At 32.9% G+C, this 57,671-nt stretch carries 50 protein-coding genes, 4 tRNA genes and 1 other RNA gene (1 of these 55 running past the window's edge); 36 read left to right on the top strand and 19 right to left on the bottom strand.

Annotated features, from left to right (window positions below):
- From cfbD to Q4Q16_RS01135, 9 genes are all read left to right on the top strand, one after another.
- Positions 1 to 835: the 3' portion of a Ni-sirohydrochlorin a,c-diamide reductive cyclase catalytic subunit gene (cfbD, locus tag Q4Q16_RS01175; RefSeq protein WP_303345582.1), read on the top strand. The gene continues 236 nt to the left of window position 1, outside the view; only the last 835 of its 1,071 coding nucleotides appear in the window; the start codon falls outside the window, past its left edge; its stop codon occupies positions 833 to 835.
- Positions 832 to 1,428, top strand: a complete 597-nt coding sequence (gene hisH / locus Q4Q16_RS01170) for an imidazole glycerol phosphate synthase subunit HisH (protein ID WP_303345580.1) — start codon at positions 832 to 834, stop codon at positions 1,426 to 1,428. Before cfbD ends, hisH begins: the two co-directional genes overlap by 4 nt.
- Before the next feature lie 2 nt (positions 1,429 to 1,430).
- Positions 1,431 to 2,795, top strand: coding sequence for an AIR synthase-related protein (locus Q4Q16_RS01165; protein WP_303345579.1), 1,365 nt, complete (start codon positions 1,431 to 1,433; stop codon positions 2,793 to 2,795).
- Between the two features lie 51 nt (positions 2,796 to 2,846).
- Positions 2,847 to 3,284: a hypothetical protein gene (locus tag Q4Q16_RS01160; protein WP_303345577.1), complete on the top strand. Its 438-nt coding sequence runs from the start codon at positions 2,847 to 2,849 to the stop codon at positions 3,282 to 3,284.
- A 51-nt stretch (positions 3,285 to 3,335) separates the two neighbouring features.
- Positions 3,336 to 3,409: transfer RNA gene (locus tag Q4Q16_RS01155), tRNA-Arg, on the top strand.
- Between the two features lie 21 nt (positions 3,410 to 3,430).
- Positions 3,431 to 4,687: a tRNA pseudouridine(13) synthase TruD gene (gene truD / locus Q4Q16_RS01150; RefSeq protein ID WP_303345575.1), complete on the top strand. Its 1,257-nt coding sequence runs from the start codon at positions 3,431 to 3,433 to the stop codon at positions 4,685 to 4,687.
- Positions 4,688 to 4,695: 8 nt separating this feature from the next.
- Complete coding sequence (locus Q4Q16_RS01145) at positions 4,696 to 5,085, top strand: DUF126 domain-containing protein (protein WP_303345574.1); 390 nt, start codon at positions 4,696 to 4,698, stop codon at positions 5,083 to 5,085.
- A gap of 8 nt (positions 5,086 to 5,093) precedes the next feature.
- A complete protein-coding gene (locus Q4Q16_RS01140) occupies positions 5,094 to 6,305 on the top strand; it encodes an amidohydrolase family protein (protein WP_303345572.1) in 1,212 nt (403 codons plus the stop codon).
- 19 nt (positions 6,306 to 6,324) lie between these two features.
- Complete coding sequence (locus Q4Q16_RS01135; protein WP_303345571.1) at positions 6,325 to 8,817, top strand: copper-translocating P-type ATPase; 2,493 nt, start codon at positions 6,325 to 6,327, stop codon at positions 8,815 to 8,817.
- A 23-nt stretch (positions 8,818 to 8,840) separates the two neighbouring features.
- Here the strand turns inward: Q4Q16_RS01135 and purB are convergent, their stop codons facing one another.
- Positions 8,841 to 10,190 carry an adenylosuccinate lyase gene (purB, locus tag Q4Q16_RS01130; RefSeq protein WP_303345570.1) on the bottom strand — a complete coding sequence of 450 codons (1,350 nt, stop codon included), beginning with the start codon at positions 10,188 to 10,190 and terminating at the stop codon, positions 8,841 to 8,843.
- A 142-nt stretch (positions 10,191 to 10,332) separates the two neighbouring features.
- Here purB and Q4Q16_RS01125 point away from each other — a divergent pair, with 142 nt between their 5' ends.
- The 12 genes from Q4Q16_RS01125 to Q4Q16_RS01070 all read left to right on the top strand — a co-directional run bounded on the left by Q4Q16_RS01125 (position 10,333) and on the right by Q4Q16_RS01070 (position 18,443).
- Positions 10,333 to 10,536, top strand: a complete 204-nt coding sequence (locus Q4Q16_RS01125; RefSeq protein WP_303345568.1) for a helix-turn-helix transcriptional regulator — start codon at positions 10,333 to 10,335, stop codon at positions 10,534 to 10,536.
- Positions 10,537 to 10,603: 67 nt separating this feature from the next.
- Positions 10,604 to 11,389 (top strand): lysostaphin resistance A-like protein, encoded by a 786-nt coding sequence (locus Q4Q16_RS09265; RefSeq protein WP_368660202.1) that lies wholly within the window; start codon positions 10,604 to 10,606, stop codon positions 11,387 to 11,389.
- Positions 11,390 to 11,412: 23 nt separating this feature from the next.
- Entirely contained in the window at positions 11,413 to 11,814 is a 402-nt protein-coding gene (locus tag Q4Q16_RS01115) for a hypothetical protein (protein ID WP_303345565.1), read from the top strand.
- Between the two features lie 107 nt (positions 11,815 to 11,921).
- Positions 11,922 to 12,911, top strand: coding sequence for an anthranilate phosphoribosyltransferase (gene trpD, locus Q4Q16_RS01110; protein WP_303345563.1), 990 nt, complete (start codon positions 11,922 to 11,924; stop codon positions 12,909 to 12,911).
- 145 nt (positions 12,912 to 13,056) lie between these two features.
- Complete coding sequence (gene pcn, locus Q4Q16_RS01105; RefSeq protein ID WP_303345561.1) at positions 13,057 to 13,791, top strand: proliferating cell nuclear antigen (pcna); 735 nt, start codon at positions 13,057 to 13,059, stop codon at positions 13,789 to 13,791.
- Positions 13,792 to 13,849: 58 nt separating this feature from the next.
- Complete coding sequence (locus Q4Q16_RS01100) at positions 13,850 to 14,689, top strand: hypothetical protein (RefSeq protein ID WP_303345559.1); 840 nt, start codon at positions 13,850 to 13,852, stop codon at positions 14,687 to 14,689.
- 215 nt (positions 14,690 to 14,904) lie between these two features.
- The gene (locus Q4Q16_RS01095) at positions 14,905 to 15,183 is read left to right on the top strand and encodes a 50S ribosomal protein L44e (RefSeq protein WP_303345557.1); all 279 of its coding nucleotides are present in this window, start codon (positions 14,905 to 14,907) and stop codon (positions 15,181 to 15,183) included.
- Between the two features lie 9 nt (positions 15,184 to 15,192).
- Positions 15,193 to 15,372, top strand: a complete 180-nt coding sequence (locus Q4Q16_RS01090; RefSeq protein ID WP_303345555.1) for a 30S ribosomal protein S27e — start codon at positions 15,193 to 15,195, stop codon at positions 15,370 to 15,372.
- Between the two features lie 61 nt (positions 15,373 to 15,433).
- Positions 15,434 to 16,231 (top strand): translation initiation factor IF-2 subunit alpha, encoded by a 798-nt coding sequence (locus Q4Q16_RS01085; protein ID WP_303345554.1) that lies wholly within the window; start codon positions 15,434 to 15,436, stop codon positions 16,229 to 16,231.
- A 6-nt stretch (positions 16,232 to 16,237) separates the two neighbouring features.
- A complete protein-coding gene (locus Q4Q16_RS01080; protein ID WP_303345552.1) occupies positions 16,238 to 16,396 on the top strand; it encodes an RNA-protein complex protein Nop10 in 159 nt (52 codons plus the stop codon).
- Between the two features lie 13 nt (positions 16,397 to 16,409).
- Entirely contained in the window at positions 16,410 to 17,180 is a 771-nt protein-coding gene (locus Q4Q16_RS01075; protein WP_303345551.1) for a proteasome assembly chaperone family protein, read from the top strand.
- Positions 17,181 to 17,258: 78 nt separating this feature from the next.
- The gene (locus Q4Q16_RS01070) at positions 17,259 to 18,443 is read left to right on the top strand and encodes a TIGR00375 family protein (RefSeq protein WP_303345549.1); all 1,185 of its coding nucleotides are present in this window, start codon (positions 17,259 to 17,261) and stop codon (positions 18,441 to 18,443) included.
- 5 nt (positions 18,444 to 18,448) lie between these two features.
- Here Q4Q16_RS01070 and Q4Q16_RS01065 read toward each other — a convergent pair.
- The 3 genes from Q4Q16_RS01065 to Q4Q16_RS01055 all read right to left on the bottom strand — a co-directional run bounded on the left by Q4Q16_RS01065 (position 18,449) and on the right by Q4Q16_RS01055 (position 19,357).
- A tRNA-Arg gene (locus tag Q4Q16_RS01065) sits at positions 18,449 to 18,522 on the bottom strand.
- Between the two features lie 52 nt (positions 18,523 to 18,574).
- A tRNA-Arg gene (locus Q4Q16_RS01060) sits at positions 18,575 to 18,648 on the bottom strand.
- Between the two features lie 193 nt (positions 18,649 to 18,841).
- Positions 18,842 to 19,357, bottom strand: coding sequence for an endoglucanase (locus Q4Q16_RS01055; protein WP_303345548.1), 516 nt, complete (start codon positions 19,355 to 19,357; stop codon positions 18,842 to 18,844).
- Positions 19,358 to 19,520: 163 nt separating this feature from the next.
- On the opposite strand from Q4Q16_RS01055, the gene frhA reads away from it, so the two are divergent.
- The 4 genes from frhA to frhB are packed head-to-tail and all read left to right on the top strand — an operon-like array spanning position 19,521 to position 23,017.
- A complete protein-coding gene (frhA, locus tag Q4Q16_RS01050; protein WP_303345546.1) occupies positions 19,521 to 20,735 on the top strand; it encodes a coenzyme F420 hydrogenase subunit alpha in 1,215 nt (404 codons plus the stop codon).
- Between the two features lie 16 nt (positions 20,736 to 20,751).
- Positions 20,752 to 21,321, top strand: a complete 570-nt coding sequence (locus Q4Q16_RS01045; RefSeq protein ID WP_303345544.1) for a hydrogenase maturation protease — start codon at positions 20,752 to 20,754, stop codon at positions 21,319 to 21,321.
- Positions 21,321 to 22,154: a coenzyme F420 hydrogenase subunit gamma gene (gene frhG, locus Q4Q16_RS01040; protein WP_303345543.1), complete on the top strand. Its 834-nt coding sequence runs from the start codon at positions 21,321 to 21,323 to the stop codon at positions 22,152 to 22,154. Before Q4Q16_RS01045 ends, frhG begins: the two co-directional genes overlap by 1 nt.
- Before the next feature lie 11 nt (positions 22,155 to 22,165).
- The gene (gene frhB / locus Q4Q16_RS01035) at positions 22,166 to 23,017 is read left to right on the top strand and encodes a coenzyme F420 hydrogenase subunit beta (protein ID WP_303345541.1); all 852 of its coding nucleotides are present in this window, start codon (positions 22,166 to 22,168) and stop codon (positions 23,015 to 23,017) included.
- Positions 23,018 to 23,090: 73 nt separating this feature from the next.
- On the opposite strand, the gene map is transcribed toward frhB, so the two are convergent.
- The gene (map, locus tag Q4Q16_RS01030; protein ID WP_303345540.1) at positions 23,091 to 24,008 is read right to left on the bottom strand and encodes a type II methionyl aminopeptidase; all 918 of its coding nucleotides are present in this window, start codon (positions 24,006 to 24,008) and stop codon (positions 23,091 to 23,093) included.
- A 100-nt stretch (positions 24,009 to 24,108) separates the two neighbouring features.
- On the opposite strand from map, the gene Q4Q16_RS01025 reads away from it, so the two are divergent.
- From Q4Q16_RS01025 to Q4Q16_RS01005, 5 genes are all read left to right on the top strand, one after another.
- Positions 24,109 to 24,519: a hypothetical protein gene (locus Q4Q16_RS01025; RefSeq protein ID WP_303345539.1), complete on the top strand. Its 411-nt coding sequence runs from the start codon at positions 24,109 to 24,111 to the stop codon at positions 24,517 to 24,519.
- Positions 24,520 to 24,527: 8 nt separating this feature from the next.
- Positions 24,528 to 25,049 carry a hypothetical protein gene (locus tag Q4Q16_RS01020; protein WP_303345537.1) on the top strand — a complete coding sequence of 174 codons (522 nt, stop codon included), beginning with the start codon at positions 24,528 to 24,530 and terminating at the stop codon, positions 25,047 to 25,049.
- A gap of 94 nt (positions 25,050 to 25,143) precedes the next feature.
- A tRNA-Met gene (locus Q4Q16_RS01015) sits at positions 25,144 to 25,218 on the top strand.
- Positions 25,219 to 25,244: 26 nt separating this feature from the next.
- Positions 25,245 to 25,523, top strand: an RNA gene (rnpB, locus tag Q4Q16_RS01010) — RNase P RNA component.
- Between the two features lie 91 nt (positions 25,524 to 25,614).
- Positions 25,615 to 25,941 carry a hypothetical protein gene (locus Q4Q16_RS01005; RefSeq protein WP_303345535.1) on the top strand — a complete coding sequence of 109 codons (327 nt, stop codon included), beginning with the start codon at positions 25,615 to 25,617 and terminating at the stop codon, positions 25,939 to 25,941.
- Between the two features lie 15 nt (positions 25,942 to 25,956).
- Here the strand turns inward: Q4Q16_RS01005 and Q4Q16_RS01000 are convergent, their stop codons facing one another.
- Entirely contained in the window at positions 25,957 to 26,802 is an 846-nt protein-coding gene (locus Q4Q16_RS01000; protein ID WP_303345533.1) for a DUF1002 domain-containing protein, read from the bottom strand.
- A 244-nt stretch (positions 26,803 to 27,046) separates the two neighbouring features.
- On the opposite strand from Q4Q16_RS01000, the gene Q4Q16_RS00995 reads away from it, so the two are divergent.
- The 3 genes from Q4Q16_RS00995 to Q4Q16_RS00985 all read left to right on the top strand — a co-directional run bounded on the left by Q4Q16_RS00995 (position 27,047) and on the right by Q4Q16_RS00985 (position 39,740).
- The gene (locus Q4Q16_RS00995; RefSeq protein ID WP_303345532.1) at positions 27,047 to 31,801 is read left to right on the top strand and encodes a cobaltochelatase subunit CobN; all 4,755 of its coding nucleotides are present in this window, start codon (positions 27,047 to 27,049) and stop codon (positions 31,799 to 31,801) included.
- Positions 31,802 to 31,939: 138 nt separating this feature from the next.
- Entirely contained in the window at positions 31,940 to 36,052 is a 4,113-nt protein-coding gene (locus tag Q4Q16_RS00990) for a right-handed parallel beta-helix repeat-containing protein (RefSeq protein WP_303345530.1), read from the top strand.
- A 184-nt stretch (positions 36,053 to 36,236) separates the two neighbouring features.
- Positions 36,237 to 39,740 carry a hypothetical protein gene (locus tag Q4Q16_RS00985; protein WP_303345529.1) on the top strand — a complete coding sequence of 1,168 codons (3,504 nt, stop codon included), beginning with the start codon at positions 36,237 to 36,239 and terminating at the stop codon, positions 39,738 to 39,740.
- A 286-nt stretch (positions 39,741 to 40,026) separates the two neighbouring features.
- Here Q4Q16_RS00985 and Q4Q16_RS00980 read toward each other — a convergent pair whose 3' ends face one another.
- From Q4Q16_RS00980 to Q4Q16_RS00965, 4 genes are all read right to left on the bottom strand, one after another.
- Complete coding sequence (locus Q4Q16_RS00980) at positions 40,027 to 40,251, bottom strand: hypothetical protein (protein ID WP_303345528.1); 225 nt, start codon at positions 40,249 to 40,251, stop codon at positions 40,027 to 40,029.
- A gap of 53 nt (positions 40,252 to 40,304) precedes the next feature.
- Complete coding sequence (dnaJ, locus tag Q4Q16_RS00975) at positions 40,305 to 41,450, bottom strand: molecular chaperone DnaJ (RefSeq protein ID WP_303345527.1); 1,146 nt, start codon at positions 41,448 to 41,450, stop codon at positions 40,305 to 40,307.
- A 122-nt stretch (positions 41,451 to 41,572) separates the two neighbouring features.
- Entirely contained in the window at positions 41,573 to 43,447 is a 1,875-nt protein-coding gene (gene dnaK, locus Q4Q16_RS00970; RefSeq protein WP_303345526.1) for a molecular chaperone DnaK, read from the bottom strand.
- Between the two features lie 39 nt (positions 43,448 to 43,486).
- The gene (locus Q4Q16_RS00965) at positions 43,487 to 44,038 is read right to left on the bottom strand and encodes a nucleotide exchange factor GrpE (RefSeq protein WP_303345525.1); all 552 of its coding nucleotides are present in this window, start codon (positions 44,036 to 44,038) and stop codon (positions 43,487 to 43,489) included.
- A 247-nt stretch (positions 44,039 to 44,285) separates the two neighbouring features.
- Between Q4Q16_RS00965 and Q4Q16_RS00960 the strand changes: the two genes are divergently transcribed.
- Entirely contained in the window at positions 44,286 to 44,861 is a 576-nt protein-coding gene (locus tag Q4Q16_RS00960; RefSeq protein ID WP_303345524.1) for an ArsR family transcriptional regulator, read from the top strand.
- A 41-nt stretch (positions 44,862 to 44,902) separates the two neighbouring features.
- Here Q4Q16_RS00960 and hypF read toward each other — a convergent pair whose 3' ends face one another.
- Positions 44,903 to 47,143: a carbamoyltransferase HypF gene (gene hypF / locus Q4Q16_RS00955; RefSeq protein ID WP_303345523.1), complete on the bottom strand. Its 2,241-nt coding sequence runs from the start codon at positions 47,141 to 47,143 to the stop codon at positions 44,903 to 44,905.
- 56 nt (positions 47,144 to 47,199) lie between these two features.
- Between hypF and larB the strand changes: the two genes are divergently transcribed.
- Entirely contained in the window at positions 47,200 to 47,961 is a 762-nt protein-coding gene (gene larB, locus Q4Q16_RS00950) for a nickel pincer cofactor biosynthesis protein LarB (RefSeq protein ID WP_303345522.1), read from the top strand.
- Between the two features lie 2 nt (positions 47,962 to 47,963).
- Positions 47,964 to 48,524, top strand: coding sequence for a GNAT family N-acetyltransferase (locus Q4Q16_RS00945; protein WP_303345521.1), 561 nt, complete (start codon positions 47,964 to 47,966; stop codon positions 48,522 to 48,524).
- On the opposite strand, the gene Q4Q16_RS00940 is transcribed toward Q4Q16_RS00945, so the two are convergent.
- From Q4Q16_RS00940 to Q4Q16_RS00905, 8 genes are all read right to left on the bottom strand, one after another.
- Positions 48,513 to 51,050, bottom strand: coding sequence for a CDP-glycerol:glycerophosphate glycerophosphotransferase (locus Q4Q16_RS00940; protein ID WP_303345520.1), 2,538 nt, complete (start codon positions 51,048 to 51,050; stop codon positions 48,513 to 48,515). The genes Q4Q16_RS00945 and Q4Q16_RS00940 overlap by 12 nt on opposite strands.
- An 8-nt stretch (positions 51,051 to 51,058) precedes the next feature.
- A complete protein-coding gene (locus Q4Q16_RS00935; RefSeq protein WP_303345519.1) occupies positions 51,059 to 51,568 on the bottom strand; it encodes a hypothetical protein in 510 nt (169 codons plus the stop codon).
- 14 nt (positions 51,569 to 51,582) lie between these two features.
- Entirely contained in the window at positions 51,583 to 53,019 is a 1,437-nt protein-coding gene (locus Q4Q16_RS00930; RefSeq protein ID WP_303345518.1) for an ATP-binding cassette domain-containing protein, read from the bottom strand.
- A 9-nt stretch (positions 53,020 to 53,028) separates the two neighbouring features.
- Positions 53,029 to 53,796 (bottom strand): ABC transporter permease, encoded by a 768-nt coding sequence (locus Q4Q16_RS00925; RefSeq protein ID WP_303345517.1) that lies wholly within the window; start codon positions 53,794 to 53,796, stop codon positions 53,029 to 53,031.
- Between the two features lie 20 nt (positions 53,797 to 53,816).
- On the bottom strand, positions 53,817 to 54,104 hold the full coding sequence (gene hisE / locus Q4Q16_RS00920) for a phosphoribosyl-ATP diphosphatase (protein ID WP_303345516.1): 288 nt from the start codon (positions 54,102 to 54,104) through the stop codon (positions 53,817 to 53,819).
- On the bottom strand, positions 54,105 to 54,911 hold the full coding sequence (locus Q4Q16_RS00915; protein WP_303345659.1) for a CBS domain-containing protein: 807 nt from the start codon (positions 54,909 to 54,911) through the stop codon (positions 54,105 to 54,107).
- Positions 54,912 to 54,924: 13 nt separating this feature from the next.
- A complete protein-coding gene (gatB, locus tag Q4Q16_RS00910) occupies positions 54,925 to 56,277 on the bottom strand; it encodes an Asp-tRNA(Asn)/Glu-tRNA(Gln) amidotransferase subunit GatB (RefSeq protein WP_303345515.1) in 1,353 nt (450 codons plus the stop codon).
- Positions 56,278 to 56,448: 171 nt separating this feature from the next.
- Entirely contained in the window at positions 56,449 to 57,438 is a 990-nt protein-coding gene (locus Q4Q16_RS00905) for a radical SAM protein (protein ID WP_303345658.1), read from the bottom strand.
- Positions 57,439 to 57,671: the final 233 nt, after the last annotated feature.

Genomic DNA, 57,671 nt, shown 5'->3' with positions numbered 1-57,671 from the left:
AATGGGTGTTGTAGGCACTTGTGCAAGTATGATTATTGGTGAAGATTTAAAAGAAGCTATTTCTAATGCTGATTTGCCATGTACTGTCATACCTGTTGAATCTCACGGAGGATCTGGTGAAGGGGATAATACTGTTGGTGCAATTATGGTTTTAGAATCGGCAGTAGAATGTGGTGTTATCCTACAGGAAGAAGCTGATAGACAAATTAGAATGCTTGAAAAAGCTACTGAAGTTGAAAAAACTCGTGGAATGGCACAAGGGAAATACATTAAACCTGACTTTGGCGACTCCAAAGAAAAAGTTGCTAAAATCGTCGTCGAAGCTATTAGGGATGGTAAAAATGTAGCTTTTGTTCACAACGCCAAAAAAGAAACTTCATTTTTATTTGCAGATATTATCAATTTTGATTATAAAGAAATTGGGGATAATAAACCTATTATTGTTGCAAATCTTGATGAAAATATTGGTCTTGAAAGAATCAGAGGTCATGCAAGAAATATCAAGGAGGCCTTGCCAATGGATATTGATTATATTACTGGCGGGCTTGATGAATATCCGATTACAGGAAATATTGCGGCTGAATACTTAAAAGATAAGGATTTGGATTTGATTGTTGTATTTGGCGTTCCTCATGCATTTCCGATTGAAGAATTTGACACAGAATCCATTGCAATTACTGACGGGCCTCGTTTAGTGGAACCTTTAAAAGAATTGGGATTTACTCATGTTGTTGCAGAACTCGATGCACACTCAAAAACTCTAGGAACTGATGAAATTGTATTTTCTGACTTTGGTGGTATGATTAGATCAACAATTGGATGGTTGGACGAATGATTACGATTATTGATTATAAAAGCGGAAATTTAAAAAGTATTTCAAACGGATTTAAAAAAATTGGCGTTGATTACCAGATTACAGATGATGAGGAGGTCATTTCAGATAGTGACTATCTGGTTTTGCCGGGTGTAGGTGCATTTGGAAGCGCAATGGAAAATTTAAGACCATTTGAAGGTGTAATTCATGAACATGTTGCAGATGACAAACCGTTTTTAGGAATTTGTCTTGGCCAACAAGTTTTAATGAGTTCAAGTGAAGAAGCAATTGGTATTAAAGGACTGGATTTATTTAAAGGTCATGTCAAGTTATTGTCAGGGGATGTTAAGATTCCTCATATGGGCTGGAATAAGTTGAAGGTAGTTAATGATTCTCCAATATTGGAGGGAACCGATGGTGAATTTTTCTATTTTGTACACTCTTATCATGTTGTTCCGGATGATGAAAGCATCATTGCAGGTATTTGTGACTATGGTGGAGACATTGTAGCTAGTTTAAGTCAGAACAACTTGTTTTCAACACAGTTCCACCCAGAAAAAAGTGGAAGTGCTGGTCTTAAAATTTTAAAGAATTTTACTAATTTGGAGATATAACCATGGATATTGAAGGTTTTGTAAGGTCTAGAATTAATGATTATGATTATGATGAGTTAGCGAGTATTTTATCTGTAAGAATTAGGGAATATAAGAAAATTTCTGAAGAAAACTCTGTTGAAATGGCAAAAGCTGTTATTGATGAGGTTTCAACAACTCTTAAATTGCAGGAAAGCAATGATGAATTTTTAAAAGAAATAGCCAATGTTAACAAGGCGGATGTTTTAATGGGTGAAATGGGAGTAGGGTCCCGTGGAGCCGGTGACTTTTTTGTTCACAGAAAAATTGCAGAAATAGTTTCTTCAACCAACACAGCATCACTTGTAAATCCGTCAGAACAGGATGATGGAGGGGTTGTTAAAGCCAAAGCAAACAATGATGAAGTTTATATTACGACAGCTGTTGATGGAATCCATTCACGTTTAAGCGAATATCCATTTTTAGGAGGTTTTCACGTAACAAGAGCAACACTTAGGGATGTTTGTGTTATGGGTGCAGATCCTGTTGCAATTTTAAGTGATGTTCATTTGGCTGATGACGGGGATGTTGCTAAAATATTTGACTTTACAGCAGGTGTTGCGGCAGTATCCGAACTGGTCGATGTTCCTATTGTGGCCGGAAGCACATTGCGTGTCGGCGGTGACATGGTTTTAGGTGATAGATTTGTTTCTGCCGTGGGAAGTGTTGGTGTTTCAAACTATCCTCCAACTGCAAGGAAAGGAGCAACGGAAGGGGACGTTATTCTTTTAACTGAAGGTTCCGGTGGAGGAACTATTACAACAACTGCTCTATACAATGGATTTTTTGATGTTGTATGGGATACTATGAATGTAAACTTTGTTCAGGCATCACATGCTCTATTTGAAGCAGATTTGGTAAAGGATATTCATGCAATGACTGATGTGACAAATGGGGGGCTTAGAGGAGATGCTCATGAAATATCAAATACGACCGGTGTCGGATTGGAGTTTTATGAAAAAGAAATCAGGGACATGGTTGCTCCAAATGTATTAAATATGCTTGAAACTTTAAACATTGATCCTTTAGGTGTTTCAACCGATTCATTAATGTTAATAGCACCTCCGGAAATTATCGGCGATATCAAAAAGGCCGTTTCCAAATATAATGTGGCAATATCTGAAATAGGTGTTGTTAATAATTCTGGCGAACCGATTTTAATTAAAGAAGACTCCAGTGAGGAAAAACTCGTTCCATTATTCAGAGAAGCAGCATATACTAAAATTAAAAAGTTGGTTGGCGAGACAACTCCTGAAGACTTTGAAGAGATGAAAGAAAAAGTTCAAAAGGCTTCTGATGCAGCTATTGCTAAAAAAGAAAAAGTGATTAATCATATTCGTGCAAATTAATATTTGCACTCTTCCCTATTTTTTTAATATTTCAAAATTCTATTTTCATTCATGTTAGATGAAAAAGGATATTTCTACATTATTGATGCTGTTCTTGCCGTAATTCTACTTTTGATTGTATTTTTAATTGTGAATGCGGCCATTTCTATTCCTGGTCCAGATTATTCTTATGATTCACATAACATCAGAAATGCTCAGGATATAATGGAAATTTTAAGTGGGAAAGTGAATTTCACCGACAGGTCATTTCTTGGGTCTATTTCTAAAACCCTGGAAAAAAATAATAATTCAAAAAAATCAATTAAGGAAGTTTCAGGAATTTCCAAAGAAAAATTTAAAAGCTTTGATTTAAATAATTACAGATTTAGTGAGAATAACGTATTAAAAGGTGAAATATTATCTCAATCAGGAGATTACGCTAAGGCAGATAACGTTTCAGTAGCTACAAGAGAATATGGCAAGTATTCATATACCTTATCGGTATGGTAATTATTAAATACTATTAAAAGCAAATAGTTAGATGTTATCTTATTTTATTTAGCCCTGGTGGTGTAGTTTGGATAACACATGGGACTGCGGATCCCATTCCCCGGGTTCAAATCCCGGCCAGGGCATTATTATTTTCCGTGATTAATATGTTGAATGCTAATGCTTATGTTACAGCTCAAAAAGGTATTGGTGGCTCAATTAGAAACCAATATGAAGATTTTTACGTTGAAGAAATTCCTGAAATCGTTCCTGATGGTGAAGGACCTAATGTTTATGTGTGGATTGAAAAGTTAGGAAGAACCACTCTGGATGTTGTTTTAGATATTGCCCGTGATTTGCATATTTCAAGAAAAAGAATGGGCTTTGCAGGAATGAAAGATAAAAAAGCCATTACTCGCCAGTGGATTTGTATTGCAAATATGGATTCCGAGGAGCAATTCCAGCAAGTTGAAAACCTGGATATTTATAAAACTGATTTTTTAAAAGTTGTTCGGGGTCGTAAAAAACTCAGAATGGGTCAGCTTAAAGGGAATAAATTCAAAATTCTTGTTAAGGATTTGGATGACATTGAAAAAAGTGTAGATATTGCAAATGAGGTTTTAAAAGAGCTTCAATCAACCGGGGTTCCTAATTACTTCGGATGGCAAAGATTTGGAAAACCAAGAACAATAACTCATTTAGTTGGGGAGGCCCTTGTTGAAAACAATCTCGAAAAAGCTGTTGGAGTTTATATTGGCAATCCTCAGGGGGATGAATCAGATGAAAACCGGTTGGCAAGACAGGCCTATGATGATGGAAATTATGAAGAATCCCTTAATTTAATGGGTAAAGGAATGCGTTATGAAAAAATGATGCTTAAAGAATTGGTTAGGGAGTCAAAAAGAGGAGAATTAACAGACAAATCTTACATGAATGCATTGCATGCACTTCCAAAACCATTACAAAGAATGTTTGTTCATGCTTATCAATCTTATTTATTCAATGAAGCTGTAAGCAAAAGGGTTGAAATGGGAATCAACAAGTATGTTGAAGGGGATATTGTAATTGACACAGAAGACCATATTGTCCGTGATAAAACTTCTGAAGAATTTCAGGAATTGATAGATAACTTCAAAGCCAGTCCCACTTGTCCATTATACGGTACAAAAGTTCCTTTTGCTGATGGTGATGTTGGCGAGATGGAAAAAGATATTTTAAAAAATTATAATATTACAAAAGAAGACTTTGAAGTTTCAAAAATGCCTCGTTTGGGAAGCCATGGTCTTAGAAGATCCATGAGGTTCCAGGTATGGGATGCATCAGCTATTCCAACTGACGAGGGTGTTTTATGCGAATTTTCAATTGATAAAGGTTCTTATGCTACTGCTGTTTTAAGAGAAATAATGAAAAAAGATGTTATTTAGTGATGTATATGATTGATTGTAGAAGTATTGCAAAAGGAAAAGGAAAAGGGGAATTAATTGTTTCATCAGAACCGATTAGTTTTCTTGGTGGTGTTGATCCTAAAACTGGTGTAATAATTGATCCTACTCATGAATTGAAAGGAGAATGTATTAAAGATAAAGTACTGTTTATACCTGGTGGAAAAGGGTCTACTGTTGGCTCTTATGTTATTTTTCAAATGATGAAGAATAATACTGCTCCAAAAGCCATCATATGTCTTAATGCAGAGCCGATTATTGCAACTGGAGCTATCATGTCTGATATTCCGATGGTTGATTCACCTGCCAGAACTGAAGATTTAACCAATGGAGTTCTTGTTGAAGTTGATGGGAACGTCGGAACAATTGAAATATTGTAAGTGGTAATATGCAAACTCTAATTAAAGATGTAAATATCATCAATCCTGGAGAGGATATTAGAACTCATCAGAATGTTTTAATTGAAAATGGCACAATTAAAGAAATTTCATCAAAGAAAATATCTGCAGGTGATGTTGAAGTTATTGATGGGGAAGATAATTATTTGCTTGCGGGTTTTATTGACTGTCACAGTCACATTTTTGCAAAAGGATTTCACAAAGAAGAAAACATGGTAAATCCTTTAGGAATTCATTTTTTTAACGCTGTTCCTCATTCATTACAGACAATTAATGCTGGTGTTACTACAATTAGAGATTGCGGTTCTGCCGATTTAAGCTTTAAATTAGCTCAGCAGAGAAAGTTATTCATTGCCCCTAAAGTTCATTTGTCAGTTTCTCCTCTTGTAATGACTGGAGGACATTTTGATTTGTTCCTGCCTTCAGGATGGGATATGGAAATAACATATCCCGGATTTCCGAAAGGAAGATGTGATGGTGTTGAAGAAGTTTTAAAAAAGACTCGTGAAATAAAAAGAGCAGGGGCTGATTTTATCAAGGTAATGGCCAGTGGTGGTGTTTTAACAACAAATAACTCGCCTGAATTTTCACAATTTAATAAAAAAGAACTTAAAACTATTGTAAAAGAAGCTAATACAAATAATATGGAAGTTTCAGCACATTGTCATAGTTTAAAAGGTATGAATAATTGTATTGATGCGGGATTTTCATCAATAGAACACGGTACTTTCATTGATAAAAAAACTGCCTGTAAAATGGCTAAAAATAAAGTCAGTCTTGTTCCAACACTTTTGGTTCATCAGTTCCTATATGAAAACGGTTTTCCAAAATGGGACAACTATGCCGGTGAAAAAACAGCTAAATTAAAGGAAATAGTTAAAGTTCACAAAGAAAACATTTCTGTTGCATATCAGGAAGGAGTTAATATCCTAATGGGAACTGACAGCGGAGTTATTCCTCACGGACACAATTTGGAAGAGTTGTCTCTTTTAACTGATATTGGAATGTCAGAATCAGAAGCAATAGCTAGTGGAACTGTTAAAGCAGCTGAATTCTTGGGAAAAAATAATTTGGGCCAAATTAAGGAAAATTATGTTGCCGATTTAATCATTGTTAATTCTAACCCGTTAGATGATGTTTCTATTTTAAGTGATAATAGTAATGTTTTGCGTGTTTTGCAGGATGGTAATGTAGTTAAATAACTTTCGGGTTCGTGATAATATGGCAAGACTGAAAAGCATGGATTTACCAATTGAAGGAATGCATTGTGCTTCTTGTGTGTTAAGTGTAAATAAAACATTAGCCGGAATCGAAGGTGTGGAGGAAGCAGATGCTGATCTGGCATCAAATAAGTTACATATCATTGTAAATCCTAAAAAAATTTCTTATGAAGAAATAGAAAAACTTGTTAAAAACTTAGGTTTTGAACTTCGCTGTGACGAAATGACTTTAAAAATTCAGGGTATGCATTGTGCATCATGCACAATGAATGTTGAAAATTTTTTAATTAGATTAAACGGCATTTTTGATGTTAAAGCTGATTTAATATCTCAAAGTGCTAAAATAAAATATGACTCATCTAAAATAGATATTGCTGAAATTGAAAAAGTAATTAAATCTTTGGGATTTGAACTTTTAGGTATTGAAGGACAAACTGTAATCGATGAAGAGGCTAATTATCAAAAGGATTTAAAGGATAAGCTCATTAGAGTGGTTGTTGGTTTAACATTTTCAGCTATTTTAATGATTTTAATGTTCAGCTCTTGGGATCCTTTAATGGGAATTATTGCCAGTTTTAATGAGTCAAACGGGTTTAATATTTCATCAATGGGATTAATTTCCCTAATTGTGAGTATCGGACCATTTTTATACATTTCCATGCCTATCCTAAAAGCAGGATTTAATGGACTGGTTCATAAAAATCTGAACATGGATGTAATGTATTCTATGGGAATTCTTGTCGCTTATGCTTCAAGTATTTTTGGAACATTTGGAATTGTTCTTAATCACACTTTCATGTTTTATGATTCTGCTGTAATGCTTCCTTCTTTTTTAATGATTGGAAGATATTTGGAAGCAAGGGCTAAAAAAAGAACATCGGATTCAATTCGTGAATTGATTGGTCTTCAGCCAACTGTTGCAACATCAATTGATGTTGATAAAAATGGTGAGATTACATCTCAAAAAGAAGTATCTATTTCAGATATTGTTTTAGATGATTTATTGCTTGTAAAACCCGGTGAAAAGATTCCTGTTGATGGTGATGTTGTTGGTGGAAACTCTTATGTTGATGAATCAATGATTAATGGTGAACCAATTCCCAAAGCTAAAAAAGATGGTGAAGAAGTCTTTGCAGGAACAATCAATCAGGATGGAGTTTTATATATTAAAGCTAAAAAGATTGGAAAAGAAACAGTTTTATCAAATATTATTCGTCTAGTCGAAAAAGCACAATCTTCAAGACCTCCTGTTCAAAAATTCGCAGACACAGTCGTTACATACTTTATTCCGACCATCTTAACAATAGCTGTTGCAGTTTTCCTAATTTGGTATTTCCTGTTAGATGAAACATTACTGTTCTCATTAACATGTTTGATTTCTATTTTGGTAGTGGCATGTCCATGTGCATTAGGTCTTGCAACTCCAACTGCAGTTACTGTAGGTGTTGGAAGAGCTGCAGAATTTGGTATTTTGATTAAAAACGGAGATACTTTAGAAAATGCAGGAAAAATTAATGTGGCTGCATTTGATAAAACCGGAACTATAACTGAAGGAAAACCTGAAATCGATGATGTTATTTCGTATGATAGTTCAAATGAAGATTTAATCAGACTAGCTGCAAGCATTGAGCAAAATTCTACTCATCCAATTGCTAAAGCCATTGTAAACAAGTCCAAAGAGATGAAAATGGAATTGGAACAAACTGCCGATTTTGAAAATATAACTGGAAAGGGCATAAAGGCTAAAATTAATTCTAAAGAAGTTCTTGCAGGTAATCTTTCATTAATGGAGCTTGAAAATGTCGAAGTTCCTTCCAACGTGCTTGACAAGTATTGTGAACTTGAAAAATTATCTAAAACCATTATCTTTTTTGCTGAAGATAAAGTTGTTAAAGGTATTATAAGTCTGTCTGATAAGGTTAAATCAACTTCTAAAAGGACAATTGAAGAATTGCACCATATGGGCATTGAAACATATATGCTAACTGGGGATAACGAAAATACTGCATTAAATGTTGCTGGGGATGTTGGAATTTCTAATGTAAAAGCAAATGTTTTGCCTGAAAACAAATTGGAAATTGTTAGAGAAATTCAGAATAACAATAAAAAAGTTTTATTTGTTGGAGACGGTATTAATGATGCTCCTGCACTTACACAAGCAGATATTGGTGTAGCCATGGGAAACGGCACTGATATTGCTATGGAAAGTGGGGATATTGTTGTTATGGAAGGAGACTTGGAAAATGTTGTTGCTGCTATTCAATTTTCTAAAAAAGTAATGAAGAGAATTAAAGAAAATATTTTTTGGGCATTTGCATACAATTCAATTCTGATTCCAGTTGCAGCAGGCGTTTTATATCCTGCATTTGGAATAACATTCAAACCGGCATTAGCAGGTCTTGCAATGGCATTAAGTTCCGTAACTGTTGTTTCTCTTTCATTATTGCTTAAAAGATATGTTCCGGAAATAAAAAGAAAAAAAGTAATTAATTGATTTCAATCAATTAATTTTAAATTTTAAAACCATTCTTCTGATTTTTCAATTAATTCATCAATAATGGTTGGTATGGATCCAATATATGTGTGAGGGTCCATTATTTTGTCAACATCTTCTTTAGTCAAGTATTTTTTAACTTCTTCGTCTTCTAAAATCAACTCACCAAGTAATAATTTTTCTTTATTGGCTTTAATAGCGTTTTTTCTTACAATTCCGTATGCAGTTTGTTTTCCCATTCCTGCACGGGTAAGTTCGGCCATCAATCTTTCAGCCATAATTAAACCGTTGGTGAAGTTCAAGTTTCTTTCAATATTTTCATCATAGAATACAAGATTGCTCATTAATTTGATTGTTAAATTTAAGATATAATCGGTTAAAATACAGCTTTCCGGAAACATTATTCTCTCACAAGAGGAATTTGTCAAATCTCTTTCATGCCAAAGAGGGTTGTTGTCTAATGCTGCATTTACATAGGATTTGATTATTCTTGCAACACCACAAATTCTCTCAGCAGTAATAGGATTCATTTTGTGAGGCATGGTACTGCTTCCCACTTGTTTTTCAGGATCGAAGTACTCTCCCAATTCCATAATTTCAGTTCTTTGCAAGCTTCTGATTTCTAATGCAATTTTATCTAAAGTACTTGCAATATTGGCCAATACGCTCATGAATTCAACGTGGTTGTCTCTTTGAACAACCTGGTTTGTGATTGTTGCTGCAGGCAAACCCAATATTTCAGCAACGGTCTTGTGGATTTCCCATCCTTGTTCTCCTAATGCAGCTGTAGTACCAACGGCTCCGTCCATCATTCCGATACAAACATTTGTCTCGGCATTTTCTAGTCTGTCGTATTGTCTGTGGAGTTCATCTGCCCATAATCCGAATTTCATTCCGTAGGTTGTTGGAAGTGCGTGCTGTCCGTGTGTACGTCCAATGCAGACTTTCATTTTATTTTCACTAGCTAAATCCAGCATTATTTTTGTCAATCTTTCTAATTTTTCTTTTAATACTGTAATTGAATCTTTAAGTAATAATGAATTTGAACTGTCGACAATATCATTGGATGTTGCTCCAAAGTGCACATATTCTCCGGCACCATTTTCACAAACTTCAGTGATTCCTTTTGATAATGCAGCAATATCGTGATTAGTTTCAGCTTCAATAGCTTTCACTCTTTCCAGCTTAACGTATTTTGTGTTAGCTTTTGCAGAAATTTCATCAGCAACTTCTTGAGGGATTATTCCGAGTTTACCTTCAGCTTGAGCCAATGCAGATTCCACATCCAACATTCTTTGCAATTTGTTTTCTTCTTCCCAAATCTCTTTCATTTCAGGAGTCCCATATCTAAATTCAATAGGGTGTATAGCCATTTTTTATCATCTCACATTAGTTAAGTAACAATATATAATTTTACTTTTAATAGTATTATATTTAAGTATTTTATAAGAAAAATTTATATATGTTCCATATAAAGAAATAAAAAACACTATTAGTATTTTAATAGGTGATTATTTGGATACTAAAATACGGCAGTTGCGCCAGAAAAAAGGCATAACTCAACAACAACTGGCCGATTTGGTTGGTGTAACTCGTCAGACGATAAATGCTTTGGAAAATGCACGATACAATCCATCCTTATTATTAGCATATCATATAACTAAATCATTGGATAAAAAAAGCATTGAAGATGTCTTTATCTTCAATGAGGATGATTAAGTAAATATATGTTCTGTTATTTTTATGTTATAGCCTATTTTATAAAAAATTTTTTTATTTTGATAGCATGTCTTTGTTCAACGATAAACTTAAAGATATTAGTTTAAAAGATTTATTAATTCTTGTTATATTTTTGGCAGTAATTCAAGTTTCTTTTGATTATTTCAGCGTTGCCAGAATAGATGTAATCTGGATTTATATTTTTTTAATTTTATTTTTCATATTTAAGTTGGGTGGAGACTTTAACAGTTTCAAACAGGACTTTTTTAAGGTCTTTACAAAAAATTCATTAAGGGAAATCCTATGGTTTGTAGTTCTGAATGTTTTTATTTCTTATGGGATGCTTTACATATCAAATTTCAGTTTACACGCATTTCCATTTTTAAATCAATTAGTGAATTTACAGTTCTCATCGCTTTATATAAATAACTCTTTATTTATTTTTGGAGGTTTTATAACTACAGTGTTTTTTTCACCAATTTTAGAAGAGTTGATTTTTAGAGGAGTTTTGTTAAATAAGTTAAGTGCATTTACATCTATTTCATTTTCAATAGTAATTTCTTCATTATTATTTGCATTTTTACATAGTTTTGGATCTGTCACATCAGCATTTATTTTTGCAATTTGTATGGCGATTTTATACTTAAAAACGGGCAATATACTTGTCCCGATTTTTGCACACTTTTTAAATAATTTGATAGCTGAATGCATTGTTATTTTGGATATTAACAACATTCTGTTTACCAACGGCATTGTTATGCTGATAATGTCTCTTCTGGCTGTTCTCTGCTTTATTTTCATTTCAATTTCAATAAAGCATCAATGGGATATTTTAAATAATAATGAAATATAGAATATTTCTAAAGGAGTTTTATTATGGACTTAAGAAAAGTGGGTATTATTTTAATATTTGTCGGAATTTTTATTACTGTTCTTTTTGTAAATAATGATAAGATTTTTGTTCCTGCGCTAACTGTAACTGTTTTGGGATTTTTTGTAACTGTTGTAGGTTTTGTTATTGAAGTTAGAAAACAAAAAGTTAAAAATGATAAATTGGATAAGGATATCAGTTTGGTTCTCCAGCCGTTAATTACAAAATATTCAAATTTAAATCAGCAGTACAGCCGTGAATTTGAAGGGGAAGAATATGATAAAAAAAGGTTTCAGTTAAATAGGGATTTGGAAAAAGAAATCGCTGAAAAATTACCTTATTTGGAAAACAGGGAAATTAAAAAAATCGTAATTCAGTTTAGTCAACAACAAGACAAAATGAATTAATTTTTTTTAAACCGAAACAAAATGTACATTTTATTACAACAAAGGTTATGATGGTGCATTGTAAAGAATAATATATTGCTCAGGTAATTCTACAAAAAGGAGATATCATGATAAAAGAAGCTATTTTAAAAGTATGTGATCATCAGGATTTAACTTATGATGAAGCATATATGGTTATGGATGAAATCATAAGTGGTGAGGTGAGTGAAACCCAAATCGGAGCTTATTTAACTGCAATGTCTATGAAAAGAGAAACAATAGATGAAATGACTGCTTCTCTTAAAGCTTTGAGGGCTCATTGTGTAAGGTTGCTGGATGATAGGAAAGTTTTAGAAATTGTTAAAGCAGGCAGTGAATCTCTTTTTGATATTTCAACTATTTCATCAATCGTCATATCTGCTGCAGGGGTTCCCGTTGCAAAACATGGCATTCTGGATTCAAACAGCTATGACTCCGGAAATGTTTTAGAGGAATTGGGTGCAAATATTCACATTGAACCTGAAAAATGCTTAAGATGCTTAGATGAAATTGATTTGTGCTTTTTGTTTCCTCAAAACTATCATCTGGCAATGAGATATATTGATAACATTTCTAAAGAACTTCCGATAAAAACAATATTTGACACTCTTGCTCCTTTAACAAATCCCTCCGGAGCCAGAATGTTGATGTTGGGGGTTAGTGAAAAAAACGTTGCCGAACCGATAATAAATGCATTGAAGTATTCGGATGTTGATTCTGCTGTGGCAATTTATGGAATGGATGAGATTTTACTTGATGATGAAACTTTTGTATGCGAACTCAAGGGAGGTAAAACAATAACTTATGAAATTTCGCCAGAATATTTTGGAATGGAATCTGCATCTAGAAAAGACCTTGAAGTTGAAAATCCGCACAAAAATGCTGAAATTGCATTATCAATATTAAATGGTCAAAAAGGACCAAAAAGAAATGCAGTTGTTCTGAATTCTGCAATTGGTTTATATGTTGCAGATAAAGTCGAATCATTAAGGAAAGGTGTTGAACTGGCTGTAGAGCTAATCGATTCGAAAAGAGCATTAAAACAGCTTGAAAAATTCATTGAGTTTACAAACAGCTAATTTATTTTAAAATTAATATGATGATGTCCTTGCCGGTATTTCATAACTGAAGAACATATGTGATTTTAAAAAATATTGTATAAAAAGATAAACTTATTATATATTAAAAACAAATATATGTGTATTATTGATAAGAGGATTATTTATGTTTAAAGCAGAATTAAGTGATTCTAGTATATTAAAAACCAGTTTTGATGCTATTTCTTCAATTGTTGATGAAGTACAAATTCAAACTGATAGTGAAGGTATGAGATTAGATGCCTTAGACCGTAGTCACATAACTTTTGTTCATTTAGAACTTAAATCTAGTTTATTTGATGAATATGTTTGTGATGTTCCTGAAAAGATTAATATCGATACTGATGAATTTATGAAAATTCTTAAAAGAGCCAAATCACAGGACAGGGTACTGCTGTCTGTAGATGAAGGTAATTTCATCATTACTTTTGAAGGTGACGCTACAAGAACTTTTAAAATAAGATTAATTGATATAGAATATGATAATCCAGTTCCACCTCAAATTAATCATCCGACTTCTTTTAAAGTTCGTTTTTCAATCCTAAAAGATTGTATTAATGATATTGATATTTTCTCAGACAAAATTGCTTTGCAAGTTGATGAAGATTACTTTATGGCATCTGCTGATGGCGAATTCGGTGATGCAAGTATCAAATATCTTCATGGCGAAAATATTCAAGAACATGCAAAATCTCTATTCTCATTAGACAAGATTAGAGAAATGCTTAAAGCAGATAAATTTTCAGAGGAAGCTGAAATTAGTTTAGGTACCGATATGCCTTTAAATTTAACTCTTAATATGGTTACTGGTGATGGTAAACTCAGTTTCTTGCTTGCTCCTAGATTGGAAACAGATGATTAATTTCATTTGTCCTATCCTTTTTTTATTTTTAAAAAGACAATTTTAGAGATGGTATTAAGTGGATCAGTTTTATCAGGAATTGCGGAAAATTCAAAAGAAAGAGCGTAATAATGCTATTTTAGCCCGTGTAGATGAGGATTTTTATACCACAATTCATGAGTTTTTAGATGGGCTAAGACAAGAAGCAATTAGGGATCCATTTTCCAATATTCATGGTATGCTTAAAGAAGCTCAGAGGATTGCAACAGAGATTTGCGAGAGGAGAGAACACAAAATCACTGATGCTGCAGTTGTAAACATTCAGAGATCATATCATTTATTTACCGGCAAACCTAAATTTGATTTAATAGACACCACTCCTCTTAATTTAACTCCAGAGGAGGAAAAATTTTATTTTTCATTAATTGATACATTGAAAAATCATAGGGAAGGTATCTCTTTAGAAAAATTATCAGATGATGAAAAAGAGCGTAGTAAAAAGGTTATTAAACCAAAAGAAACTCAGGCCAATACCCTTATTTCAAAACCTGAACAAGAAAAAGGCAGTGGTTTGAACAAAATCAGTAAAGAAAAACCTGTTAAAAAAGAACAGATTAGTGTTGCTGAGCCTAAAGTAACTCCAACTCCAAAACCCGAAGCAAAAAAAGTTCCCAAGAAAAATATCGAAGATAATCCTAATGCTTTTGATGAGCAAGATGAAGTTTATGATTTTGAATCTGCAAAATTGGCTAAAGACACAGAACTTGTTACAATGCTGGTCTTTGATGAAATTAATGCTATTGTTGGTGTTGATGAAAAGATTTACGGTCCTTTTAGACCTCAGGATCTGGTAACCTTGCCTTTGATAAATGCAAAAGTGTTTTTCAAAAATAGAAAGGGTCGCCTAGTTAAAATTTAACTTTTTCCATTACCTTTAAATAACTAAATAAATATACATATTATATGTATCTATTTGTGATAATAAAAAATTATATTTTTATATAATTTGGATTTTTGCTGTGTGTAGACTTGATGCGTTACAGTACAGTTTCAATCTCTACGTTTTTTAATATAAATTAGATTTGGATAAATTCATGGATAGGTTTACAATGATTTATTAATTACGGTGAAATTATGAAAATACCAAAAGAAAAAAGAACATACTGTCCTCACTGTAAAAGACACACTATGCACGAAGTTCACACTTCCAAAAAAAGAAAAGCTAGTGAATTAACCTGGGGACAAAGACAATTTAGACGTGTAACTGCTGGTTATAGAGGTTACCCAAGACCTTTGCCTGCTGGAAACAAACCAGTTAAAAAATTAGATTTAAGACTCAAATGTAAAGAATGTGGAAAATCTCACATTAAACAATCATTCAGAACTGGAAAACCTGAATTTGTAGCTAAATAGGTGATTAACATGGTTAGTAATGGTAGAGGAAACTTTTTAAAAGTTAAATGTTTAGATTGTGATAATGAACAAGTTATATTTGATCGTGCAGCTTCTGATGTAAAATGTATTATTTGTGGCAAAACCCTCGTCAAATCTCGTGGGGCTAAAGCTAAAATCACTGCACATATTGAAAAAGTTTTAAACTAAATTTTTAGTTTTAACTTCTTTTTTACTATTTTTTATACTTTTTAATAATGTTGGTGAGAGTATGGTAAGAAAAAGTCAAGAATGGCCTGATGAAGGAGAACTTATTGTCGGTACTGTTTACAAAGTTCTTAATTATGGGGCTTTTGCTAAATTAGAAGAATATCAGGGCAAGGAAGCTTTTATTCATATCTCTGAAGTATCTTCTGGTTGGGTAAAGAATATTAGAGATCATGTAAGGGAAAATCAAAAGATTGTTTGTCGTGTTCTCAGAGTTAACCCTAAAAAAGGGCATGTGGATGCTTCTTTAAAAAGAATCCGTGAAGACCAAAGAACTAAAAAAATCCAACATTGGAAAATCGAGCAAAAAGCTGAAAAATTCTTAGAATTATCTGCAAAATCATTAGATAAAAGTTTAAATGATGCATATGATGAGGTAGGTTACGAACTTATGGACATCTTTGGTGATGTTTATGGTGCTTTTGAAACCGCTTCTGAAGAAGGTCCAGAACCACTTACTGAAGAAGGAATTCCTCAGGATTGGGCTGATGCTATAACTGAAGTAGCTAAAAGAAATATTACTCCTCCTGAAGTTCACATTAGTGGTTATGTCGACATTGAAACTTTTGTATCAAATGGTGTCGAAATTATCATTGCAGCTCTTAAAGCAGCTGAAGATAATGGTGATGAAGAGGAAGAAATTAAAGTCCAATGTGTTGGTGCTCCTAGATATAGGATTACTGTAAAATCTACTGATTATATATTGGCTGAAAAAGCTCTTAAAGCTGCAGCTGATAGATGTATTGCAGTTGTTGAAGAATCTGGTGGTAACGGTTCTTTCCTAAGAGAGTTAGATAATTAGATTCTTATGAATATGAAAATGAAGAAATGTCCTGAATGCGGAATTTATACTTTAAAGGATTCCTGCCCTAAATGTGGCGGTGGACTTAAAGTAATTTATCCGCCTAAATTTTCTGTTGAAGATAAATATGGGAAATATCGTCGTATATTGAAAAAAAATCAATGAAGGAGAAATATACGTGAATGTTGCTGAAATAAATGTTTTAGAAGAAATCGAACTTGAAAATCCTATTTTCATTGAAGCATTACCTGGTCTTGGACACGTTGGTAAATTAGCTGCTGATCATATGATTGACGAATTAAATGCAACTAAATTTGCTGAAATCTATTCTCCAACTTTTCCGCCTCAAGTTCTTATTCAAGAAGATGGAATAATCGGCAATATGGTCAATGAGCTATATTATTTAAAAGATGTTGGTGAGGATAATTTTGATTTAATTATTCTTGTTGGTAACACTCAGGCTTTGTCTCCAGAAGGACAATACATGATTTGTAATGATATTTTAGAATTTATCAAAGGTTATGGAGTAAATAGAATTTTCACTCTTGGTGGAATGGCTGTTCCTCAGCCTGTTGAAAATCCTAAAATCTTCGGTGCGGCTACTGATGAGGCAAATGTTGAATTATTAAAAGAAGCTGAAATCGAAATCAGGTCTAATGATGGAGGTATTGTTGGTGCTTCTGGCTTATTTTTAGGTTTGGGAGTCCGTCAGGGAATTCAGGGATGTTGCCTTATGGGTGAAACTCCAGGATATTTCATTGATGCAGAGTCTGCCGAAGCTATTTTGAAAAAATTATCATTATTGCTTAACTTTGAGATTAATACTGATAAATTAGACGAAAGAGCTGAAGAAACCAGACAAATGATTGCTAAAGCTCAACAAATGGAACAGGATATGATTGCTAAAGCTAATGCTGGAAATGCTGACGATTTGAGATATATTGGATAAATTTCAATATATTTTACTATTTTTATTTACTTTTTTTAATTGATAATTTAATATAATTTTAATTTCTAACATTTAATCATGTTAGTTAATGCTGATTTTCATGTTCATAGCTGTTTTTCAATGGCATCTTCAAAAGACATGCTGATAAAGAATATGGCTCCCAAATCTAAATTGAAAGGTTTAAATCTTTTAGGAACCGGAGATGCTTTTCATCCAGGCTGGCTGGATATTGTTGAAGAAAGCACTATCTATTCCGGTGATGGAATTTACAGTGCAGAGGGTATGGATTTTGTTTTGACAAGTGAAGTTGAAGGGAAAAACAGAATTCATCATTTAATCATTATTCCAAATATTGATGCTGCCCGTGAGCTATCGCAGAGGCTTCCATCAAAAAATAAGGAAATTGACGGAAGGCCCAAAACAAATTTATCCGGTGCCGAACTTTTAGAGTTGGTTCGTGAATATGACTGTTTGATTGGTCCGGCACATGCCTTTACTCCATGGACTGGAATGTATAAATCATATAACAGTATTTATGATTGTTATGAGAAAAAAGTGGATTTTGTAGAGTTGGGTTTGTCTGCTGATACATTTATGGCCGATAGAATCTCTGAACTTAAAGACTTTTCTTTTCTTTCTAATTCTGATGCCCATTCTCCATGGCCTCATAGACTGGGCAGGGAATTTAATCAAATTAAGCTTAAAGATATTTCATTTTCTTCAATAAAACATGCATTTAAACATAATAAAATTAAAGCAAATTATGGGCTGGTTCCAAACTTGGGAAAGTATCACATGACTGCATGTACTAAATGCTATAAATTGGTTGATCCTTTAATGGCTCATGAAAACAAGATGAAATGTAGTTGCGGAGGAACAATTAAAAAGGGTGTGGATTATCGAATTTCTGAAATTGCCGATTATAATTATCCGAAACACCCGGATTTTAGGGCAGAATACATTCATTTAATGCCATTAGCAGAGATTATTTCCACTATTTATGAAAAGGGAGTTACTACCAAAACCGTTCAGGGCAAATGGCAGGAATTAATAGATGGGTTTGGCAGTGAAATCGATGTTTTAATAAATGCTCCATTAGAAAATATTGAAAAAACAGATTCAAATGTCGCTTCAGCTATTAAATCATTTAGAAATAATGAGATTGACATTATTCCCGGTGGAGGAGGCAGATATGGTCAGATTTCATTTGAAAAGTTAAAAAAAGAAAATAACTCCAATATTGTTACTTTGGATAATTTTTAAAAACACGGACTTGGAGGGATTTGAACCCTCGATCTTAAGATTAGGAGTCTTACGCCCTTCCAGACTAGGCTACAAGCCCAAAAATTCATAAATTAATATTAAACAGTTTTTGAAAAAAGAGAATATGGAAGCGGACCCGCCGGGATTTGAACCCGGGGTCTTCGGATTAGAAGTCCGACGCCCTATCCAGCTAGGCTACGGGCCCTCACACATAACAATTATTACTTTATTTTTTTTATTATATATATTTATCTATTTTTTTAATATCTTCGCCAAAACTCAAAAATTAATTTTTAAAAAAAGCTGATAATACTTTTTTGTCAAAATGAAAATTTGGCATGTGAAGTTTACTTCTGAACAATGCCATAAAAAAATTAAAAAGGATTAATTTTAATCCTTTAACCTCTTCCAGTAGCTCCAGTTTTATCATTTACACTTATGGTATCAACGTTATTGCCTGATTGGTCATAAACTGTGAAATACCAGTATCCATCGGAATATTTTCCATTTCCAACATAACATCCTGCTTCTTGAACAGCATTGCTTGCAATATTTTTAGCTTCTGAATGAGATAAATGTGTTCTACTGCTACCACCACCAGATCCGCTTCCAGACCCGCCGCTTCCAGATCCACCACCTGAGCCACTGCCGGATCCGCTTCCTGAGCCACTTCCAGTTCCGCTTCCTGAACTGGATCCTGCACTAGAACCGCCGGATGTGTCAGCTGATATTGGACTGTTACTATTATTTCCAGGAGTAGTATTTCCTATTCCGTCTCCTACATTACTATCGCTCGGTATGCTTGATAATCCAGAGAAGATTGGATTATCACTATTTGTGATGCCGTAAGCAGCTACTGCTGCTGCAACACATAAAACGATAATAATTGAGATAATTATGTTTGATTTATCCAAGGTTTTTCCTCCTTATAATTAATGAGATTAAAAATAATAATATAATGTTTGGTAAATTATAGAATATATATATTTCTATATTTTTTCTAACTATAATTTTAAATATTTATATGTATATAAATACATTTGTTAGTTTCTAATTTCTATAATTGAGGTGACATATTTGAAAGATAGAGTTGTTATATCTCCTACATCTCGTCAAGAGGGCCATGCCGAATTAGTCATGGAAGTAGATGACAAGGGGATAGTTACAAAAGGTATGTATTTAAGTATAACTCCTGTTAGGGGTTTAGAAAAGATGGTTCTTGACAAAGCTCCTGAATCTGCTCCTGTTTTATGTCAAAGAATTTGTGGTGTTTGTCCGATTCCACACACTTTGGCTTCTGCAGAAGCAATGGACATGGCATTAGGAATCGAAATTCCTAAAACTGCTAAATTGTTAAGAAGAGCTACTTTAGCAGCACATGGTATTAACAGTGCAGCTATTCACCACTTCTTAATCGCACCTGATTTTGTACCTGATAACTTATTCACCACTGCTGTTGACAGTGTAAGTGAAGTAAGAAAAACAGTACAATATGTTGTGGATATGATTGCTGGTGAAGGTATCCACCCATCAGATGTTAGAGTTGGGGGAATGGCTAGAAACATCACTCCTTTCACTAAAGAAAGATTAATTGAAAGAATGACTGCGCTTAGACCAAAACTCGAAGAACACGTTGAATTAATCAAAAACTGTGTTGTAGAAAAAGGTTTACCTGATGATTTAGGTGTAGTTGACAGACCGTTATTGGCAACAGATGCATCTTATGGTGTAAATGAATTTGATATGGATATTTTCTCCGAATGTTTGCCTGAAGCTTGGTATGACGATCCTGAGATTGGTAAAAAAGCTTGTACTACAATTCCATTACTTAATGGTGAGCATGTTGAAACCGGTCCTAGGGCAAGAATGGAAAAATTCGCCGGATTCAAAGGTAAAGGTGTAAACGCACAACACGTAGCTCGTGCTGATGAAATGTTATTAAACTATGATGCATGTATGGAAGCTTTAGATGCAATTGATCCTGCTGCTCCAGCTAATGTAAGTTATGATAAAAGAGGAACTGGTGAACTTGGTTTCGGTGTAATCGAAGGTCCTAGAGGAACAAACGTTCACATGGCTAAAGTCGTTGACGGCAAAACCAAATTCTACTCTGCTATTGTACCAACTACCTGGAACATTCCAACCATGGGTCCTGCAATAGAAGGATTCCATCATGAGTACGGACCACACGTTATCAGAGCATACGACCCTTGTTTATCATGTGCTACTCACGTAATGGTTGTTGATGATGAAGATAAATCCATTCTTAAAAATGAAATGGTGAGAATATAATTGTGGAGGATAAATAATGCCTTATGATTCGGACATAATAGTTATTGGATGCGGAAATATCTTATTTAAGGATGACGGTTTCGGTCCAATTTTAATTAATCTTTTACAGAAATACTTTAATGATAAAAATGATTATTATGATCCGGCAGTTACTTCGTATGTTGAAGAAGAATTTGATGGTGATGTTCTAAACATTATTAAAGGAAAATTTAATGGTTTAACTTTACCGGATGGAGTTCAGTTTATTGATGGGGGAACTGCTGCACCAATGAATTTCTTCCCTTTGTATAATGAATATGACTGGAAAAAATTAATTGTTATTGATGTAGTTGAATCCAATGCTGAACCCGGCACAGTAGGTGTATTTGACCCTAATGCTATGCAGGTGGGCAAATATGATAATCCTCATGGTATGACTGTTGAAGAACCTCTTCAGAAAATCGCTGAAAAATGTGAAGTCGTAATTGTTGGTTGTAAACCCGAATGTATTCCAACACCTGATGTTGAAGTAGGGTTATCTGAATCTGTTGAAAAGGCAATTCCTGAAGCTATTGATATTATTTTAAATGAAATTGGGGTAAAATAATGTTTGATAAATTAAAAAAGGCTTTTGGTGGTTCATCCGAACCTAAAGCTCCAAAAGTAGAGGAAAAAGTTGAAGAAGTTGTTCCTGCACCTGCAGAAGAACCTAAAGCAGCTTCATCAAAACCACGTATTGGTTACATACACTTAAGTGGTTGTACTGGGGATGCAATGTCTTTAACCGAAAATTATGACATCCTATCCACAGTTTTAACAGATATGGTTGACATCGTATACGGACAAACTTTAGTTGATAAATGGATTCACGGAACCTTTGCTGAAGAAATGCCTGAAATGGACTTATGTTTAATTGAAGGATCAGTTTGTTTACAAGATGAACACAGTGTACACGAACTTTTAGAAGCTAGGAAAAAATCCGGTTTAATCGCAGCATTCGGATCTTGTGCGATTACCGGTTGTTTCACCACATACTCTCGCGGTGGACAACAAGCTCAACCTAAACATGAATCTTTCTTACCAATTAATTCATTAGTTAAAGTTGACCTTGCACTTCCAGGTTGTCCTGTAGCTCCTGAAATGATTGCAAAAGCTGTTGTTGCATTATGTGAAGGTGACTTAGACTACTTAAAACCGGCAATGGATTGGGCTGCATGTGATAAAGGATGCGGTTGTGACGTATTAACCAATGTTATTAGACAAGGATTATGTACTGGTTGTGGAACTTGCGCTCTTGCTTGTCCAACTAGAGCAATGGGCTTCGCAGAAGGTAGACCTAGCTGTGATAAAGACAGATGTATCAAATGCGGATCTTGTTACATGATGTGTCCAAGGTCATGGTTACCTGAAGGAAGAATCAAAAAGGAAACAGGACTTTAGGAGGAATGAATATGCCATTAGGTACTTATAAAGAAGCAATCTCAGCTAGATCTACTGAGAAAAAAATTCTAGATGTATCACAAGACGGAGGAATTGTATCTGCATTGCTCTGTTATGCACTTGATGAGGGAATAATCGAAGGTGCAGTTGTAGCTGGAACTCCTGATGATGATTGGAGACCTATTCCTACTGTAGTAACTTCTTCTGATGAAGTAATTGCTGCTGCTGGAACTAAATATTCAATGTCTCCTACTTTATCTGCTTTAAAAGAAGCAACCCGTCAATACGGTCTTGAAAAACTTGGAGTTGTAGCAACACCATGTCAGGTCCAAGGTTTAAGAAAAGCACAAGCTTACCCATTCACTAGATTTGTCGCCGATAAAATTAAATTAATCGTCGGAATCTACTGTATGGAAAACTTCCCTATGGCTTCTCTTGATACCTTTGCTACTGCAAAATTAGGATTTGACAGCTTAACCGATGCTACTAAAATGGACATCGGTAAAGGAAAATTCTGGTTAACCAAAGACGGCGAAGACTCTGGTTTAGCTATTAAAGAAACTCACGGTTACGAACAAGCAGGATGTAACATTTGTAATGACTATGTTGCTGAATGGGCTGATGTATCCACCGGTTCTGTAGGATCTCCAGACGGATGGTCTACTGTTTTAACCAGAACTGACGATGGTAACAACATATTTAAAGCTGCAGTTTCTGCTGGTTTAATTGAAACAAAACCAATCGATGAAGTAAAACCTGGTCTTCCTTTGCTTGAAAAATTAGCTAAAGATAAAAAAGACAAAAACAATGCAGAACGTGAAAGAAGAGCAAAAATGGGAGTTAAAATCCCAGCTATTTATTAAATCTTCTTTCTTTTTTTCTTTTTTTTTTAATTCCGGTTTAGATAAAAAATAGATGGGGAAAATATAACTTCTTCTAAATAGTTGTAACGGTGCAACCTTCTTTTTCTATAATGACTGTATGTTCTTTTTGACTTACAAAACAGCCTTCTTTTTCACGAAGCGGCGCATAAGGATAAATGGCCATTGCTTCTGATAATTGCTTTAAACCAATTCCTCCTTTTCGTTCTCCAAATTCTTCACTAATCCATCTTCCTGAAAAAGGAACGTATTGGTGGTTGTGCTGAATGTATTTTAAAACTTTTTGTGTTGTTTTCATCCTGAATGGTTTGTTCGCCATATATGAAAAAATATAATGCCCTGGAGCATCATTTACAATCCCTTCTCCATTTGTTGCAAATGGTTCGATTGCAATGGCCTGGCCTTCTTCTAAAACATAATTGTCATGATTGTCATAGTTTGGAATTGAAATTCCTGCATGCAGATTATACTGTTCCAGGCTATGGCCTGTCAAATTGAAAATCGGATTTAGATGATACTGTGAAATGGCTTCATGAACTGCAGCTCCTATTTTTGAAACTTCTACTCCTGCTCTGGCTGTGGCAATTGCAGCTTCAAGACCTGCTGCTGATGCATCTTTAATTTCTTCATGGAGATTAATCTCGTCTTGGGTATAATTTTCATCAATGTTTCCGCCAGCGATAATTGTAACTGCTGAATCGGCAATACAGCCATCGACCATTGCACCCAAATCTAATTTCACCATGTCTCCTGCTTTAAATGCAGTCGCATCACCGAGAGGTGATGTATAATGTGCTGCTATTTCATTTATTGATACATTACACGGAAATGCGATTTCAGCGCCATTATTTAATATTTCGCTTTCTACATACTTTACAAGATCAATAACTAAATTTCCATCTTCAATCATCTTTGAAGCTTCTTCACGAATGTTTGAAACAATCTTTCCAGCTTTAATATAAGACTCTATCATGCATTATTCCTTCTTTTGATAATAATTAATTATTTAATAAATAAGATTTATATTATATTTATATTACTTTACTCTATAAATATAAATTGGAGGTTAAAAAATGGATGCTATTACTGCAATTCCAAATCAAATTTTTCTTTTGATTGTTCTGATAATTGTTGCTATTGTGTTGATTATTATTGTTTTCCAATGGAAAAAGGTTGCTGAATCAAAAAATTCAATTTTATTGCTTGAAAAGGAAATTGAACTTAAAAAAATGTCCATGGTAGAAAAAGACATTGAATCTAAAAGATTAATGGACAATCCGATTCCGTTACCTCAGGAGCAACAGGACAGTCTCTCAGCTATTAGAAAATCCACTACTGAAGTAAGGAGTAATGTTGGTTATCTTCACTCAGAAATCAATGAAAGATTGGCCAGACTTGAAGCTGAAACTGAACAGAGAAAATTAGAAAAAATGCTTAAAGAAATTGAAGCAAAAGAGAAAAAACTCAATAAATTAAACAAATAGGTGGTAATATGGATCTTATTGAAGCAGTTGCAATTTTAATTTTAATCGTTGCGATTGTTATTTTAGTTTATTATTATTTATTAAATAGTCCGAAGACTATGGATAAATTGCGAGACATTGTTCCTGAAAGTGCAGATGCGCATATGGATGAGGTTTTAAATAGAAAGTCTTCTGAATATGCAGATTTGTCTAAAGAAGATTCCGATGATAAAGAATCTAAATCAATGGGTAATAGAATCAAAGTTAAATTAAGCGATATTGATGTTTCCAGCCTTAATGCTGATGCATTTTCACATAAACTTGATGCATTTTTAGATGAAAAAAGTGATCAGTTAATTAAGGAATGGTCCTTGGCTACTACAGAAGAATTGGATGCTCTTCAGGATAAATTTGATGAAACTATATCTAATGTTGATGACTTAGAGAAAAGTTTTAATGAATTTAAAAAATCATCTAAAGAATTCCAAAAAGTTACTGAAGAAAGAATGGACAGTTTGGATAAAAGAATTGAATCATTAGAAAATAAATAACTTATTTTCTTTGATTTTCACCTTTTTTCCGAAAACTATATATATTATATTTTCCATAATTTATAGTGTAGGTAACTACTGTTTTTATGTGTATAGCAGGGTGGGGTAGTCTGGTGATCCCGCGGGGCTCATAACCCCGAGATCCCTAGTTCAAATCTAGGCCCTGCTACTATTTATATTAATTATTTTTTCATGGCAAGTTAAAGGCAGCTGCTGGTTAATTAACTAAGGAAACTCCGCCCATCAAACAAGACTATGGCGTTGAAAGACGCATGCTGAGAAGCATGACACTGGAGCAGAAACGATACAGCTTTTAATGGTAGACGATGATATTTAATTGAGGACATTAAAAGAATTGGTGAAACGGCCATTCCATAGGATGCAAGAGCAAAGTTGCCGATAATCTCTTGAGTAGGCAAGGTAGCACGCTTAGATGAATGCTGTTAAACAGAAGGTGGGTTACTCTTAACAGGCCATGAAAATTAATTATTTATATTTAAAAGGACAAATATTCTATTTTCTTAGTTTCTGTAATTTACTTTAGCAATATTTTAAAGGTGATATTGTGGTCGAAAAAATCACATGCAATGATGTTATTGAGTATAACAAGCTATTTTTACTGGCGCCACCTTTTTTGCTTGAAAGAGTAGCTAAAAAGAATTCAAATTTGGTGGCTAAATTCAAATCAACAATTCAATCATATATTGTTAATTTAACCGATGATGAAAAAAACAAGTTGAATGTTGTATTGTCATGTGAGGTTTGTGATTTGCAAGAAATTCTCTATGAAACTTATTTAAAAACAAATATAAAGCAGTATAAGATATTGTCAAATCCCAATCACAGGGAGTTTATTGAGTTAAATCTTGATGAATTAAAAAAATTGATTTAAAAAGAATTAGGACTATTAGTTAAATAGTCCTTCTAAAAATCCTGTATTTAAGTTAGCATTTGTACTGTTTAAAGCATTATTCAGTTCGGTCTGGTAATTTTCGATGTCTTCCTGAGCATTTTGTAGCTGTACAATACTTTCTGCAAGGTTTTCAATGTCACTGTCGGTAATGTTAATATTGTATTTAATTGTGTAGTTGTTGATTATATTAACGATAGTTGGCTGATCGGTAATGTTTTCCTCCTGAACTTTTTCTTTAACATCGTCAACTAAGTTAGATAAGTCATCAGCGCTAACATTGGATTCTTTTACAATTTCTGCCTGTGTGTAAATTTCATTGTTTGCTGCCTTTTTAACAGTATCAGGTATTTCAACTTCTGTGACAACTTCATAGGAATTCATAATGCCGGTCAATGCAGATTCGCCGGTGGCTGTAACTGGGCTGGTTACGTAAACATGTCCGCTTGTGATTCCAGAGGATTTCAATGCAGATAAGTACATATTTCCGGTTATTGTAGTGATTTTGGATTTATCTACAGTAACCTTAAGGTTTCCATTGTCGTTTAAATTAACTAATGCTGAGGAGAAAATCTGATTTGAGTTATACTGCTTTCCGGTTATTGTACTTGAGATTTTATTTACTTCCTTTGCAGTAATTATTTTTGAATTCACTCCTTTTAAATCCATATGTGCCTGATTTTCAAAGAATGTATCAACGGCATTCTTGTAATTTGCATTTTTGTATGTAGTTTCACCATAGGTTATTACGGCCTGTTTATCATTAGCTGCAAATCCTGCAGGGATAAGCATTCCTATAATGGCTATTGATAAAATAATCATTTTAATGTTAATCTTACCCATTAATGTCACCTCTTTAATATTGGTACATTTTATTAGGTAGTTATATTTTATAAATGTATCTTATTTGTGTTAACAGTTGTATGATTGGTTTTAAAGTTATTTTAATTTTAATAAACTTTATATATTTTCAAATTAAACTTAAAACTATAGTAAGGTATTTTTACATTGCTATGGTGATTAAATGTAAAAAGAGGTGAAAATCACGAAAAAAATTGATAATAAGCTATTAGTTCTATTGTTTGCTGTGGGCTTACTTTTATTTTCTTTAAATTTCGCTTTTGCCGAAACAAACGAAACGGCTGATGAGGTCATATCGGCTCCTTGCGATATTGATGAAGTTCAGGTAAGTTCGGCTATTTCAGATGTTCAAAGTTCTCATGTTAACAGATCAGTATTGTCTTCAACTAAGAATGTAATCAATGTTAATGTTAAACACCATTATAATGAAACTGCTAATAGTTGGGATGAGGATGGCTATAACTTAGCTGGAGCAACAGTTAAGCTATATGATTCTAATCATAAGCTAATTTCAACACATAAAACCGATTCGAAAGGATTTGTTTCTATTAAAAATTTAAAATCAATAAAATATTATGTTGAAGTTAGCTATGCTGATTATGAGCCGCAAAAATCTAAAATATTGGACTTTTCTAAAAACTCTGGAACTTTAAATGGAGTATTCGATTTCATTCCGGATATACTGCTGCTGGTTGATTATAAGTCACACAAGGAAAAGATAAATGTTTTGATGAACATGTCTAAAAGAATCGCTTATATCGATACTGGTAAGTATGATACCTCTAGAGAGTGGCTGGCTGAACATGCTCAGTTTATCCATATCGACATGTTTGCTGAAGGTGCATATGCCACATTCACTGCTGAAAAATTGAAGAAATTGCTTTCAGTCTCTCCAGCTAATGCAAGATATAATGTCGCTTATACTTTTGGTGTTTATAATGGAGGTATTTTAGATTCAACAGGATTGCACATTGTTGGTGCAGATCCGAAAAACAATACTTATCATACTATTGAAAATACATATGTAGGTTCTTATTTCCAGGCTGAAAAAATCAATTCCTCAGATATTTTGCAGCATAATATGAAAAACTATCTTAAATATATATATTATTTAATTAATCCATCAAAGTATGCAAATCCGACTCTCAATGATTCTAATTCACCTCAGATGGGTCCTGAATGTGGATTTTATCATCCTGATATAGGTATTTTCACAATATATCCTGAAGGTAAACTGATTAACCAGTGGATTCGTACAAATCCGGGGTATAATTGCGACGGTATTGGGAGTTTAAACTGGATGATTCAAAACTATCAAGATTGGTTTGCAAATATTTTAGATCCTACTAATTTATTTGTTCAGTTTGAAAATAAATTCATTAATAAATTTAGTCCCGACAAGAAGTTCATAGCTATTGCTACTTACTATTGTGGTGGAGATGTAGTTGATTCTTTAATTAGAGGTTATGAAAAGGTTGGTAGACCTGCATTTAATGTTTTTAAATTTTCTACTAATCCTTCAATGTCTTCAATATTGAAAAAAATTAAAAATGTTTCAAAAGTTGGGATATCAGCTATTACTTCATTATATAGTTGGTCTTTAAGTTATGCTAACGGGTCTGCTGAAAAAGATCTATCTGATATTGATTTGGAAATTCTTAAAGGTGTAAATGAAATCTCCAAATATAGTCATGAAAGTGAACTCGGTCCTCAGGTAGAATGGACATATTCTGTAACCTATCCAAGTTTTGAAGGAGTGTTCGGTCCTGTTATTTTATCTTATCTTGATGAGGAGGGTAAAACTCATGTAATTCAACCGGGTATTGATAAAATGGTTCAGCTCAGCAGTAAATGGGCTGACTTAAAGGAGTTGAATAATTCTGAAAAAGTAGTGGCTATTGTTCTTTATAATTATCCGCCTGGTAAGGCTGAAATTGGTGCATCATATCTGGATGTAATTCAAAGTACTTATGATTTACTTCTTAAATTGCATGAAGAAGGTTATTCCATTGGCAATATCAGTAAAATGATGAGTATTAAAGAGTTCACTGAACTGTTATTTGATAATGGGAATAAAGGTTCTTGGGCTGGAGGATTGCTTAATAAGTATGTTAAAAACAACTGGAATGAATTAGTCAAACATAATCAATTAATTTCAATGGATGATTTTATTAAGTTAACTGCTGACCTTCCTGAGGAGTTATATGAAGAAATGGTTACTCAATGGGGAGCAGGTTTAGGCAAATCAATGGTTTATAAAGATAAAAATCAACAATATTTAGTTATTCCTGGAGTTTGGTTCGGCAATGTTTTCATCACTTACCAGCCTAGTAGAGGATGGGAGGAAGCAGATTTAAATGAAGTTATTCAAAATTTCCATGATAGGAAATTGCCTCCTCACCAACAATATGTTGCATTTTATGAATGGCTGGAGAAAGTTGCAAAAGCTAATGCAGTCATCAATATGGGAACTCACGGAACATTGGAATGGTTGCCTGGTAAAAATCTTGGTGTAAGTGCTGGTGACTGGGCATTTGAATTAACTAAAATCCCAACAATATATCCGTATATTGTTTCTAATCCTGGTGAGGCTATGGTTGCAAGAGATAGAATTGCATCAATGGTCATTACACACATGACTCCTGCTATTGTATCTTCTGGATTACATGGTAATTATACTCTTTTAAATAACTATATTACCTATTATAAAGATCAGGTAAAACTTAATGTTACTTCTAATGCCGAAGTATATAAAGAAAAGATTCTCAAATTAGCTCCGTCATTAGGTTTTAGAAGTATGTCTAAAGGCGAATCATTTGATAAATGGGTAGATGAATTACATCTCTATCTTGAAAATATGGCTGATGACTTAATGACATATGGTTTACATACTTTAGGTAAAGTCTTAACCGGTGAAGAATTATCCGAAGAAGTTATCACTATTGTATCTTCTCAAACTAAAATTTATAATCAGATAATGGAGTTCTTATATCCGAATTTGAAGGGTAAAGATTTCTATAAAGATGTTCAGGGTGATTTAAAATACATAAATGAACGTCATTCTATTGAATCATTTTTGAAATATTATACTGACGCTTTAGTTAACGGGTCTTCTGCCGATAAATTTGCTTCACTATTGGGAATAAATAAAACCGGTTCATTATATTCTTCCCTGAAGTATGCAGAAGAAGTAATTGTCAAAATTCAAAATAATAATGAATGGAACGCAATTCTTACTGCATTATCCGGAGGATATGTCAAAGCAGGTTTGTTTGCCGACCCGGCATATGGTGATTCAATTCCAACAGGTGCTAACGGATATGCTTCAGACCCTTCAAGAATGCCGTCACATGCAGCATATGAGTCTGCAGTTAAAATTGTTGATTTGCTGCTTGCCAATTATTATGAAAAACATGGTAAATGGCCTGAAATGACTGCATTGATTTTATGGGGTACTGAAATATCAAGAACTGAAGGAATTGGTGTTGCAGAATTCCTATACTTCTTGGGATGTATGCCTGAGTGGGCTGAAAACGGTAAAGTTTCAGGTGTTAAACTAATTCCATTGGAAAATTTGACTATCCGATTAAATGATGGTTCTATTGTCAAAAGGCCTAGAATTGACGTATTTGCAAGTTTAGTTACCAATAATAAAGATTGGATTAGGTGGATGGTAACCGCTACTAGATTGGCAGCGGATTCCGGTGAAAGTGAAAAGGATAATTATGTTATAAAACATTACAATGAAAATCCTACACTTGACAGATTATTCGGTCTTCCGGGCAACATTCTTGAAGGAACCGGAATGAGCACTCTTATTCCGAATACTGCTGATTGGAATAAATCCACTGTTAATGTAGTTGGAATGAATAGGTATCTTGATGCTGTTTCATTTGCATGGACTATTGATGGGGATAATATTGTTATCAATAAACAAAAAGATACTTTCAAATATCTCCTTACAAAAACTGAATTGATTACACAAAACCTTGATAGTACATGGAGAATTTTAGATTCCGATGATTATTATGATTGGTTTGGTGGTTTGTATAATGCAGCTTCAATTTTAAGAGAAAGAGAAGGTTTAAGCAGACCTGATACTGCATTTGTAGATATTAGGGATAAAAATCGTTATGTTCCTAGAACATATGAGGAACAGATGGAGTTTGAAATCAGAACAACTCTCTTAAATCCAAAATATCTTGGACCTCTTAAAGGAACAGCTGCGGGTATGAACTGGATTGCGGCAAGAATGCAAAACACTTTCGGTATTTTAACTATTAGTAATAATAAGCTAAATAAAGAGTTAGGTAATCAAATGACGGATACTCTTTTAGGTTTGGCCAGCAGTGTCACCAGTTCAAGTACTTCTGTTGGTTTACAGTCTTCCCTTGCGCACATGTTCTATTTGGGAACTCAAGGTGTTTGGGATGCAGATAGCAAAATGCTTGAAAAGATTGCTAATGAATACATGAATCAGGTTATTAAGTATGGTGTTGCATGTTGTCACCACACCTGTAAAAACCTTGAATTCAATATGAAAATTATTCAAGCAAGTTCACTATCTCCTGATTTAAAACAAAAATTTGCAGAGATATTGGCTCAGGCCACTAATACTGATCCATTGTATAAGAATGAAAATTCTGATGTTGATGATGGGAATAAAAATGCCCATGAACTAGTTAATGGAACAAATGATAGAAAACAATCAAATAGTGAATCAGGTAAAACATCTGCTGGACAGGATATGTCTGAGAAAGGTAATGCAAAATCAGTTTCTCAATCTCAGGGTTCAGGAGCTTCTTCAGGAGACTCAGGTGCTGCTGCATATGAGTTGTCTCAGAAGTCTACTTCTAAATCTTCAAGTTCAGCAGAATCTAGCATGCCGATATTTGTTGTAATTGCTATTATTATTTTAATTGCAATCTTCTTTGTTGGATATGTTAGAAACCAGAAAGACGAAGACTATGATGATTATTAATTTAATCATCAACTTTTTTTTATTTTTAGAAATTTTTAAATATACTTTAATTATAAATATAATACTTAATAGATTATTCTTAAAGTTTAATTTAATTTTATTTTAAGCTGTAATCGAATTTAATGTGAGTGTTGTGTTATGATTAAGAAAACTAAGGTATCATTGGTTTTATTGCTACTTTTTTTCCTGTCAATGGCCACTGTTTGTGCTAGTGAGGATGTAAATGATACTTTAAGTAGTGATGAAACTATTTTAGATGATTCGTTATCTGAAGAAAGCATTCCGCTTTCTGAGGGTAATTCAAATGAAGCTACTACGCATGAGATAAATGCGGCTAGCTATTCTACGTATTTTAATAAAAATGGAAATTTAATTTCTCCTAATGTTAAGGCGGGAGACACTATTAATTTCACCGGAGATTGGAAAGGAAATAAATTTAATTTTAATAAATCTTTAAATATTGTTTATTCCGGTTCAAAACCAATGCAAAATTGTGTTTTTACATTTTATAATGGAGCTGCCGGAAGTTCCATTGTTGGTTTAAAAATTGCTAATACTGCAGATGAAAGTTATGGAATTTTTTTAAACGGGGTAAATAACTGTACTGTAAAAAACTGTTTTATTAACAATACTGGCAGGTCTTCCTACGCTATCTGTATTGCTAATAATGCAAATTACAATAATGTAACAAATAATTTATTTAGTGCTTACGGCATTAATTACGGAGCAGGTCAGGGAACTAGGTCAACTTCACCTGTTGTTCTTAGTGGAGCCCATCATAATTATATTGCAAACAATCATATTGAATGTGATGATGCAAATGGAATATATTTATCTAGCTATGAAGGAGGTCCTTTAGACGGAGGTGTTTCTAATTATAATGTAATTTATAACAACACCGTAAAATATAATGTATTGCCAACATCATGGGGTTATGGTATTCAAGTAATGGGAGGATACAATAGAATAGACTCTAATAAAGTAATTGGCGCATATATGGGTATTTCATCTTCTTCAATTATTTCACCTAACTATATAGTTAATAATAGAATTATCAATATTACCGGTGCAGATTTTAACCATCCTAATATTGAGGTTGGGGGACAGTATGCAATTGCAGGTTCATCAAATTCAATAATAAGAAATAATTCCATTGAAAATGCAAAAATAATTAATGGTTATGGTGCAATTTATGCGGTTAATAATGTAATCATTGAAAATAACAAAATTGAAGTTGTATCCTCCGGATATGGTATTCAACCTAGTGGAAGCAATATTTCTATCAAAAACAATAATATAACTACCACTTCCGGTGCAGGTATCTTCTGGAAAGGCGAACATTATGGTTTGGTTGTATCCGGTAATAATATTTCCTGCAGCAATGGTATTGGCGTCCTAATTAACAAGGAAAGTGCTAGAAGAATGCCTGGAAATTTAACAATTGTTGATAATAATATTTCCACAGAAAATAAATATGCAATTGATGCAAGGGAAATTAATGCATCCACTACATGGACTATTGAAAATAATACAATTCCGAAAGGTAAGCTCATTGCAACTCCTGAAGGTTCTTTTGACCCGTCAAAACCAAAATACATTTTCGATGGAACAACCTACACAGTCACTCCTGAAAATTATAGTGATTATTTTGAGGTAGGGGGCACTTTAAAGACTTTAATCAAAAATGGAGATATTTTGTACTTCGAAGGCACCTTTGTGAATATGGGAGTATTATACATTAATTCTGCAGTTAAAATAACTGGAAAAAACCCGATTTTTTACAATACAACATTCAGGGTTTCTGACGGTGTTTGGATTGAAAATTTAACAATTAAAAATAAAGATTCAGAAAGAATAAATGCATGGGGAATTCTTGCATACAATACCTATGGCGCAACAATTTCTAATTGTAACATTAACGTAACAGATCCAAATGCAGCATATGCGATTTATGCTGTAGAATCTAGTGATATTGATGTTTTAAACAACAAACTTTATTCTAATGGTAATTATTTAACTTACACATTACTTGCTATAAGTGTTGAAAATTGTAATTTTATTAATAATACTATCTATACTGTCGGAACAGGAGTTGAACATGCTTTTGAAGGCAGTCATTGCGTTGATGGTAATTCCACTTGTATTGACGGTTCTTCTTGTGTAGATGGATCTACTTGTGTTGACGGTTCGTCTTGTGTGGATGGGTCTTCATGTGTAGATGGCAATTCTGTTTGTACAAGCGGCAATACAATTGCTGGAAATCATGTTTTAACCGAAGTGTATAGGACTTATGGTATTTTAATGGTTTATTCCTCTGAATGTAATGTTTCTAGAAATAAAGTAACTGTAACTTCCAAACTTAATAAGACATCTGTTGAATTTAATTCAAGTTCTGCTGGCCACAGTAATTTGTCTACAAATTCTGCTGTAGGCATAGATTTATATTTCAATAGTCACAATAATACTTTTTCATACAATGAGGTTTATATAAAAGCTAATGATACCTATATTTATGGTATGGGGGTACTGGGTCACAATACTGGTCATCCTATTCCTGAAGGAAAAGGTGCAACTAATAACAAGTTCATTAACAATAATATTGTTTTAGAAGGAACTTATTTTGTTCAGGGTTTGGTAGTTGGTTATGCATCACAAAATACCACTCTTAGCGGAAATACTGTCAATGCCAAATCTAATAATTTCTCATATGGTATTAATTTAGAAATCTCTCATGATTCTATTGTTAAATCAAATATTTTCAAATTGGATTCCGATATTGTTTATGGGCTTGAAGCGTTCAATTCAAATGGCAATACTATAAATAACAATATATTTGATATTAAAGCCAAACAGGCATTCGGCATTGGACTTTCAAATGCTTTAAATAATACTATTGTGAAAAATATGGTGATCAATAATATAACTGGTGAGGAAATAACCTATCCGGTTTATGATTCATTTGGTATTGGATTGGCAGGCATTTATCTCAAATCCAAATCTTCCAGTAACATCATTTCCGATAATAATATAACTTCTACAAAAGGCTATGCGGTTATTGTTAGTGATTTGGCTGTCAACAACACATTAATTGATAATTATTTAAATTCCGAAAAAGGTATAGGTGATAAAGCTATTAATAATACAAATAACAATGTTGTCAGTGGTAATTATGTCTATATTTTTGAGGGAATCCTTCCAGATATAACTCTTAATTATTTGGGCACTGCAGATATTGTTTTGAATGTTGGTGTTGATGGGGTACTGGTTAAATTTTATATCAACGAGGATGAGGAAATCGGCAGTGCAATTTCTAAAGATGGTGTAGCAACATTAAGATATAAATTCGATGATTCTTACACTCCTGCCGATTATTCTATTGTTGCTGTTGCAGTTAAAGAGGATTATTTAACTAAACAGTTCAATTCTATTTTAACTATTGATAAGGGCATTTCTAATATTATCTATAAGGATGTAACTGCAGTTCCAAATTCTGATGGAAAATTTGTTGTTGTTGTAAAGGATGGCTTCGGAAATCCTATACCTGGGATTACAGTTAAATTTTATAGGTTCCAAGTAAAATACGTTTATATCGGTCAGGCAAAAACTGATAAAAATGGCGTAGCCACTTTAGTTGCTGAAGTTCCTGCATATGGTACTTATAAATTGCTTGCAGAGGCTGTTGAAAATGATAACTTTGAATCATCAAGTGGTGAAGCTAAGTTAATAGCTCAGTATAAACCTTCAATTTATCAATATAAAAACAATCCGGTTTATTATGGAAATGCTATTAAATATACTGTCCGTGTTAAAGGTATTGACGGTAAATATGTTGGTGCAGGCAAAATTGTAACTATTAAAGTGAATGGTAAAACATACAAGGTTAAAACAGATAAATCCGGTAAGGCGTATAAGTCTATTAATCTAAAAGCTGGATCTTATACAGTAACCGCTCAGTATGAATCTACTAAAGTTTTAAGCAAGATAACTTTTAAACCTACTTTAATAGCTAAGAATGTTGTTAAAAAGAAAGCTAAAACAATTAAATTCCCTGTCAAATTGGTGAACAAGAATGGTAAAATCTTAAAGAGCAAAAAAGTTGTCTTTAAGATTAAAGGTAAAAAATATAGTGTAAAAACTAACAGTAAAGGTATTGCCACATTATCTATTAAAAATTTAAAAGTAGGTAAATATACAGTCACATCGACTTATGGCGGATGCACTATATCAAAAACAATTACAATTAAAAGATAAAGGATTTTTCCTTTATTCTTATCTCTTTTTTTAAGTTTTAATTTGACAAATTTTAAATATTCTTATTTACTAAATATTAATCATAGTCAATATATTGGGATTTTTTATCAAATAATTTTGACTATTGTCTGATTTAAGTATTATTAAATGAGGTGGAATTATTAAACTAAAGTGTTCAATCGTCTTGGTAATGTTGTTTTCAGTAATGCTATTGTCTGCTAGTGCGGTTTTTGCTGTTTCTGATGAGAATGTTGCCGTAAATGATAATGGGGGGCTTGTTGATGAAGCAGTTATGGAAGTTGATTCTGATGAGTCTGTTTTATCAGAGCCTTCTGTTCTAGAAACACAATCCAATGTTGTTAATAAAGATAATTTCCATGATTATTTTGGAAATGATGGAACATTATTGGATAGTGTAACAAGTGATGAATTAATATTTGAAGGAGATTTTACTGGACTTGATGTCAATTATATGACAATTGGTAAAACCATTAAATTATCCGGTAACGGCACTGCACTTAATAATGTTAGTTTCATTATCGGAGCTAATAATGTCGTAATTGATGGTTTTACTCTTGCTCATTCTGATGTTTTTTTATTTAATATAGAAAATGTAAATGGTGTAACTTTATCCAATAACATGATTAATTTCAAAACTCTTGAAGGGGTAGACAGTTATGCTATTTTTGCTAATGCTGTAAATGACTTAAAAATTATTAACAATACTATAAACTATGTTGGAAATACCGACGGTACTGTTGTTAATAATGCTATTCGAGTAACCGGTGATGAAGGTTCTGCTGTTGCTTCTAAAAATACTGTTGTTGAAGGCAACATAATGAATATTGATATTCCTTCTGTAAATGTCGGTTATGATCCTACAACTTATGCGGCAAAAACTTTTTCTGAAGGTATAGTATTTTATTACTGTGAAGGGGTAAAATTTGTAGATAACCGTCTTGATTTAAAATATAATAAGTTTAACGGTGATTATGATACAGTTTATGCATTAAGTGTAAGGGGAAATCCTTATAATTTTGCAGATTCGATTGTCTGTTCTAATGTTGAAATTATCAATAACACAATAACTGCTAAAGGCCATAATTATATCTACTCTATTTACGTTTCTGCTGATGATTTTAAAATTTCAAATAATGTGATTAATTCCTCAGCGGATTTATATTATGCAAATGCAATTAACGTAGACGGCCCTTCATCTGATGGTGTTGTAAGCAATAATGTAATAAGCATAAACTCCCCTTCTGCAGGATATGGAATTTATTCCTACCAGTTATATGGAGCTATTAAAAACATTTCCTATGTAAATAACATGATTATGGTTAAATCTTATGCTGCATGCGGTATTGAAGTTGTTGAGGCTAGTCCTTACATTTCAAATAATTATCTTGTTATGGATGGTAATTACACTTACGGTATTGTAGCAAGCATCAAAAATAACGGTACTATTTCCAATAATTCAATATCTGCTTTGGGGTCAAATAATGGTGCCAATAGTACTGGTGATCCTTTATTGCCTTTAAACTCTTTAGGAGTAAGTGTAAAAGGTAATGTGTTAATCGAGAAAAATGATATTAAATCCACAGGTATTGGTGTTAATCTTGTTGAAAAAGGTAGGTTTACTATAACTGATAACAAGATTAATGTTAGTGCTGCTGGTGATGTTGAAAGTTATGCGATTTACTCCAATGTAGGTGACATGACAATTTCTAATAATGATATTCTATTTATTGGAAATACTAATGGAAGTTTTGTTAATAATGCTATCCGTGTAAATGGTAATGAAAATAAAAAAATTGCTGCTAAAAACATTACTGTTGATAATAACAATATAGTTATTGGCATTCCTTCTTCTGATGTGAAATATGACCCTTTAACTTATGAACCAACAGTTTATTCTGAAGGTATTGTTTTGTATTACTGTGAAGATGTAAAATTCACAAATAATCGTGTCAATCTTAAGTATAATAATATAAGCGGCAGTTATGATACAATTTATGTGTTAAGTGTAAGAAGCAATCCTTACAGTTTTGAATTTGACGAGGATTACAATCTGATTTATCCGATTGTCAGTTCAGATATTCTAATTTCTAATAATACGATTAATGCTGAAGGCCACAAGTATATTTATGGAGTTTATGTTTCTGCAGATAATTTTACTCTCAGTGACAATTTCGTAGATATTTCTTCTGATGATTACTATGCTAATGGTGTTAATATTGATGCATTGTCAAGTAATGGTGTTTTGAGAAATAATCATATTGCTGTAAATGCCGTAAATGTCGTTTATGGTATTTATTCTGCAAGCTATATGGGCCCTATTGAAAACATTACTTATGATAGTAATAATATTGAGATTAATGCTTATGCTGCTTGCGGTATGGAATTACTGGAACCTAACCCATATATTTCTAATAATACAATTATGGCTACCGGTAATTACACTTACGGTATTGTTGCAAGTATCAAGAATAACGGCACTATTGTTTCTAACAATATTTATACTGTAGGTTCCGAAATGGGCAATAGCAGTACTGGAGATTCTTTATTGCCTTTAAACTCTTTAGGTATCAGTACTAAAGGCAATGTATTAATTAAAAACAATTCTGTTGTTACATCAGGAACAGGTCTTAAAACATTAAAAGGAAATGTTCTTGTCTCAGGTAATGATATTAGAACTACTGGGGATTATGCAATTAACGCCACAGGATCTAATTTAACTGTAGAGAAAAATTATCTGGCATCTAAAAAAGGCGTTGGGGCAAATTCAATTGTTTCAGATGGTGCGGTTATAGCTACCAATAACACTCCTTCATTAAAAACTATCATATTTGCACCAAGTATATCTACCGATTATATTAAAGGTGCTGATTTCTCTGTGGGAGTGGTAGATGAAAATGGCGATCCGATTTCAAACATTGTTCTCTTTTTAACAATTAATGGTGTTGTTTATAACTCAACTACCGATGCAAATGGTCATGCCATATTCAAACTTAATCCTGCAGCAGGAATTTATAATGTTGTAGTTTCATTTAATGGTGATGAGGTATACGGTCCTAAATCTGTAGAAAGTTCTATTGCTGTTGCACCGTCTGCAACTAAAATTGTTGCAAAAACTTCAGTAAGCGTTTACTTAACTGCTGTTAAATCCGGATCATACTATAATATTGCTTTAAAAGATGCAAACGGAAAAGCTTTGGCAAACAAAAAAGTTTCCATTAACTTTAATGGTAAAACCAAAACTTACACCACAAATTCATCAGGTGTAATCAAATTCAAACTTTCCGCTTCTAAAGTGGGCACTTACACTTTGAAAATGAAATTTGCAGGAGATAATAACTTTAAAGCTTCTAGCTTAAATGCAAAAATAAAAATAACCAAACAACCAACCAAATTAACCGCAGCTAAAAAGACTTTCAAAGCTAAATCTAAAGTCAAATCTTACACTGTCACTTTAAAAGACAATAAGGGTAAGGCTATTAAGAAAGTCAAAGTTACTATTAAAGTTAAAGGTAAAACTTACAAAGCAGTTACCAATTCTAAAGGTAAAGCTACTTTTAAGATTACCAAATTAACCAAAAAAGGATCTTACACTTCTGTGGTTAAATTTGCAGGTAACGGTTATTATTCTGCATCTTCAAAATCTGTTAAAATTGTAGTTAAAAGATAGGGATTTTTATCTCTATTATTTTTTTATTTTTTCATATAGATAACTAAATTTATATTTGTTATTTTCAAAATAGCTATTAATTATTTTGAATGTTCTTTTCTTAATTTTGGATGGTTTTTTAGAACTATTAATTTAATCTTAGTTATTTTCAATTATTTGGTAGTTAAATTTCAAGTCAAATTTCAATTTTTTTTTAAAATAGTTTTGGATTGTGTAATCAAGAAGTAGTGCAAATTCAGATAAAAAAGAGAAAAATGAAGTTTAAGATGGTTTAAAAATTAAGAAATTAATAATATTTCTTTTTGCGGTCTACAGCCATGTAAATTATAAATATTCCAATTAAAATCAAAACAATTTGGGGAAATATTGCAAATACGATAGCTGGAATTACTTTTAACGCGGCAAGTAACCATAAAACGCCATAAATTACAATTAACGCTCCGAATATAATGGCTACTTTATAACCTATTTCTTTTAAATCATATAATGGTATTCCATCACCAATCGGCATATCATCACCTATTGTCAGTATAAATGTGGGAAAGTAAATTAGTATTATCTAATTTACTTCATTGCTTCTTTTACTCTGTCGAAAAGCCCTTTTTCGACATGTTTAATTTCATCTCCGCTAATTTCAGAGAACTGTTTAAGCAAATCTTTTTGTTTTGAATTTAATTTTTTAGGAACAACCACTTTTACAGTTACATAAAGGTTTCCCCTGCCATTATGTCTAACAGAGTTCATACCTTGGCCTCTTAACTTATAAACAGTTTCACTTTGTGTTCCGGGTGTAACTTTAAACTCAATTTCTTTTCCTTCAATAGTAGGAATGGTAATTAAATCACCAAGTGCCGCCTGAGGGAAACTAATTTGCTGATCTAGGTATAAGTGATGTCCTTCACGCACAAATTTTTTGTGTTTTTTAATATGCACTGTAACAATTAAATCTCCTTCCAGACCTGCTGCTTCACCACAGTTTCCTTCACCTGAAACTCTTAAGTGGTTTCCTTCATCAACTCCTTCCGGAATTTCAATTTTGATTGTTTTAGTTTTTCTAATACTGCCTCTTCCATGACATTCATCACATGGGTCAGTAATGATTTTTCCACTGCCTCCACATTCTCTACATGGTCTTACATTAACCATTTGTCCAAGAAATGTGTTGCTGACTTCTTTAATCTGTCCGCTTCCGCCACATACTTTACATGTTTCTGGAGAGGATCCGGGTTTAGACTTTGATCCGTTACATGTAGGACATAATTCACTTCTAGTAATTCTTATTTCTTTTTCGCATCCATTGAATGCTTCTTCTAAAGTTATTGGTACTTCAGTGTAGATGTCTGAGCCTCTTTGAGGGCCAGCTCTTCCGCCTCTTGAACGTGAACCTCCACCAAAACCAAACATGTCAAAAATGTTTCCTATATCGAATCCTTGGAAAATATCTTCGAAGTTTACGTTTTGATAGAAGTCTTCTGCAGTAAATCCATCCATTCCTGCATGGCCGAATTGATCATATCTTTGACGTTTTTCATCATCAGACAAGACTGCGTAAGCTTCACTTACTTCTTTAAACTTATCTTCTGCATCAGGTCTGTCACAAACATCCGGATGGTATTTTCTTGCTAATTTACGATAAGCTTTTTTTATTGTCTTTTCATCAGCAGATTTATCCACTCCAAGAACTTCATAGTAATCACGCTTGTCTGCCATTTATTCACCTTATAAAATAATTTAAAAAAAGATAGAAAAAATAATAGTTTTATTAATCATTAGTTTATGATTGATTCTGATTTGTTATAACCTAACAATTTAATAAAACTTTATTATTTGATCTAATCATCTTTTACTTCATAGTCTGCATCAATTGTGTCATCATCGTTGTCTTGAGCACCTGCATTAGCATCAGCACCTGCTTGCTGTTGTGCTTGTGCTTCAGCTTGTGCTTGTTGGTAAATTTTTGCACCAATTTCTTGAATTATATTTGATAATTCATCAGACTTTGCTTTAATGGCATCAAGGTCATCGCCAGCTATAAGTTCTCTTAATTCTTTAACAAGGTCTTCAACTTTTGTTTTTTCGTCTTCAGATACTTGATCTTTAAGTTCTTCTAAGGTTTTTTCAGAAGTATAAATTAATGAATCAGCATTGTTTCTAATTTCAATTTCTTCTTGTCTTTTAGCATCAGCTTCAGCATTCATTTCTGCTTCTTTGATTTTTTCTTCAATTTCTTCATCGGATAATTTAGTTGAGGAAGTAATGGTAATAGCTTGCTCTTTACCTGTTCCTTTATCTTTAGCAGTTACATTAATAATACCATTTGCGTCAATATCAAATGTTACTTCAATTTGAGGGATGCCTCTTGGTGCAGGTGGGATTCCTACAAGTTGGAAACGTCCAAGTGAAGTGTTATCTGCAGCCATTTTTCTTTCCCCTTGCAATACGTTAATGTCTACAGATGGTTGGTTATCTGCAGCTGTGGAGAAAATTTGACTTTTTTTAGCAGGAATGGTAGTGTTTCTTTCAATTAAAGTAGTTGATACTCCACCTAAAGTTTCAATACCTAATGATAATGGAGTTACGTCTAAAAGAACGATGTCTTTAATCTCACCGGCCAATACTCCTCCTTGAATAGCAGCACCCATTGATACACATTCCATCGGGTCAATACCACGTTCAACTTTTTTGCCTATGAAGTTTTCAACGAATTTTTGCACGATTGGCATTCTGGTAGGTCCACCAACTAAAATGATTTTATCAATTTCAGATTTGCTCATTTTAGCATCATCCAATGCTTGTTGCATTGGTTTGCTGGATTTTTCCACAATACTGTCGACTAATTCTTCTAATTTTGCTCTTGTAAGGTCAATAATTAAGTTTTTAGGAGTTCCGTCACTGCCCATTCCAATAAATGGTAAGTTAACTTGGGTAGTTGTGGTAGTGGATAATTCGATTTTTGCTTTTTCAGCAGCTTCTCTTAATCTTTGTACTGCTTGGTCGTTATCCATCAAATCAATACCTTCTTGCTGTTTGAAGTCATCAGCCAAGTATTTGATTAATACGTTATCCATATCAGTACCACCAAGTTGAGTATCTCCGCTAGTGGATTTTACTTCAAATACTCCTCCACCGAATTCCATAATGGTTACATCTAAGGTACCTCCACCTAAATCGTAAACCATGATGTTCATATCATCATCATCGGCTTTATCAAGACCATATGCGAGGCTTGCTGCTGTTGGTTCGTTTACGAGTCTTACAACATCAAGTCCGGCAATAGTTCCTGCGTCTTTTGTTGCAGTCCTTTGGTTGTCGTCAAAGTAAGCAGGCACTGTAATTACGGCTTTTTCAATTGGTTCGCCTAAGAATGTTTCTGCGTCTTTTTTGATTTTTTGCAAGATGAATGCAGAAATTTCTTGTGGGGAATATTGTTTTCCGTTTACTGTAACTTTTTGATCAGTACCCATACTTCTTTTAATCGCACTGATGGTATTTTCAGGGTTTGTTACAGCTTGTCTTCTTGCCGGTTCTCCTACTAACATTTGACCATCATCGGTAAATGCAACGTAACTTGGGAATGATTTACCATATTGGCTTGCTCCTTCTGCTGATGGTATAGGAGTTGCTTTACCTCCTACAAGCACTGATGCAGCAGAGTTACTTGTTCCTAAATCAATTCCGATTATTTTTTCTTTTTTAGTATCAGACATAATTATCACCTATTTTTTTTATAAATAATTTAATAAACTTTATTTTTTACAAACAATAACTTTTGAATATTTAAGGACTTTATCTTTGTACATGTAGCCTTTCATTAACTCTTCTATAATATAGTCATTTTCAACATCGTCGGACTTTTGAACCATCATTGCTTCATGCTTGTTCAAATCAAATTTTTCTCCTTTTGCAGGAATTTCTTCGATTCCTTCTTTTGTTAAAATGTCTTTAAATTTATTATAGATAAGTTCTACACCATCTCTTAAATCTTCATTATTTTCAATTTCCAAAGCTCTAGCGAAATCTTCATAGCAATCAAGAAACTTTTTTATTATATCTTCATTTGCAAACTTAATTAGTTCGCTGTTTCTTTTATCAGTAATTTTTTTGAAGTTTTCGAAATCTGCTTGAAGTCTTTGTGAAAGTGAAATGTATTCTTGAGTTTCAGCTTCTTGCTTTTCAAGATTTTCTTTGAGTTGATTTAACTCTTCGTCTTTAAGAGTTAATTCTTCAAGAAGTTCTTCATATTTTTCTTGAATATCTTGAGCTTCAACTTCAGTTTCGCCTTTATTTTCGTCAGTCATATTTGCACCTTTTTTTTAGGTTTTTGGAAAAACTTTTGTAATAACTCTTCTTCGAGAACTTGAACGTTTGATTACTTAATTTTGGTTTTTGGGAATTTATGGATATATAGGAAAATGGTTCATTGTCTGAGAGTTATTACTTCAAGTTTTTCTGAACCAAATATTAAAGTAACCAAAAGTTATCTTTCTCTTACATTATTATAGTAACAAAAAGTTATATAAAGGTTTCGATATAATAGTATAAATTATGAGCAGAATTAATGACATTGAAAAAAATGAAAAAAGTTATAGAAATGTCAATTCTTCTAATGGCCGTATAGAAATTAGAGGGAACTATAATGACCAACAAGGAGGGATTGATAAAGAAGACATCCTTGATGTAATGGGTTGTAAGACTAGAAGGGATATTATAAATCTTTTAAGGGAAGAACCTATGTTTGTTAGTGAAATTTCAAATGAATTAGCTATTGGTCAAAAAGCTATTATTGCTCATTTGCGAGCGATGGAAGACATAGGGATATTAAATTCTTCATATAAAAAGATTGTAAGGGGTCGTCCGCGTAAATATTATGATTTGCAAAACGAAGTTAATATTCACATTACCATTAATAGAAATACTTTTGATGTTAACTTGTCAGACGACATGCTTAATACATTACAGCTTCCGTCAGGTGATGAATGGTCTAAATTATTAGACATTGAAAAAAGAATAGATGATGGGCAACTTGAAGCTATTGAAGAGTTGAAAAATCAAATAAGATTATATGGCAATCTTAAAGAAAGAGCGGAATATATTCTTGAGAGAACTCTAAGAAATAGGTAATTACTGGCCATTATTTGATGGTTTTATTTAAACCATCTTTTTTATAATTTTTTAGCAATAATTGCTTGGCCTAAAGATACGGATCCGTCTCCCGCACATGTATTTTTGTGCTGGATAAATGTAAAATCCTCATTTTCAATAGAATTTTTAACAGTGTTTGTAATGGCTTCGTTGTAAAATACTCCTCCTGTTGCTCCGATTTCTTTAATTCCTTTTTTATTTGCTGCACTTATTGCAAGTTCGCTTAATCCTTTTCCAATGGCATTTTGGCCTGCAGCTGCAACGTCTGCTTTTTTCTCACCATTTTGATATAACTTCACAACTTCTTTTAGGATTTCACTGGTATTCAGAGTGTCATTTTCAATAACAATAGGAATTTCCAAATCTTTAGTGGAGTAATATGCTGCAGATTCCAGTTTCATTGAGCATTCTCCTTCGTAAGTTCGCTCATGGCATATTTCAAGAGCAACTGCCATTGAATCAAGGACTCTTCCGGTACTTGTTGTTTTGCCAACATTAATTCCGGCAGCTATCTGTTTGAAAATATTTTTTATTTCAACATTTCCGTATTTAAAGTAATCTGAATAGTTTTTAATTAGGTCTTCATCATTTAAAATACTTGCAAGCATTCTGGCAGGATATCTTGTAGCCACATCTCCTCCGGGCATTAATTGAGGCTGCAGGTGTCCTAATCTTTCAAAGTCTTTAATATTTGTATAGAGAATTTCCCCTCCCCAGCTGGTTTTGTCACTTCCATAACCTACTCCGTCAGCAGCAATTACAATCATTTCTTCTATTGCGCTGTCATTGGCCAAAGCAACAGAATGAGCATGATGGTGTTGCACCTGAAGAACTTCACAACCATATTTTTCAGCTAAATTATGAGCCAGTCTTGTTGTAAAGAAATTGGGATGCAAATCACAGGCAATCATGTCAAATTCATTGATTTTGGTTATTCTCTCCATATTTTCAATAGCTTCTTTTAAAAAAGCCAATGTTTTCGGTTTGTTTGTATTTCCGATGTGTTGAGAAGGATATACGATATTGTCTTTTGCAACTGAAAAGGTCACATCAAGTTCAGGGCCTAAGGCAAGCACATTCAAATCATTTACATCGTAATTTATTGTATATGGTTCGGGAGTATATCCTCTTGATCTTCTAATAAATGATAATTCATTGTTTCTAAATCTGATAACGGAATCGTCGCATCTATTTAGAATTTGACGGTTATGAACTAATGAATAATCGCTAACTCCGTTGACAATCTCATCATTTGCAATCATCATTGGTTCTCCAGGAGTATTTGCCGAAGTCATGACATAAGTATCAATGTCTCCTTCATCAAATAGCAGATGGTGCATCGGAGAGTATGGGAGCATCACTCCAATGTTGTGAAGTCCCGGTGATAAACTTTCAGGAAATGCATAATCATTATTTTTCTTTAAAATAACAATAGGTCTTTTGTTTGAAGTGATGGTTTCTATTTCCTTTTCGGTTAACTCAGCATAATCTTGAAGACTTTCCAAATCCCTGCACATTACGGCAAATGCCTGATTGGGGCGGTTAAGGCGTTTTCTCAGTTCTTTTATGGCTTTATCGTTATAGGCATCAACAACTAGGTGTGTTCCGCCAATTCCTTTTATGGCCAATATTTTTCCTTCTTTCAGCTTTTGAGCACCTGATTTTATAGGATTGTCGGTATTTATTTTGTGCATACCTTCATATAGTTCCATTTCAGGTCCGCATTCGCTGCAGCATATTGCTTCTCCATGATAACGTCTGTTTAAAGGTTCCTCATATTCTGCTAAGCACTCATCACATAATGGAAACTCATCCATTGAAGTTCTTATCCTGTCGTAAGGTACACTTTCAATTACTGTAAATCTTGGTCCGCAGTCGGTACAGGCATTAAAAGCATATTTATAACGTCTGTCTTCAGGATTTCTTATTTCACTAAGACATTTATCACATATTGCAATATCTGGAGGTATTACACTAATTCCGGAATAGGAATCTCCGCTTTCAATTATTTCAAAATCAGTATAATCATGCTTTTCAATAGCCTCCACATTCATGGAATTGATTTTTGCTATTGGGGGCAGTTCTTTTGGAAGTCTTTCGACAAATGACTGGGCATTTTCACCTTCAATAATGATTTCAACAACATTTCCGAGGTTTCTAACATATCCTTTGAGATTTAGTTCGCTGGCCAATCTATAGACATATGGCCTAAATCCCACTCCTTGCACTATTCCTTGTGTTAAAATCTTCAATGAATTCATAAGTTATATTATTGTAAGTAAATTTTATATAATTTTATCCTCTATATTATAATATTATGAAAGATATTCTCAAAAGATTAGTCGATGGAGAACTTAATATTGATGAAGCAGAAAAATTAATCAATGCAGATAATATTTTGCAAATTGATGATGTTGTCAAATTTGATATCAATAGAAAAGAGAGGACAGGTTTTCCAGAGGCAGTGTTTTCACTAAGCAAAGATTATGATGATTTGCTCATAATTATTAAAAAACACATGCAATCTAATAATGATGATTTAATAATTACTAAATTGTCAAATGAGAAGTATGAAAGAATTTTAAATGATTTGGGCGATAATTCTTTTATTTTTGATTATAATAAAAAGGCTCAAATTTTAGTTATTAGAAAGGAAATAGTTAAAAAAGAGCCAATCGCAAAAATAGGCATCATGACTGCAGGCACTTCAGATATTAATGTTGCTGAAGAAGCCCGCGTAATCGTTGAAGAAGGAGGATGTGAAGCCATCACTTCATATGATGTTGGAGTGGCAGGCATTCACAGATTATTTCCTCAAATTGCACATATGCTTGAAGAAAGCGTTCGCGCAATTATTGTTTGTGCAGGGATGGAGGGAACATTGCCTTCAGTTGTTGCAGGGCTTGTAAATGTTCCTGTTATTGCGGTTCCAACTTCGGTAGGATATGGTGTTGGCGAAGGTGGAAGGGTTGCACTTGATGCAATGCTTCAGTCATGCGCTCCAGGAATTGCAGTTGTAAATATTGATAATGGGTTTGGCGCAGGAGTATTTGCCTTAACTATTGTAAAGAGTGATTAATTATGAAATATGAAAATTTCAATCCCCAGATTCATGACATAAATAAGGTTGCTAAACTTGTTTATGATGTTGATTTTAGAACTTTTGATTTATTATTTAGCGATGAAAACAAGGCTGTTTCAACAATTGCTAATGATTTAAAAAAACATGAGCCCGAACGCAGTTTTAAAGTAATTTTAAATGATGATGGTGAAATAATGGGAATATTGATGTCATATATTTCTGAAAAACCCCATGACTTAAGATTAAAATCATTAAGATTAATCATTGTTGATATTCTAGATTATTTTGTATTGTCCGACGTTAAAAAAGGGGATTTTCATGTTGCTGAAATTGCAATAGATAATTCTTTAAGAGGTCAGGGAATGGGCAGCAAGGTTTTGACTGAAATTATTGATTATGCTCGGTCTAAAAATTTAAAAAGGGTCACTCTGGATGCAGATTTTAGAAATACTGGAGCCCGAAAACTTTATGAAAAATTAGGTTTTAAGGTCTTTGATAAAAAAAGAATTAAAATTGGAAGTTTTGAAAGGGGTATGTATAATATGGAATTAATCCTTTAGGTTAATTTCCTTAATTCTATCATACACTCTTTTACAGTTATTTTTATCATTATATAAGAAGTATTCGCTGATTCTGGCATGGTATTCATCTTTAAGATTACAGTCATTTTCAATATAATCAATAATCAGATTAACTAATTCGTCTTCTGTTTTTGCAACTTCTCCAAAACCCATCGTTTCGTAATTAAAATAGCTATTTTCTAAATCGAAGTGATAGTCATTTCCATAGTGATAATATAGGACAGGTTTATATAGGTATGCAAAATCAAATGCAACTGAAGAATAGTCCGTAATCATTAAAGATCCGTTGCCAAACAATGTTTGGTATTTTGTTTTATCATAGTCGATTTTAACATAATCGTTTTCTTCAAATAAATCTATAAAATTATAAACATTCGGATGTGGTCTGAAAATTATTTCATAATTGTTCTGACGAGCATTTTCGATTAATCTTTTGTTGTTTATTAATGAATTGAATCTTTTGAAAAATTCATTTTCTTTAATGTATTCTTTGGATTTGTGATTCAAATCTTTTCTCCAGGATGGCATGATGATAACTTGCTTTTTATTTTTTTGGTTTTTGAGAGTATCATATCTAGGCAAGCCTAGTGTTTGAACAGTATCTTTGTCATAGTTGTAAGGATATTTAAAAATCGATTCATATTCTTTAGTCGATGATGTTACAAATAAAGATAAATTCATGGATGCTTTATTTAACCAACTTGAAATATCATCTTTCAGGACGCCGTGCTGCAGAAACATATTATTGGATTTTAAAAGACCTGCAAAAAAGGGGTATCCTCCCCAAAACGGATAAATGATTTCATTGTCTGGATGTGATGTGATGATATTTTCGGCATACAGTCCTAAAAATCGGTGTTTCAGGGATTTATAAGCAATCACATTGCCAATTTTTTTAATATTTTCATATTCCTTGTTTTCCCGGTCTAAAATGAAGTATTTGTCAATATCTTCATCTTTTCCAATGGCATATTTAAACAATGCCAAACCATTGTCATCCGCTTCATCAGGACGGTCCATGAAAAACCATATTTTTTTGTTTTTCAAAAAAGGATAACTTAACATATAAGCCATTCTAAACGGGATTGCTTTTATAAACCCAGATTCATGATTTTTAACCATACTAATTAAAGATTTCATCTCCTGTCTGATCCATTTTAATGAGGTTTTCTTTTCAATTATAATGGTGTCATTTTTTAAAATGCTCAGGTAATGTTTGGTTTTTGCATAACCTGCTTTCTTAGAAAAATTACAAGGTCTTGAAAAGTCAATGTGGAGTTGGGTATTGTTTTGTTCGAATTTTAATCTGAATTCATGGCTTGTATCAATTGGAATGACACATTCAAGAGAGTAATCATGTAATAAGTCATAACCCAATATGGGATTATATTTTTGGGGAAATTTCAGCTCTTTAGTGTTAACGGATTCGTTATTGATTAAAATATTGATCTTTCTAGCGGTGCTATTTATTGTGCTTGCTAAAATATGGAGTTTGTCATCAACAATGTCATAAATGTCAACGAAAACAGTATTTAAACCTAATTTTTCCATTAATCCATTATTTAATTCGTTATTATATTTTATTAAAAATGAAGCTATTTTAAGTTCTCTTTTAAGCAGCATGTTGTTCAATAGTATGTCATCATCAATATGTCCTATATTTTCACTTAACCTTTTTAAGTCAACGTTTTCGGATGTTTTTTGCACTGATAAAAGCCATCTTAAATGATTAATAAAATTAAACTGGATAAAAGATGGAATTTCTCTAAATTCGCTAAAACATTTCTCTTTTAAATAATCGAAATTATATTGGATAAACGAGTCATATTCTTCTAGATAAAATGTATTGTCATAAGGATAAATTTTTTCATCTATATTGCTTGCAAAATAGCTTCCTGCACTGCAAATCCCTAATACGGGATTACTGATTAAAATTTCACTGAAAAATGTAATGTTTTCATTAGCAGCATTTAAAAATTCAATATTTGCAGCAGATTCTTTTTTAAAAAAAGTTGACATGCCCAATAACTGCGAATATTGGGGATTGTCAATAAGATTTATTTTTTTTGTATTTCTAACATTATAGTTGAGATAGCGTTCTTTTCTGCCATTTTTATAATAAAAAATCGGAAGTGAGATTAAATCCACCTCTTCATACCTATTGGCGAATTTTAAAAGATTTAATAATGCATCTTTTGAAAAATAGTCATGAGGCTCTAAAAAGCAGATGAATCTTCCGCAGGCATTTTCAATTGCAATATTTTTGGCGCTGATTGAATCTGATTCATCTAGCTGATGGTAAAAAATGTTTTCAGGGTACTTGTTAATGTACTCATAACAGATCTCTTTTCCGTTATCTTCACTATTTATGTCTACAATAATTATTTCAACATTTCTTTTAAAATCAAGTGTTTGATTGATTATGGAGTCAATTGATTTTTTTATCCCCAGTTCTGAATTATGAGTTGGGATTATGATTGAAAATTCAACTTTGTCCAATTTCATCACGCTAACTAATCTTGGGATTGTTTGAAATCTGGTTTTAAAGTACTAACTATGAACTCTAAATCGCTATTTAATGATTGAGTATTATTATATCCGCTCATATTTATAGTAAATGTATGGTTTGCAGTATAAAGATATGCAAAGGTCATATTTCCACTGGTAGTATTTTCAAAATCAATTCTGTAAGTAGTAATGTTGTTAATGTCATATGTGGAATTTGAAATAATGTTAATGTCCGGTTTACTTTTGAGATTGTTGAGATTGTTTTTAAAGGAATTTAAAGAGGTATCGTTCTTTCCCATATCCTTAATATGTATTTTTTCAGTGCCGTGTTTATTAAATAGTTCCACATGATTTTTCTCACTTGCTTTGATTGACAAATCATCTGGAATTGTTACAACAGTTTTGTTCAAAACAGTTATTGCAGTTCCGACTGTATTTGATGATTCCACAATGAAATACATGGAAAAGCAACCTACAATCAATATTATTAATATTAAAATCCATTTTTTGTCCATTTTAAAACCTTAAATTATTTTTTAGCACGTTTAACGTAAGCATCACAGACTTTTTGTGTTTCTCCTTCCATATATACGCGGCCGTTTTCAATCCAGATGCACCTGTCACATATTTTTCTTATCTGACCTATGGAATGTGAAACAAGAAGGACTGTAACTCCCTCTTTCATCATTGATTCTATTTTTTTAGAACTTTTCTTTCTGAATTTAATATCTCCAACAGCCAAAATTTCATCAATAATTAGGATTTCCGGATTTATAAGTGTAGCTATTGAAAAACCTAATTTGGCTCTCATACCTTTGGAATAGTTTTTAACGGGATAATTGATGTGTTCTCCAAGTTCAGAAAACTCAACGATTTCATCATATTTTTCTTTAATGAAGTTCTCTTCCATGCTTAATAGTGCTCCATTTAAGAAAATATTATTTTTTCCAGTATAATTTTTGTCAAAACCGGCACTTAATTCTAGTAATGGTGCGATTTTCCCATTGATTTTTATGTTTCCTTCTGTAGGCTCATAAATACCAGTTATTATTCTAAGGAGAGTACTTTTTCCAGCTCCGTTAAACCCTAAAATACCCACTCGCTCTCCGCGATAAATTTTGAAGGTGACGTCATCTAAAATTCTAATCTTTTTTGTCTGTTTTTTGTTTCTTTTTATTGTTCTGATAGCATATTCTTTTAATGTATCAATTTTATCCTTGGATACTTTAAATTCCATTGCAACATGTTCAACATCAATCATTACTTCCCTATCAACATCTCTTATTTTAACTTCAATTTCTGAATTTTTGGATATTGGAGAATAGTCATCTGAACCTTCAAATGTTGTTTTTATATTGTAAGTTTCTGGTTTTAGTTTCAAATCCAAACATACAAATCCCATTTCATCACTAGTCTCTTCATAAACTTCATCATTAACTTCTATTTTAAGTTTCTCACCAGTTAACGGATTGTCATTTTCATCGTATAATCTAACTGTATAATCCGGTTCGTCATTGGAAAAAAGAACCATGTCTGGCGCATATAATCGAGTATTTATATTTTCAGAAGTGCCTGCAGGTTCTTCATCTGATTTCAATACAGTCAACTTTGATTTTATTTTTGGGAAGTATTCTTCTTCTGCAGGATAAGATGTTGTAATCTCATATGTTTTAGCATCAAGTTCAATTGCCAGTCTGGCATACCCTTCACTGTCGGTTAATTTATCGTATTTTTTCCCATTTACTTCAAATATTACTTTTTTATTTGTAATAGGATTATTATTTCCATCTAAAATCCGGGCTGTAAAATCAGTTCCGTCCATATGCACCATTTCCACATCAGGAGCATATATTTTAATGTTTTTAAATCTATTATTTTGAAACTTAGGATCAACAGAAGTCCCTATTTCCATGTCTGTCCGATCTTTATTTTTAAACAATCCTTTTATTTTTTTAAGTAAACTCATAATAAAACCTTATATTTCCAATACTAATTTCTTTTCATAGATTTTAAATAAACATATTCCAATTCCTAATGTTGTCAGTGAAAATGCCGCCAAATATAATAATGTGGATCCATTCGGCAGGACACCATAACTGATACATTCTCTAAAACATGAAATCGCAGAATAAACAGGATTTAATGTAAATATCTTTTGTACAAGCGGAGGAACAATTTCCATAGGATAAAACAATGCTGAAGCATACATTAACACAAGTGTGAATACCTTATATAAATGGCCGATGTCTGAGAAATAAGTGTTGCATACGGCCAATATCAATCCCACACCAAAGATTAAACATAATAAAAATATCATTGGAACAACTGAAACTATTATTGTCCAATGGAATGATGCTCCTGTTATTATCATTACTATAAATAGAATCACGAGTGATATTAAAAAGTTGATAAATTCATAACAGATTGTACTTACGGAAAACATATATTTCGGAACATATATTTTTTTTAACAGGTTGCCATTCTTTTTAATTGAGCCCATTGCTCCTTTTGTTCCGGTATTATAAAAATCGTATATTACTCTTCCAGTCAGGAAATAAACCGGATAGTTTTCAATTTGACGACCAAATAACATGGAAAATATTGCTGTAAATACTAACATTATTAAAAGGGGGTTAAAAAAACTCCAAAGTATGCCTAATACGGAATCCTTATATTTTGAAGTTAAATCTTTTTTAACCAATTCCTTTAATAAAAATTTTTTTTCTGCGAATGTATCAAACATTTTCTCAACCAGTTAAATTATTATTTTCTTCTTCTTTTAAATTCATCAAATACATCATCAAGTTCTACTCCTTTATAAACAAGAAGTAGTAATGTATGGAAAATTAAGTCGACAGATTCATAAACTAAATTTTCATTATTTTTAGAAGCGATTAATACTTCACCTGCTTCTTCAGCTATTTTTTCAAGTATTTTATCTTCAGCTTTTTTATCACTATCTTGCATTATATTTGATGTATAAGAATCAATAGGATTGTCGCGGCGAGATTCTAAAACCTCATACAATTCTCTTATAATGGTATCATTCATTTAATCATCACCTTTTCCTTCTTGGTCTTGAAGACTTTCTGTAAGGGCTATAAGCGGATGCTTATCATCATCGATAATTTCAATATCGTCAAAAGTTCTGATTCCTGCCTTATCGGCAGTTTTTTCCATACCTAATTTGATGTCTTTTCCTAAATCAATAACATATGAATCTACAGTTTCGTAACCTTGTTGTGATGATGCAACTGCTCTGTGGTGACCATCAACTAAAATCCATCTGTCACCTGCTTTTACAACAATTGCAGGTTCCGCCAATCCTCTTTTTAATTCATAAGTTCTTCCTTCAAGTTCATCAGCATAAACCCTATCTTGTGTTGGGCGTAATTTATTTGTTTCAACACGCATATGCTTTAAAGTAGTTTTAATGTCATATAACTGTTCCAGGGTTTTTTTAAAGTATTCTACTTTATTTGGAGTTGACCTTTCAATATGTGATCTGACCATATCGGTATTTGTAATAATCCCTACTAGTTTTCCCTGTTCATTAACAACGGGCATTCTGGATATGCCTCTTCTAAACATTACTCTGGATGCATCATTTATGGATAATTCCTGGTTAGCAACTACTAATTTTGTACTCATTAATCCTTTAACTGTATCTGCCCATTTTTTGGATACAATATCAAATGCAGTTATCATTCCAACTAATTTGTCGTTTTCCACAACAGGATAGCTGTTGTGACGGCTTTCTTTCATTAATTCAATTACATTTTCAGTTGGTGTATCTGGGGAAACATTAATAACGTCTTTTGTCATGTAATCTTTAACATAAGATTTTTTTTCCACCATCATGTTTCCTCCGTTATTGGATATTTTCTTTTAATATTTTAACAGTTTCGCCAGGATCTGCTTTTCCACGTGTTATCCTCATTACTTGGCCTACTAAGAAGTTTAATGAAGCTTTTTGTCCAGCCAGATAATCTTCAACAGCTTTCGGATTTTCATCTATAGCTTGCTTTACAGCTTTGATTACTTCATCATCTTTTACAACACCAAGAAGCCCTAATTCTTCAGCAATAGCTTTAGGAGATTTTTCATTATTTGGCATTTGTTCAATGATTCTTTGTCCTGCTTTGGTAGTTATTTCTTTGGATTGGAGCATGTTTAAAAATTCAACTAAGTCCTCAACAGTAATGCCGCTGTCAGCGAAATCTAATTTATTATAAGATAATACTCTTTTAAGTTCATCTCTCATCCATTTGGATGTAAATTTAGGGTCAATTTCTTTTACAACCTCTTCATATGCAATAGCTAAATCAAGTTCTGAAGTTAAAACTTTTGCAGATTCTGCATCAATTCCATAGTCTTCGATAAACCTGTTCACCTTATTGTGTGGCGCTTCAGGCATTGTGTCCAATATTCTTTGAATTGTTTCATCAGAAATTTGCATCGGCGGTAAATCAGGATCAGTTATGAATCTATAATCATCAGCATCTTCTTTCATCCTCATTCCCACGGTAATCATTTGTGATTCTAAGTAAGCACGAGTCTCTTGTTTAACTTCGACTCCTCTTTTCATGAGATTTTTTTGTCTGATGAGTTCGAATTTCAATGCTTTATAAGCTCCTTTAATGGAATTAACGTTTTTCATTTCCACTCTGTTTCCACCATTAATGGAGATGTTTACATCGGCTCTCATTGTTCCTTCACCGCGTGCTCCTCCACTATATTGTAAAACACGTATTAATTCTTTTAAGAAGTTTCTTGCTTCTTCAGGAGATTTTATATCTGGTTCTGTAACAATTTCAACTAATGGAATTCCGGAACGGTTGAAGTTAACAGTGCCTCTGTCAGGTTTATATTGGCCGGGGTCTTCTTCTGCGTGAATTTCTCTAATTCTAATCCCATTTAATTCTCCATTAATTCCTATAGGTACTGATGTTCTTTGATAACCGGAAGATAAGTCAGGGTAATTGTAATGTTTTCTCATAAAGTAAATAACATTTCTATCGATTTCACAGTTGAGCATTAAAGCAATCATTAATGCATTTTCTAACGCTTTTTTATTAGTTGGTTGTGGTTTGGCTCCTGGCTGATTAAGACAAACTGGGCAGATGTTTGAATTTACAGGAGCATCTTGATAATTTGTAGGACAATCACAGAATAATTTTGATTCAGTTTCTAGTTGTACGTGAATTTCAAGTCCGCACATCATGTCGACATCGTCACTAATAATAATTCCTCCATATTGATAATTTTTTAGTAATATATATTATTATAATATTTAGTGCCTTGGATTTATAAAGGTTATTAAAATAGTAGTTTTTTGATGAATTTTCAGATTATAAATTTATTCTTTAAACCATCATGTAAAAATAAAAATTATTTAATATTTATTTTTTAAAGATTCTTTAACATATCTTTTGATAAATTTATCTAATTCTGGTGTGAATTCACTTTTTTGAGGACCTAATTGATTTTTATCGGTAAATGTTCCCTTTAATTTTCTACCGCTCCATTTCACTTCTTCTTCAACTCTTTTTCCATATTTGGTTCCAAACATTTTGAATAATGGGAATTTTGTAATTCCATTTGCGCCGCTTAATATTAAAATGCCGATATTTGCAAGATTATCAATCCAAGTTCCGCAGATTATCTCAATATCCGGAAATGCCAGTCTGACATGTGTTACGACCTGGGCGTAATATAGGGAAGCGGGTTGTGATGAATTGGCATATATTGTATCTTTATGAGGATTCAATGAGTAAAAGATTACTCTATCGATCTTGTGATCTTTAATATAATCTATCAGATAATCTAAATCAGATAAAGTTTCACCAAGACCCAATATTACTGTTATCGCTTTTTTAAATCCCAAATCCCCTGCGACATCTAACATATTGCTTATATCCTCTATTTTTTTTGAAGGGCAAACAGATTCATGGATTTTTGGATTTGCCACTTCGAGAGCTCCGGTAATTCCTTTTATTTCAGAACCGTATTCCTCCAGTTCGTCTGTTATTCCTGTATTTAGCCAAACCCCCTCACCAGTTATGTTTTTAATGGTTGTTGCTATTTTCTTAATTTCGGATGTTGTAAAAGATTCATATCCTCCGGATAAGAATTCAATATTCCAGTCAAGACGCTTGCACATTTCGGCTTCAGCATAAATATTATTGACATTTCTTCTGGCTTTTTGGGGATTTTTAATTTTATTTTTTTGTGTTGACATATAACAGAATGCACAGTCTCCCTTGTCACACCACCAAGACAGAAATATGGCGCGTTCCAGTGTAATTAAGTCGCCATGTTTGTTTAATGTTGTTTTATTAGCTTTTTTTATCAAGTCGAATATGTTAGAATCCATGTTTTTTATATATGGTCTTAAAGTTTATATACTAGTTAGGTTAATTTATTATTATAACTAATTTTTTTTAGTTTTATGTTGAAAAAACCAAAAGGTTTATATATTATGTATTGCAAAGTAATAATTACTGTTTAAAATCTTTTGATTTTTAAGCATGGGTGTATTTGGTTAAGTGTGATGGGTATTAACATGCCATCGTAGCTCAGTAGGTAGAGCGTTCGGCTGTTAACCGATTGGTCACA

Source organism: Methanobrevibacter sp., from assembly GCF_030539875.1.
Lineage (GTDB): Archaea > Methanobacteriota > Methanobacteria > Methanobacteriales > Methanobacteriaceae > Methanocatella.
Note: the sequence above shows the minus strand (reverse complement) of the source record. Positions and strands in the feature narration are given on the sequence as shown.

Bases quoted from the DNA above. Each gene is read 5' to 3' on its own strand.
- hisH (WP_303345580.1), top strand. From the start codon at position 832: ATGATTACGATTATTGATTATAAAAGCGGAAATTTAAAAAGTATTTCA.
- Q4Q16_RS01165 (WP_303345579.1), top strand. From the start codon at position 1,431: ATGGATATTGAAGGTTTTGTAAGGTCTAGAATTAATGATTATGATTAT.
- Q4Q16_RS01160 (WP_303345577.1), top strand. From the start codon at position 2,847: ATGTTAGATGAAAAAGGATATTTCTACATTATTGATGCTGTTCTTGCC.
- truD (WP_303345575.1), top strand. From the start codon at position 3,431: ATGTTGAATGCTAATGCTTATGTTACAGCTCAAAAAGGTATTGGTGGC.
- Q4Q16_RS01145 (WP_303345574.1), top strand. From the start codon at position 4,696: ATGATTGATTGTAGAAGTATTGCAAAAGGAAAAGGAAAAGGGGAATTA.
- Q4Q16_RS01140 (WP_303345572.1), top strand. From the start codon at position 5,094: ATGCAAACTCTAATTAAAGATGTAAATATCATCAATCCTGGAGAGGAT.
- Q4Q16_RS01135 (WP_303345571.1), top strand. From the start codon at position 6,325: ATGGCAAGACTGAAAAGCATGGATTTACCAATTGAAGGAATGCATTGT.
- purB (WP_303345570.1), bottom strand. From the start codon at position 10,190: ATGGCTATACACCCTATTGAATTTAGATATGGGACTCCTGAAATGAAA.
- Q4Q16_RS09265 (WP_368660202.1), top strand. From the start codon at position 10,604: ATGTCTTTGTTCAACGATAAACTTAAAGATATTAGTTTAAAAGATTTA.
- Q4Q16_RS01115 (WP_303345565.1), top strand. From the start codon at position 11,413: ATGGACTTAAGAAAAGTGGGTATTATTTTAATATTTGTCGGAATTTTT.
- trpD (WP_303345563.1), top strand. From the start codon at position 11,922: ATGATAAAAGAAGCTATTTTAAAAGTATGTGATCATCAGGATTTAACT.
- pcn (WP_303345561.1), top strand. From the start codon at position 13,057: ATGTTTAAAGCAGAATTAAGTGATTCTAGTATATTAAAAACCAGTTTT.
- Q4Q16_RS01095 (WP_303345557.1), top strand. From the start codon at position 14,905: ATGAAAATACCAAAAGAAAAAAGAACATACTGTCCTCACTGTAAAAGA.
- Q4Q16_RS01090 (WP_303345555.1), top strand. From the start codon at position 15,193: ATGGTTAGTAATGGTAGAGGAAACTTTTTAAAAGTTAAATGTTTAGAT.
- Q4Q16_RS01085 (WP_303345554.1), top strand. From the start codon at position 15,434: ATGGTAAGAAAAAGTCAAGAATGGCCTGATGAAGGAGAACTTATTGTC.
- Q4Q16_RS01080 (WP_303345552.1), top strand. From the start codon at position 16,238: ATGAATATGAAAATGAAGAAATGTCCTGAATGCGGAATTTATACTTTA.
- Q4Q16_RS01070 (WP_303345549.1), top strand. From the start codon at position 17,259: ATGTTAGTTAATGCTGATTTTCATGTTCATAGCTGTTTTTCAATGGCA.
- Q4Q16_RS01045 (WP_303345544.1), top strand. From the start codon at position 20,752: ATGCCTTATGATTCGGACATAATAGTTATTGGATGCGGAAATATCTTA.
- frhG (WP_303345543.1), top strand. From the start codon at position 21,321: ATGTTTGATAAATTAAAAAAGGCTTTTGGTGGTTCATCCGAACCTAAA.
- frhB (WP_303345541.1), top strand. From the start codon at position 22,166: ATGCCATTAGGTACTTATAAAGAAGCAATCTCAGCTAGATCTACTGAG.
- map (WP_303345540.1), bottom strand. From the start codon at position 24,008: ATGATAGAGTCTTATATTAAAGCTGGAAAGATTGTTTCAAACATTCGT.
- Q4Q16_RS01025 (WP_303345539.1), top strand. From the start codon at position 24,109: ATGGATGCTATTACTGCAATTCCAAATCAAATTTTTCTTTTGATTGTT.
- Q4Q16_RS01020 (WP_303345537.1), top strand. From the start codon at position 24,528: ATGGATCTTATTGAAGCAGTTGCAATTTTAATTTTAATCGTTGCGATT.
- Q4Q16_RS01000 (WP_303345533.1), bottom strand. From the start codon at position 26,802: ATGGGTAAGATTAACATTAAAATGATTATTTTATCAATAGCCATTATA.
- Q4Q16_RS00990 (WP_303345530.1), top strand. From the start codon at position 31,940: ATGATTAAGAAAACTAAGGTATCATTGGTTTTATTGCTACTTTTTTTC.
- Q4Q16_RS00980 (WP_303345528.1), bottom strand. From the start codon at position 40,251: ATGCCGATTGGTGATGGAATACCATTATATGATTTAAAAGAAATAGGT.
- dnaJ (WP_303345527.1), bottom strand. From the start codon at position 41,450: ATGGCAGACAAGCGTGATTACTATGAAGTTCTTGGAGTGGATAAATCT.
- dnaK (WP_303345526.1), bottom strand. From the start codon at position 43,447: ATGTCTGATACTAAAAAAGAAAAAATAATCGGAATTGATTTAGGAACA.
- Q4Q16_RS00965 (WP_303345525.1), bottom strand. From the start codon at position 44,038: ATGACTGACGAAAATAAAGGCGAAACTGAAGTTGAAGCTCAAGATATT.
- Q4Q16_RS00960 (WP_303345524.1), top strand. From the start codon at position 44,286: ATGAGCAGAATTAATGACATTGAAAAAAATGAAAAAAGTTATAGAAAT.
- hypF (WP_303345523.1), bottom strand. From the start codon at position 47,143: ATGAATTCATTGAAGATTTTAACACAAGGAATAGTGCAAGGAGTGGGA.
- larB (WP_303345522.1), top strand. From the start codon at position 47,200: ATGAAAGATATTCTCAAAAGATTAGTCGATGGAGAACTTAATATTGAT.
- Q4Q16_RS00945 (WP_303345521.1), top strand. From the start codon at position 47,964: ATGAAATATGAAAATTTCAATCCCCAGATTCATGACATAAATAAGGTT.
- Q4Q16_RS00940 (WP_303345520.1), bottom strand. From the start codon at position 51,050: ATGAAATTGGACAAAGTTGAATTTTCAATCATAATCCCAACTCATAAT.
- Q4Q16_RS00935 (WP_303345519.1), bottom strand. From the start codon at position 51,568: ATGGACAAAAAATGGATTTTAATATTAATAATATTGATTGTAGGTTGC.
- Q4Q16_RS00930 (WP_303345518.1), bottom strand. From the start codon at position 53,019: ATGAGTTTACTTAAAAAAATAAAAGGATTGTTTAAAAATAAAGATCGG.
- Q4Q16_RS00925 (WP_303345517.1), bottom strand. From the start codon at position 53,796: ATGTTTGATACATTCGCAGAAAAAAAATTTTTATTAAAGGAATTGGTT.
- hisE (WP_303345516.1), bottom strand. From the start codon at position 54,104: ATGAATGATACCATTATAAGAGAATTGTATGAGGTTTTAGAATCTCGC.
- Q4Q16_RS00915 (WP_303345659.1), bottom strand. From the start codon at position 54,911: ATGGTGGAAAAAAAATCTTATGTTAAAGATTACATGACAAAAGACGTT.
- gatB (WP_303345515.1), bottom strand. From the start codon at position 56,277: ATGATGTGCGGACTTGAAATTCACGTACAACTAGAAACTGAATCAAAA.